This is a genomic window from Modestobacter versicolor, from assembly GCF_014195485.1.
Lineage (GTDB): Bacteria > Actinomycetota > Actinomycetes > Mycobacteriales > Geodermatophilaceae > Modestobacter > Modestobacter versicolor.
Window position 1 is genome coordinate 2989182 of record NZ_JACIBU010000001.1, and the last position, 57671, is coordinate 3046852.

A 57671-nucleotide genomic window follows, 5' to 3' on the forward strand; every position below is an offset into this window, starting at 1 on the left:
GCCCGGAGATCGACAGGTAGGCGGCGGCTGCTGCGGCGTCGCGGGCGCCGAGCCCACCGGCGGCGGCAGCGACCCCCAGCGCCAGCGGGTGGTGCGGCTGCGCGGGCAGCGCCGCCCACGCCGGGTGCGGCCAGGCGCGGCCGCCCACCCGGACCAGCCCGCGCCCCTGCTGCCGGGAGGCGGCCCGGAGCGCCGGCGACGGGGTCCGGGCGTCCGCCTCGGCGTCCAGGGAGCCGAGCGCGGCCACCACGTCGGCGGCGTCGACCGCCCGGCAGGCGGCCGCGGCCAGCCCGGCCGCGACCGCACCCGAGGTGGTCAGCCGCCGCCGGAGGAACGCAGCCAGCGAGCCCGGGTCGGTGAGCACCCCCCTCGCGATCGCCTGCTCCACGCCACCGGAGTGGGTGTGCCCCCCGGCGGGCAGCCGGGAGTCGGCGAGGGTCAGCAGCGCGGCGGTCATCAAAACAGGAAGTAGCGCTGGGCCATCGGCAGCTCGGCGACGGGCTCGGGCTCCCAGACCTCGCCGTCGACCGAGACGGTGAAGGTGTCCGGGTCGACCCGGATGTCGGGCAGCGCCGTGTTCTCCGGCATGTCGGCCTTGCCCAGCCGGGTGGTGTCGCCGACGGCGACCAGCCGCCGGTCGATGGCCAGCCGGTCGGCGAGACCGGCCTCGATGGCCGCCGGGGCCACGAAGTGCACCGACGTCTGCGCCGGGACGCGGCCGAAGGCGCCGAACATCGGGCGGGGCAGCACCGGCTGCGGGGTCGGGATCGAGGCGTTGGCGTCACCCATCTGGCCCCAGGCGATCATGCCGCCCTTGAGCACGACGTGCGGGCGGACGCCGAAGGTCTTCGGGTCCCACAGCACCAGGTCGGCCAGCTTGCCGGGCTCCACCGAGCCCACCTCGCCGTCGATGCCGTGCGCCACCGCGGGGCAGATCGTGTACTTGGCGACGTACCGGCGGGCGCGCAGGTTGTCCGCCACGCCGTCACCGGCGAGCGAGCCCCGCCGCCGCTTCATCACGTGCGCCGTCTGCCAGGTCCGCATCACGACCTCCCCGACCCGGCCCATCGCCTGCGCGTCGGAGCCGATCATCGAGATCGCGCCGAGGTCGTGCAGCAGGTCCTCGGCGGCGATCGTCGTCGGCCGGATCCGGCTCTCCGCGAAGGCGAGGTCCTCCGGCACGGAGGAGTCCAGGTGGTGGCAGACCATGAGCATGTCGAGGTGCTCGTCGAGGGTGTTCACCGTGTGCGGCCGGGTCGGGTTCGTGCTGCTGGGCAGCACGTTCGGGTGTCCGGCGACGGTGATGATGTCCGGTGCGTGACCGCCCCCGGCGCCCTCGGTGTGGTACGCGTGGATGCTCCGGCCGGCGATCGCGGCCAGGGTGTCCTCGACGAAGCCGGCCTCGTTGAGGGTGTCGGAGTGCAGCGCCACCGGCACGCCGTGCCGGCCGGCGACGGTCAGCGCGGCGTCGATCGCCGCGGGCGTGGACCCCCAGTCCTCGTGCAGCTTGAACCCGCTGGCCCCGGCCCGGAGCTGCTCCTCCAGCGAGTCCAGCGAGACGGTGTTGCCCTTGCCCAGCAGCGCGACGTTGACCGGCATGCCGTCCATCGCCTCGAGCATCCGGGCCAGGTACCAGTCGCCGGGGGTGATCGTGGTGGCCTTGGAGCCCTCGGCCGGCCCGGTGCCGCCGCCGATCAGCGTGGTCACCCCGGAGCCGACGGCGGTGGGGACGATCTGCGGGCAGATGAAGTGCACGTGGCAGTCGATGCCGCCCGCGGTGAGGATCCTGCCGTTGCCGGCGAGCACCTCGGTGCCCGGGCCGATGACCAGGTCGGGGTGGACGCCGTCCATCGTGTCGGGGTTGCCGGCCTTGCCCAGCGCCACGATCCGGCCGTCGCGGATGCCGACGTCGGCCTTGACGATGCCCCAGTGGTCGAGCACGACGGCGCCGGTGATGACCAGGTCGGGCGCACCCTCGGCCCGGGTGGCCCGGCCCTGGCCCATCGACTCGCGGATCACCTTGCCCCCGCCGAAGACCGCCTCCTCACCGGCTCGCCCGGGGCCCCCGCAGCGGTCCTCGGTCACCTCGATGAGCAGGTCGGTGTCGGCCAGCCGGATCCGGTCGCCGGTGGTCGGGCCGTAGAGCTGGGCGTAGCGCTCGCGGGACAGCTGCACCATCAGGCCAGCCCCCCTTCCGCGGTCAGGCCCGGGACGACGCGGGCGCCGGCCAGCGGGACGAGGGTGACGGTGCGCTGGATGCCGGGCTCGAAGCGCACGGCGGTGCCGGCGGCGATGTCGAGCCGGTGGCCGTGCGCGGCGGCGCGGTCGAAGGCGAGGGCGGCGTTGGCCTGGGCGAAGTGGAAGTGCGAGCCCACCTGGACCGGCCGGTCGCCGGTGTTGTGCACGGGCAGCTCGATCCGCGGGGCCCCGGGCAGCGTCTCGATGACGCCCTCGGCCGGGATGACCTCGCCCGGGACCACGCCCGGGGTGACGCCTCGGCGGGTCCCCCCGTCCCCGCTCACGGGCTCTGCTCGATGGTCCCGCTCGCTGGCGCTCACGGGATCGGGTGGTGGACCGTGACCAGCTTCGTCCCGTCCGGGAAGGTCGCCTCCACCTGCACCTCCTCCAGCAGCTCGGGGACGCCGTCCATGACGTCGTCCCTGGTCAGCACGGTGCGGCCGGACTGCATGAGGTCGGTGACCCGCTGCCCGTCGCGGGCACCCTCGAGGACGTGGTCGGTGACGATCGCGGTCGCCTCCGGCAGGTTCAGCTTCAGGCCCCGGGCCTGACGACGCCGGGCGAGCTCTGCGGCGTAGCTGAGCATCAGCCGCTCCTGCTCGTGCGGGGAGAGCAGCACGGTCGTCGGCCTCCTGGGGGTGTCCTGGCGGTGAGGTCCGGAACCTAACCGCCCTGTGTGACAACCCTGTTGCCGGGCGGCGCACGACCTGCCGGACGTCGAGGCCTTGCCAGGGTCGGCTCCATGGTCCTATGGTTCATTACATGAGTAATGAACCAGCGAGCCGAACGGTTCGTCGTTCGCTCACCGGAACGGCATGAACGAGGACGCCGGGCCGATCTTCCGGCAGATCGCCGTCCAGCTGGAGGACGCGATCGTCGACGGCTCGCTCGCCGAGGAGAGCCAGGCGCCCTCCTCCAACGAGCTGGCCGCCTTCCACCGCATCAACCCCGCCACCGCAGCCAAGGGCCTGAACCAGCTGGTGAGCGACGGGGTCCTCTACAAGAGACGAGGAGTCGGGATGTTCGTCGCCACCGGTGCCCGCGAGCAGCTGCTGAAGCGGCGGCGCAGCGAGTTCGCCGACCAGTACCTCACGCCGTTGCTGGCCGAGGCCGACAAGGTCGGCATCACCGTCGCCGAGATCGCCACGATGCTCCAGGAGCGGGGTGGTCGGTCGTGACCGCGGCAGCCACCTTCTCCGACGTCACCATGCGGTTCCGTGGCCACACCGCGCTGAGCGGCGTGACCACGGAGATCCAGGCCGACACCATCACCGGGCTGCTCGGCCGCAACGGCGCCGGCAAGACCACGATGATGCAGCTGCTCACCGGGCACCGGGTGCCGACGTCCGGGCAGGTGCAGGTGCTCGGCGAGGCGCCGTACGAGAACGACGCCGTCCTGAGCCGGCTCTGCTTCATCAAGGAGAACCAGCGCTACCCCGACCAGTTCCGGGTGTGCGACGCCGTCTCCGCAGCCGCGGCCGTCTTCCCCGACTGGGACCACGACCTCGCCGCCCAGCTGGTCGAGGACTTCGAGCTGCCGGCGAAGCGGACGATCAAGAAGTTGTCCCGCGGCATGACCTCCGCCGTCGGGATCGTCCTCGGGCTCGCGTCCCGGGCGCCGGTCACCCTCTTCGACGAGCCGTACCTCGGGCTGGACGCCGTCGCCCGGCAGCTGTTCTACGACCGGCTGCTCGCCGACTACGCCGAGAACCCGCGCACGATCGTCCTCTCCACGCACCTGATCGAGGAGATCAGCGACCTGCTCGAGCACGTCCTGCTGATCGACCACGGCCGGGTGCTGCTCGACGCCGACGCCGAGACGCTGCGGGCCACCGCGCTCACCGTCACCGGTCCGGCCCGGCAGGTGGCCACCTTCGGCGCCGCGCACCAGCTGCTGCAGACCGAGTCCATGGCCGGCCAGTCGCGGGCGATCGTCCGCACCGGGACGGCGACCGCCCACCGGATGGCCACCGAGCTCGGGCTGTCTGTGGAGCCGACCTCCATCCAGCACCTGGTGGTCGCCATGAGCCTGAGCTCTGCCGCGACCGACCGAGCTGCTGCCACCGCGTCCTCCGACCTGCAGGGAGTCTCCCGATGAACCGCGTCCTCGGCGCCGCTCGCATGCACCTGATGCACCCGGCCCTGAGCGTCGGGGTGCCGTGGGCCATCGTGCTGTCGTCCTTCGCCATCAACCTCGGCGTCTGGGGGCTCGGGGACGTCGGGGCGGAGACCGACGGTGCTGCCGAGACGGGTGGCTTGGCCTCCCTCTACATCACCGTGCTGGTCGTCTTCGTCCAGGCGGTGACCCAGATGTTCCCGTTCGCCATGGGGCTGAGCCTGAGTCGACGGGACTTCTACCTCGGCACGGCGCTGACGGCGGGGGTGACGGCGGTCGGCTACGGCGTGGCCCTCACCGTGCTGGCCGGCATCGAGAAGGCGACGGACGGCTGGGGAATGCAACTGGCCTTCTGGGCGCCCGCTGGGCTGGACGTCGGCAACCCGGCACTGCAGGTCGTCGTCTACGCGCTGCCGATGCTGGCCTGCGCCTTCGCCGGCATGGGCATCGGGGTGGTGTTCAAGCGGTGGGGGACGCCGGGCATGTACGCCCTGGCGCTCGGGACCCTGCTGCTGGTCGGGCTGACCGCGGTCTGGCTCACCTGGCGGGAAGTCTGGACGGAGTTCGGCGGGTGGCTGGCCGACCTCTCGGTCGCCGACGTCACGATCACCCTGCCGATCGCGGTGGCCGCGGCGCTCGCCGCGCTCACCTTCCTCGGGCTGCGGCGCGCAGTGCCCTGATCCCCGGAGTACGCACGACGGCCGGCCACGGATCCCGTGGCCGGCCGTCGTGGTTCCGGCCCGGATTACTGCCCTGACGGAATCCCCTGACACCCGCCGGGCCCACCCCACGGGACGTCCCCTCGGACGAAACGGAGGGTGCGACCGCGCGGACATCCGCCACCGGCCGCCGGCGGACCCGGCTTTCGGCGCCGAAAGCTGATCGGCGGAGCTGGCTTTCGGCGCGGAAAGTGAAAGCCCGGGAATGCAGAAACGGGGCCACAGCAGATGCTGTGACCCCGTCCCTGGGAGTTATGTCCGGCGGCGTCCTACTCTCCCACCCAGTCCCCCGGGCAGTACCATCGGCGCTGAAAGGCTTAGCTTCCGGGTTCGGAATGAGACCGGGCGTTTCCCTTTCGCCATGACCGCCGTAACACTGTGAACTTGTCCCCCACCCCCACACCCGACCCACGCGACCAGAACACAAAGCTCTGGTGGTGAATCAGGGGGGGTGGGTTCCGTACGTTCAGAACCACACAGTGGACGCGAGACAAACACATAGCTGGATGATGTGTGGTCAAGCCCTCGGCCTATTAGTACCGGTCAGCTCCACGCATTGCTGCGCTTCCACCTCCGGCCTATCAACCCGCTGGTCTGGGCGGGGGCCTTACCCGGTTGACCCGGTGAGAGACCTCATCTTGAAGCGAGCTTCCCGCTTAGATGCTTTCAGCGGTTATCCCTGCCGAACGTAGCCAACCAGCAGTGCTCCTGGCGGAACAACTGGCACACCAGAGGTTCGTCCGTCCCGGTCCTCTCGTACTAGGGACAGCTCTTCTCAAGTCTCTTACGCGCGCGGCGGATAGGGACCGAACTGTCTCACGACGTTCTAAACCCAGCTCGCGTACCGCTTTAATGGGCGAACAGCCCAACCCTTGGGACCTACTCCAGCCCCAGGATGCGACGAGCCGACATCGAGGTGCCAAACCATCCCGTCGATATGGACTCTTGGGGAAGATCAGCCTGTTATCCCCGGGGTACCTTTTATCCGTTGAGCGACACCGCTTCCACATGCCGGTGCCGGGTCACTAGTCCCAGCTTTCGCTCCTGCTCGACCCGTCGGTCTCGCAGTCAAGCTCCCTTGTGCACTTGCACTCGACACCTGATTGCCAACCAGGCTGAGGGAACCTTTGGGCGCCTCCGTTACATTTTGGGAGGCAACCGCCCCAGTTAAACTACCCACCTGACACTGTCCCTGATCCGGATCACGGACCGAGGTTAGACATCCAATTCGACCAGAGTGGTATTTCAACGATGACTCCACGAACACTGGCGTGCCCGCTTCACAGTCTCCCACCTATCCTACACAAGCCGAACCGAACACCAATATCAAGCTATAGTGAAGGTCCCGGGGTCTTTCCGTCCTGCCGCGCGTAACGAGCATCTTTACTCGTAGTGCAATTTCGCCGAGCCTGTGGTTGAGACAGCTGAGAAGTCGTTACGCCATTCGTGCAGGTCGGAACTTACCCGACAAGGAATTTCGCTACCTTAGGATGGTTATAGTTACCACCGCCGTTTACTGGCGCTTGAGTTCTGAGCTTCGCCCCGAAGAGCTAACCCGTCCCCTTAACGTTCCAGCACCGGGCAGGCGTCAGTCCGTATACATCGTCTTTCGACTTCGCACGGACCTGTGTTTTTAGTAAACAGTCGCTTCTCACTGGTCTCTGCGGCCACCCACCGCTGCCCACCGCAAGGGTGATGACAGTGAATGGCCCCCCTTCTCCCGAAGTTACGGGGGCATTTTGCCGAGTTCCTTAACCACAGTTCGCTCGATCGCCTTGGTATTCTCTACCTGACCACCTGAGTTGGTTTGGGGTACGGGCCGCTAAGAACTCGCTAGAGGCTTTTCTCGGCAGCATAGGATCATCCAATTCGCCTCATTCGGCTATGCGTCAGGCCTCACCCTCGTGTCCGACGGATTTACCTATCGGACGGGCCACACCCTTGCACCGGTACTACCACTCACCGGTAGGACTACCTTCCTGCGTCACCCCATCGCTTGCCTACTACCAGTCCAGGTCCCGCGCTCCCCCGGATCAGACCCGAAGGTCAGTCACCGGCTTTGGGCGGTTAGTATCGCTGGGTTCAGCATGGGCGTTCTTTCGCGGGTACGGGAATATCAACCCGTTGTCCATCGACTACGCCTGTCGGCCTCGCCTTAGGTCCCGACTCACCCTGGGCGGATTAGCCTGGCCCAGGAACCCTTGGTCATCCGGCGGGGGAGTTTCTCACTCCCCTTTCGCTACTCATGCCTGCATTCTCACTCGTGTGGCGTCCACGGCTGGATCACTCCGCCGCTTCAATCGCCACACGACGCTCCCCTACCCATCCACACACCTGGCCGCCACCCGAAGGCGACGACGGGTTCATGTGAATGCCACAGCTTCGGCGGTGTGCTTGAGCCCCGCTACATTGTCGGCGCGGAACCACTTGACCAGTGAGCTATTACGCACTCTTTCAAGGGTGGCTGCTTCTAAGCCAACCTCCTGGTTGTCACTGCGATCCCACATCCTTTTCCACTTAGCACACGCTTAGGGGCCTTAGCTGATGATCTGGGCTGTTTCCCTCTCGACTACGAACCTTATCGCCCGCAGTCTCACTGCCACGCTCTCACTTACCGGCATTCGGAGTTTGGTTGACTTCAGTAAGCTTGTGGGCCCCCTAGGCCATCCAGTGCTCTACCTCCGGCAAGAAACGCGTGACGCTGCACCTAAATGCATTTCGGGGAGAACCAGCTATCACCGAGTTTGATTGGCCTTTCACCCCTACCCACAGCTCATCCCCTCCATTTTCAACTGAAGTGGGTTCGGTCCTCCACGCGGTCTTACCCGCGCTTCAACCTGGCCATGGGTAGATCACTCGGCTTCGGGTCTAGAGCACGCGACTGTGCCGCCCTGTTCGGACTCGCTTTCGCTACGGCTACCCCACACGGGTTAACCTCGCCACGTACCGCTAACTCGCAGGCTCATTCTTCAAAAGGCACGCAATCACCCCCACGCACAAGTGCGCATAAGGCTCTCACGGCTTGTAGGCACACGGTTTCAGGTACTATTTCACTCCCCTCCCGGGGTACTTTTCACCTTTCCCTCACGGTACTTGTCCGCTATCGGTCACCAGGGAGTATTTAGGCTTAGCGGGTGGTCCCGCCAGATTCACACCGAATTTCACGGGCTCGGTGCTACTTGGGATACAACTCGGGAGGCCTTGTGTTTTCGTGTACGGGGCTCTCACCCTCTACGGCGACCCCTTCCAGAGGCCTTCCACTAACACAAGACTTTCTGACTCCCTGCACCCTCGGCAGAAGGCACTGAATCGTCCCACGACCCCGACCACACAACGCCTGCCGGCTTGACATGCGATCGGTTTAGCCTCATCCGCTTTCGCTCGCCACTACTCACGGAATCACGGTTGTTTTCTCTTCCTGTGGGTACTGAGATGTTTCACTTCCCCACGTTCCCTCCACACGCCCTATGTGTTCAGGCGCGGGTCACACCACATGACTGGTGCGGGGTTCCCCCATTCGGAAATCCTCGGATCAACGCTCGGTTGACAGCTCCCCGAGGCTTATCGCAGCCTCCTACGTCCTTCATCGGCTCCTGGTGCCCAGGCATCCACCGTGTGCCCTTAACAACTTGACCACACAAACACCCACGCCCACCCACAACACAACGAGCCCAACCACCACCCCCACAAGGAGAGCCAGATGACCGGACCCGGAGACGTTCATGGATCAGCGCAGATATCCAGATACATACCTACAAACTTGCTAGATGCTCGCGTCCACTGTGCAGTTCTCAAAGTACGGAAAGTCACTCCACATCCCCCACCGCCAGACCCCGATGACAACCCTTCCAGGCACACCGGGCGGTACGACGAGCATGAAGCCCTCCGAGAAGAAACACCCACTCCCACCACGCAAGCAGCGGAGGCGGCCCGTTCCCTCAGGACCCAACAGCGTGCCTACGACCAGCCCCCCACCACCACCGCGTTCCACACCCACCCCAGAAGGGCAGGCCGTACTAGCAGCGACACCAGGTCACCAGCCGAACTGGTCAGCGTTCCACCCTCGAGCTCCGTCACGAACACCCGCACCCACCCGAAATTGGGCGAGCATCACGGTCCGTGCACGGCTCTGGACCAACCACCACGAGGAACCCCGTGCAATGGCCGGCCAGTGCTCCTTAGAAAGGAGGTGATCCAGCCGCACCTTCCGGTACGGCTACCTTGTTACGACTTCGTCCCAATCGCCGATCCCGCCTTCGACGGCTCCCTCCACAAGGGTTGGGCCACCGGCTTCGGGCGTTACCGACTTTCGTGACGTGACGGGCGGTGTGTACAAGGCCCGGGAACGTATTCACCGCAGCGTTGCTGATCTGCGATTACTAGCGACTCCAACTTCATGGGGTCGAGTTGCAGACCCCAATCCGAACTGAGACCGGCTTTTTGGGATTCGCTCCACCTCGCGGTATCGCAGCCCTTTGTACCGGCCATTGTAGCATGTTTGCAGCCCTAGACATAAGGGGCATGATGATTTGACGTCATCCCCACCTTCCTCCGAGTTGACCCCGGCAGTCTCCTATGAGTCCCCACCATAACGTGCTGGCAACATAGGACGAGGGTTGCGCTCGTTGCGGGACTTAACCCAACATCTCACGACACGAGCTGACGACAACCATGCACCACCTGTGCACGACCCGATAAAGGACCTGCCATCTCTGACAGATTTCCGTGCATGTCAAGCCTAGGTAAGGTTCTTCGCGTTGCATCGAATTAAGCAACATGCTCCGCCGCTTGTGCGGGCCCCCGTCAATTCCTTTGAGTTTTAGCCTTGCGGCCGTACTCCCCAGGCGGGGCGCTTAATGCGTTAGCTGCGGCACGGAGACCGTGGAATGGCCCCCACACCTAGCGCCCAACGTTTACGGCGTGGACTACCAGGGTATCTAATCCTGTTCGCTCCCCACGCTTTCGCTCCTCAGCGTCAGTTACTGCCCAGAGACCCGCCTTCGCCACCGGTGTTCCTCCTGATATCTGCGCATTTCACCGCTACACCAGGAATTCCAGTCTCCCCTGCAGTACTCTAGTTTGCCCGTATCGACTGCAGGCCCGAGGTTGAGCCTCGGGTTTTCACAGCCGACGTGACAGACCGCCTACGAGCTCTTTACGCCCAATAATTCCGGACAACGCTTGCACCCTACGTATTACCGCGGCTGCTGGCACGTAGTTGGCCGGTGCTTCTTCTGTAGGTACCGTCACTTTCGCTTCGTCCCTACTGAAAGAGGTTTACAACCCGAAGGCCGTCATCCCTCACGCGGCGTCGCTGCGTCAGGCTTTCGCCCATTGCGCAATATTCCCCACTGCTGCCTCCCGTAGGAGTCTGGGCCGTGTCTCAGTCCCAGTGTGGCCGGTCACCCTCTCAGGCCGGCTACCCGTCGTCGCCTTGGTGGGCCGTGACCCCACCAACAAGCTGATAGGCCGCGGGCCCATCCTCAGCCGATGAATCTTTCCACCACCAGACCATGCGGTCAGCGGTCACATCCGGTATTAGCACCAATTTCTTGGAGTTATCCCAGAGCTGAGGGCAGGTTGCCCACGTGTTACTCACCCGTTCGCCGCTAGGGCACCCCCCGAAGGAGGGCCTCGCTCGACTTGCATGTGTTAAGCACGCCGCCAGCGTTCGTCCTGAGCCAGGATCAAACTCTCCGTAGATGATTTGATCACAGGCTGAGACCGAGAGTTGGCACTCTCGTTCAATCAACCAAAGGAACCCAACGACATCCGAAGACGCCGAATGGGGATTTGTTACTTGGCACTGACTTTCGGCACGCTGTTGAGTTCTCAAGGAGCGGACGCGCACGTTCCCCGACCGATTGCTCGGCCGTTCTTCGTGGCGGTGATTCCCACTCTACACCGAGTTCCGCAGCAGTCGAACCACGGGGGTTCGTCCGGCGGTTTCCCAGGCCTTGCGGCCCGGTCCGTTCTCGCTCGGTGCATGGAGAACGATACACGCACTCAGAGGGGCTCTGCAGGGGGGTCCCCGGCGACCCTCTCGAGAACCCTCGACAGCCGCGCTGAGCTGGCAGGACGCGGCTCAGGCCACCCCTCGGGGGCGGAACTGGACGCTCACCCGGGGACCCACCGGCTTCGTCGTCTTCGGGATGCAGTGCTCCCACGTGCGCTGGCACGAGCCGCCCATCACGACCAGGTCGCCGTGCCCGAGCGGGAAGCGGAGGCTCTCGCCCCCACCCATCGGGCGGAGCAGCAGCGGACGCGGTGACCCGAAGGACACGATGGCGACCATCGTGTCCTCGGTGCGGCTGCGACCGATCCGGTCGCCGTGCCAGGCGACGCTGTCCCGGCCGTCGCGGTACAGGCACATGCCCGCGGTGACGAAGGGCTCGCCGAGCTCGGGCCCGTAGTGCGCGTTGAGGTCGCGGCGGGCCTCGGTCAGCATCGGGTGCGGGAGCACCTCGTCACCGCCGTACCACCGGAGCAGCCGCGGGACGGCCACCTCGCGGTCGTACATCTGCCGGCGGTCCTCCCGCCAGCCGATGTCGCCGAGCAGCACGTCGAGCACCAGGTCGGAGCCCTCCACCCAGCCAGGGAGGTGGTCGACCCAGGCGCCACGGGACAGGTGGTGCCGGGTGACCCGGCCGGCCAGCGGGGTGAGCGCGGCCTCCTCGGCGACGTCCCACATGGACGGCTGGTGCGCGAGCGACATGGCAGGACGCTACCGCAGGTTTCGCACAGGTGTTCGAAAACCTGTGGACAACCCTCCTACGCCGAGAGGGCCAGCACGAACGGCAGCACCGAGCCGGCCCCGGCCAGGCGCAGCTCACGGCCGGCGACGGTCATCGTCCAGCGCGAGTCGGCCAGGTCGTCGACGAGCAGGACCGGGGCGTCACCCAGCTCCGCGAGGCGATCCCGCAGCTCCGGACCGACCACGATCCGCTGCCACACCCCGGCCAGCCGGAAGGCGCTGTTGCCCCCGGGGCCGCCGGTGGGCCCACCGTGCGCCAGCTCCAGCTGGCCCAGGTACGGGAGCCGCCCCAACCGGGAGAGCGCCTCGGCCACCCCGGTGACCAGCGCGGGCCGGCGCCGCGACGGCATGGCCACCACGGCACCGGGACGCTGGGCCCAGTCCCAGGCACCCAGCACCCGGGCGCAGGCCTTCACCAGCTCCTCGTCCGGAGGGGCGTCCGAGGTGACGCCCGGGCGGATGACCCGGTGCGAGACCTCCAGCGCGGCGTCCGGGTCCTCCTCCAGCGGCGGGGCCTCGAGGTCCTCGGCCAGGGTGGCCACACCGCCCACGCCGTCGTCCCCGAGCAGGGTGCGCAGCCGCTGGCCCCAGCCGAGGTCGGTGAGCCTGGCCACGGCCCGGCCGGTCTCCACGGACTCGGTGGCGGGGATCTTGCCCTTCACCTGCACGCCCAGCCGGTCGGCACCGGTGGGCCACTGCGCGCGCGGGGCCAGCTCCACGCCGGGGCGGTCGAGCCGGGCCGAGGCCGCCTGCGCCGCACCGGCCGGGATGTCGGTGGCGTACCAGGGGCCGGCGCAGACGTCGCAGCGGCCGCAGGGCGCCGCCGTCGGGTCGTCCAGCGCCTCCTGGAGGAACGCCATCCGGCACTCCGCCGACTCGACCGGCCGGGCGTAGGTGATCATCGCCCGCTGCTCGGCCTCCCGGGTGGCGGTGACCCGGGCGTACCGGTCGGCGTCGTACACCCACGGGACGCCGGTCGACCGCCAGCCGCCCTGCACCCGCTCGACCGCACCGTCGACGGCGAGCACCTTGAGCAACAGCTCCAGCCGGGACCGCCGGACGTCGGCGACCGTCTCCAGCCGGGCGACCGACCAGGCCTTGCCGTCGGCCATCGCGGTGAGCACCGCGGCAGCGTGGTCCTCCCGGGGCATGGACGACGTGGCGAACCACTGCCAGATCGCGAGGTCCTCCGGGCCCGGCAGCAGCAGGACGTCGGCGTGCTCGACGGCGCGGCCGGCGCGACCGACCTGCTGGTAGTAGCTGACCGGGGACGACGGCGCCCCCAGGTGGACGACGAAGCCCAGGTCGGGCTTGTCGAAGCCCATGCCCAGCGCCGAGGTCGCGACCAGCGCCTTCACCCGGTTCTCCCGCAGGGCCTCCTCGGCGTCCTTGCGGTCGGCGTCGTCGAGCCGGCCGGTGTAGGCGCGCACCTCGTGCCCGGAGTCGCGCAGCAGGGCCGCCGTCTCCTCGGCCGCGGCCACCGTCAGCGTGTAGACGATGCCGCTGCCCGGCAGCGACTCCAGGTGCGCGGCGAGCCAGGCCAGCCGGGCCCGGTCGGTGTCCAGCCGCAGGACGCCGAGCCGCAGCGAGTCGCGGGCCAGCGGACCGCGCACCGTGGTGACCTGCACGCCGCCGGCGCCCAGCTGCTCGGCGACGTCGGCGACCACGCGCTCGTTGGCCGTCGCCGTCGTCGCGAGCACCGGGGTGCCGGCCGGCAGCTGACCGAGCAGGTCGCGGATGCGCCGGTAGTCGGGCCGGAAGTCGTGGCCCCAGTCGGACACGCAGTGCGCCTCGTCGACCACCAGCAGCCCGCACCGGGACACCAGGGCGGGCAGCTGCTCGTCGCGGAACCGCGGGTTGGTCAGCCGCTCCGGGGACACCAGCAGGACGTCGACGTCGTCGGCGGCGAGCCGGGCGTTGATGTCGTCCCACTCGGTGACGTTGGAGCTGGAGATCTCCACCGCCTTGATCCCGGCCCGCGCCGCGGCGGCCACCTGGTCGCGCATCAGCGCCAGCAGCGGGCTCACCAGCAGCGTCGGCCCCTTGCCGCGACGGCGGAGGAGCGCGGTGGAGACGAAGTAGACGGCGGACTTCCCCCAGCCGGTGCGCTGCACGACCAGCGCGCGCTGCTGCCGCTCGACCAGCGCGGCGACCGCGTCGTCCTGCCCCTCGCGGAAGACGGCGTCGGGGCGGCCGGTGAGCTCGCGCAGCACGGCGAGCGCCTCGTCGGCGGTGCCCTCGACGAAGCCGGTCTCCACAGCGGTGCTCATGCCCCCGACCGTAGGCGGCGGCACCGACATCGGGGGCCCGGCGTGCGGCGGCTGTGGACGACCGGTTGGATGGGATCCGATGCTGCCGCCGGACAACCACGTGCACTCCGAGTTCTCGTGGGACACCGGCCCACGGGCCTCGCTCCTCCGCGCCTGCGAGCGCGCCGTCGAGATCGGCCTGCCGGCCATCGCCTTCACCGAGCACCTGGACTTCACCGTCTGGGACGCCGCGGACCGGGCGACCGCGCAGGGCCTGACCGACCGCCACCCCGCCAACCAGCTGCCGATCGACGTCGACCTCTACGCCGAGACCATCTGGGAGGCCCGGCAGCGTTTCCCGCAGCTGCGGGTCTGGTCGGGGGTCGAGGCCGGCGAGCCGCACCTGTTCGGCGCGAGCGTGGCGGCCCACCTCTCCGCCAGCCCGGTCGACCGGGTCCTCGGCTCGCTGCACTCGCTGCCGGTCGACGGCCGGCTGATGGGCGTGAACCGGCTGCTGCACGTGCCGGGGGTGGACGTCGTGGCGACGATGCGCCGCTACCTCACCGAGATGGTCGCGATGATCGAGACCAGCGACGTCTTCCAGGTGCTGGCGCACTGCGACTACCCGCGCCGCTACTGGCCCGGTGGGCGCGACCTCTACCCGGAGGCGACCTTCGAGGAGGAGTACCGCGCGGTGTTCCGGGCGCTGGCCGGCAGCGGCCGGGCGCTGGAGGTCAACACGACCAGCCCGCTGTGGTCGGTCGACCTGCTGCGCTGGTACCGCGAGGAGGGCGGCGACGCGGTCAGCTTCGGCAGCGACGGGCACCAGCCGCACCTGGTCGGGCAGCGGTTCGACCTCGCGGTCGACGTCGTCGAGCAGGCCGGCTTCCGGCCGGGCCGCGACCGGTTCGACTTCTGGCGTCGCTGAGACGAGCGCCACACCCGGGTCTGGGACCGTTCCGTCACGGTCGGCCGGTCGGCTGCCGATGACAGCAGGCGTGACGGCTCAGCTCCTCTTCGACGGCACCTTCTCCACCGACGCCGTGGCGTCCGCGGGCCACCGGCTCGTGCAGCAGCTGCACGACGAGGCGATGGCCACGATCGCCTCCCTCGCGGAGACGTGGGACCGGCCGGCCGAGGACGCGCCGGCCGTGGACGAGGAACCGCTGACCTACCAGGACCCGGCCACCTGGTCCGTGGTCGACGACGAGGACGAGCAGTACGGCGAGGACGACGAGGACGACGACGTCCTCGTGCTGCCGCAGGTCGAGCTGCCGGCCCTGCTGCCGCGCCCGCGGCGGGCGACGACGAACGTCGCCGCCCCGGTCGACCCGGAGCCGGCCGGGAACGTGGCGGCCGCGGTGACCGACGAGTTCGCCGTCCCGGCGGAGCGCCAGTACGCCTGACCCCCGAGTTCCGGACTTTCCGGAACCAGTGGGTACCGACTCGGTGGTGCACCGCCGATGAAGGACCCATGACCACTCCCGCAACCACCGACGACGTCGTGCTCGCAGCCGAGGAGACCCCGGCCGGGGTCGCGCTCGCCGCGGGCCTCGAGGCAGTCGCCGGCCTGCACGACGAGGCGCTCGACCGGATCGCCCACCTCGCCGACACCTGGGCCGCCGCGGACGCCCCGGCGGACGAGGTGCGGGTGCTGCGCCTCGCCGAGCGCCCGACCGTGGGCCAGCGGGTCGAGGCTGCCGCCGCCTGACCCCGAGGTGCGCCTGCGGGTACTTCACCGCTAAGGCAGTTTGCCGCTAGGGTCGTGCGATGACCCTCCCCCGCCGCGTCGTCATCGCGCTCGGGGGCAACGCCATGACCGGCCCCGACGGGTCGGCCACCCCCGGCGCCCAGCGGGACGCGATCGCGCAGGCCGCACAGCACGTCGCCGCCGTCGTCGGCACCGGGACAGAGGTCGTGCTCACCCACGGCAACGGCCCGCAGGTCGGGAACCTGCTGGTCAAGAACGAGCTGGCCGCCCACGAGGTGCCGCCGGTCCCGCTGGACTGGAACGTGGCCCAGACCCAGGCCACCATCGGCTTCACCCTCGCCGACGAGCTGGACGCCGCGCTCGCCGCCCGGGGTCTGGGCCAGCGCACCGCCGCCCTCGTCACCCGCACCCTGGTCGACCCGGCCGACCCCGGGTTCACCGACCCCACCAAGCCCGTCGGCCGCTACCTGCCCCGCGAGGAAGCCCAGCGGTTCATCGCCCTGGGCCAGCGCTGGGAGGACCGCGGCGACCGCGGCTGGCGGCGGGTCGTCGCCTCGCCCGAGCCGCGGTCGGTGGTCGACGCACCCGCGATCGCGGCGCTGAGCGCGGCGGGCTTCGTCGTCGTGTGCGCCGGGGGTGGCGGCGTCCCGGTGGTGGACGACGGCCGCGACCACGCGGGCGACGCGACCGCGCTGCGCGGCATCGAGGCCGTCATCGACAAGGACCTCACCGCCGCGCTGCTCGCCTCCGAGCTGGGCGCCGACACCCTCGTCATCGCCACCGACGTCGCGCACGTCATGGTCGACTTCGGCACGCCGACCGCCCGTCCGCTGGGCCGGGTGACCGCCGCCGAGCTGCGCGGGCTCGCGGCGGCCGGCCAGTTCGCGCGCGGCTCGATGGGCCCGAAGGTCGAGGCCGTGCTGCGCTTCGTCGAGTCCGGGGGCACCCGCGCCGTCATCACGTCCCTGGAGCACATCTCCGACGCCGTCAGCGGTGACGACGTCGGCACCGTCCTCACCGCCGAGTAGAAGGAAGAACCAGTGCCTGCACCGATCGAGGTCCGCAAGGTCCCGCTGCACAACGTCAGCGACGCCTCCGAGCTCGCCGAGCTCATCGACTCCGGCGTCATGGACGCCGACCGGGTCGTCGCCGTCATCGGCAAGACCGAGGGCAACGGCGGGGTCAACGACTACACCCGGATCATCGCCGACCGCGCGTTCCGCGAGGTGCTGCTGGAGAAGGGGTCGCGCAGCAAGGAGGAGGTCGGCGAGATCCCGATCGTCTGGTCCGGCGGCACGGACGGCGTCATCAGCCCGCACGCCACCATCTTCGCCACGCTGCCCGAGGACTCGGTCGAGAAGACCGACGAGCCGCGGCTGACCGTCGGGTTCGCGATGAGCGAGGTGCTGCTGCCCGAGGACATCGGCCGGCTCACCATGGTCGAGAAGGTCGCCGAGGGCGTGCGCCGGGCGATGGCCGAGGCCGGCATCACCGACCCCGCCGACGTCCACTACGTGCAGACCAAGACGCCGCTGCTGACCATCGAGACAATCCGCGAGGCCAAGTCCCGCGGCCAGGAGACGTACTACGACGAGCCGCACGGCTCGATGGACCTCTCCAACGGCACCACCGCCCTGGGCATCGCGCTGGCGCTCGGCGAGATCGAGATGCCGGAGCAGAAGCAGGTCATGCGCGACTTCTCGCTGTTCAGCGCGGTCGCGTCCTGCTCGTCCGGCGTGGAGCTGGACCGGGCGCAGATCGTCGTCGTCGGCAACGCCCGCGGGCACGGCGGCGCCTACCGGATCGGCCACTCGGTGATGAAGGACGCGCTGGACCAGGACGGCATCTGGGACGCCATCCGCAACGCCGGGCTCGACCTGCCCGAGCGGCCGCGCACCAGCGACCTGGGCGACAAGCTGGTCAACGTCTTCCTCAAGTGCGAGGCCGACCCGACCGGCTACGTGCGCGGCCGGCGCAACGCGATGCTCGACGACTCCGACGTCTTCTGGCACCGGCAAATCAAGGCGACCGTGGGCGGCGTCGCCGCGTCGGTGACCGGCGACCCGGCGGTGTTCGTGTCGGTGGCCGCGGTGCACCAGGGCCCCTCCGGCGGCGGCCCGGTCGCCGCCATCGTCACGGCGTAGCCGGGAGGACGCCGGCCGGGCTGCGCCCGGCCGGCGTCAGGCGATGCAGCTGGTGTCCTCCGCGGTGCGCTCGCTGGTGGCGTAGGTGCCGTCGGTCGGGGTGGCGACGGGCGGCGTGACGGCCACGCCGACGCCGGTGAAGTCCGAGCCCAGCACGAGCTGCACGGTGCCCTGGGGCAGCGCGTCGTCCACGGTCACCGCGGCGCCGGGCACCTGCGCGGCGACCGCGGCGGCCAGCGCCTCGTCGCCGGCGGCCGCGCTGATCGTGGTGACGTCGGCGGCGTCGGCGTTGCCCCCGCTGCTGGCGACGAACCCGGCGGCGCTGAGCTCGTCGGCGGTGGTCGCGGCGGCGCCGGCCACCCCGGAGCCGTTGAGGACGCTCACCGTGACGTCGCCGGGGTCGGCGGCCTCGACCGCCGGTGCCGCGTCGGCCGGCTCGGGGTCAGCGCTGAGCGAGGCGAAGAAGGCCTTCAGCGCGTCGGGGTCGGCCGGCTCCAGCACCAGGCCGGCGTCCTCCCGGGCGTCCTTGAGCCCGGGGATGGTCTGGAAGGTGATGGCGCCGGGCTGCACGGCCTGCATCTGCGCGGCCAGGTCCAGCAGGCTCAGCCCCTCGTCGACGGTGACGCTGTCGCCGACCTGCTCGATGACCTGACGCTGCTTGACCGGGTTGAGCAGCACGCCCGACGAGAGCACGTTGCGGATCAGACCCGCCAGGAACACCTGCTGGCGGACCTGCCGGTCGATGTCCGTGCGCGGCAGACCGTCACGCTGCCGGACGAACTCGAGCGCATCGGCACCGCTGATCGTCTGGACGCCTGCCTGGAAGTCCGCCCCGGAGTTCACGTCCGAGGTCGCGTTGCACAGGTTCACCTCCACGCCGCCGACGATCGAGCTGATGTTGATGAAGCCGAGCAGGTTGACCTCGGCGTAGTGGTCGATCTGCACGCCGGTGGCGCCGCTGATGGTCTGGATCAGCAGCTGGGCGCCGGCTGCCTGCTTGTCCGCCTCCGACCCGCTGGCGTCGTTGTAGCCGCGGCCGAAGGCGGAGTTCAGCTTCGCCTCCCCGTACCCGGGGATCGACACGTAGAGGTCGCGGGGGATGGAGACGAAGGCCGCCGCCGACCCGTCGGCCGGGATGTGCGCCAGGATCATCGTGTCGGTGTTGAGCAGCCCGTCCGGGTCGCCGGTGTTGAACTCCTGGACCTGCTCGGGGGTCAGCCCGGCGCGGGAGTCACGGCCCACCAGCAGCAGGTTCATCGCCTGCCCGGCGTGGTCGTCGCCCGACGCGTCGGTGTTGCCGTCGGCCGGGATGGCGTCGGTGCGGCCGACGCTCGCGTCGGCCACCCGCGCCAGGTACCAGCCCCACCCGCTGCCGGCGAGCACCAGCACGGCGAGGACGCCGGACAGCGCCCGGACCGCCACGACCAGCCTCCGGGGCGTGCCCGGCCGGGACCGGGCGGCGTGCGCGGCGCTGCGTCCGGCCCGCGGGTCCCGCCGCGGGTCCAGCCGCGGGGGCAGGGTCGGTCCGGTGGGCTCCTCGCGCGGCATGGCCAGCCTCCAGCAGTCCCCGTGACCCGGCGGTGATCGTCGGCCCGAACCTATCGGTCCAGGTCAACCGGGTAGCGGCACCACCCGGGCGGTCAGCGGCGGGCGGCGAGCACCCGGGCGGCCTCCCGGTCGGCGGCGGTGTTGACCACGCCGGCCCGCGAGCCGCGCAGCTTCGCCGCGATGTGCTCCCCGATCGTCACCGGCAGGTACCGCGGCTCCTCGCCGGGCGCGAGGCACTCCGGCAGCGGGGCGACGACCGCCTCGACGTCCCCGTCGTGGAAGAAGGCGGCCGACCGGCGCCGCTGGATCGTGCCGTCGATGATCGGCGGCTTCACCCGGTGCAGGGTCGACATCCACCGCTCGTTGGTCAGCCGGGCGGTGACGTCGCCCAGGTTGACCAGCAGCGCGCCGTCCGCGGGCACGACGTCGTGCCAGCCGCCGTCCGTACCGAGCACCTGCAGGCCGGCCACCTGGTCGGCCCACAGCACGGTGACGATCCCGTAGTCGGTGTGCTCGCCCATCCCGGTGAGGTCGCCGTCCAGCCGCACGGTGCCCTCGGGCAGCGCGTAGTTGTTCATCCGGAGCACGTCGAGCGAGTGGTCGGTGATCCGCGCGAAGAAGTCCGGTGCCAGGCCCAGCGCGTCGGCGAAGACCCGGGTGAGCGTGCGCGCGACCCGGCCGGCCTCGGCGGACCAGGCCTCGACGGCGGGCCGGAAGCCGGCGACGTCGGGCCAGGTGTTCTCCGCGTAGTCGGGCTGGGGCAGGCCCGGGGCGTGCGGGTAGCTCGCCTGGGAGGCGCCGACGTTGAACGCCTCGAAGAAGTCGTTCATCCGGGTGGCGGCCTCGACCCCGAGGGACAGCGACAGCGACTCGCTCTTCGGCGGGCTGTAGCCGCGGTTGACCTCGGGCGGGGTGCGCCAGGCGTTCTTCACCTCGAGCGGCTGGGCGAAGAACGCGTCCATCGCCCCGGCCAGGCCGTCGGCGACCGCGGCCGGCACGCCGTGACCGACCACCTGGATGAAGCCGACCGTGCGGCAGGCCTCGTCCAGGGCGGCGGCGACGGCGGCGCGTTCCCCGGGTGACCCGTCGCGCACGTAGGCGGAGACGTCGACGACCGGGACGGCGAAGCTCATGCGCGCAGCCTGCCGTCCCGACGTTGCCGCCGTGTTGCCTCAGGCGACGGTCGTCTCCAGGGTCACCGGGACGTTGCCGCGGGTGGCGTTGGAGTACGGGCAGACCTGGTGCGCGGCCGCCACCAGCTGCTCCGCCGTCGGCTGGTCGATGCCGCCGAGCTCGACGTGCAGGGTGATCTCCAGCCCGAAGCCCCCGGAACCGTCCGGGCCGATGCCCACCTCGGCGGTGACCCCGGCGTCGACGATCGGCGCCTTCTGCTTGCGGGCCACCAGCTTCAGCGCGGACAGGAAGCAGGCCGCGTAGCCGGCGGCGAAGAGCTGCTCGGGGTTGGTGGCGCCACCCTCGCCGCCCATCTCCTTGGGCGTCGCGAGGTCGAGGTCGATGAGCCCGTCGGACGAGCGGGTGTGGCCGTTGCGGCCGTCACCGGTGGCGGTGGCGACGGCGGTGTAGACGCTGGGCATCAGGGGGACCTCCGGAGGATCGGGGACGACCCACCCTCGGTACCCCGCGACGGCCGCCCAGACGACGACCCGCGTCACACCGTCAGGGCAGGATCGCGTCGACGTACCCGCCGTCCACCCGCAGCGCGCCGCCGGTGGTCGCCGACGCCAGCGGGCTGGCCAGGTAGACGCACATGTTCGCGATCTCCTCCGGCTCGATCAGCCGCTGCAGCAGCGACTGCGGGCGGTGCAGCCGCATGAACTCGTGCTGGGCCTCGTCCCAGGCCAGCTCGTCGCCGACGAGGGAGCGGACGAAGTCCTCCACACCACCGGTGTGGGTCGGGCCGGCGATCACCGAGTTCACCGTCACCCCGGAACCGGCCGCCTCCTTGGCGAACCCGCGGGAGACCGCGAGCAGTGCGGTCTTGGACATCCCGTAGTGGATCATCTCGGCGGGGACGACGACGGCGGAGTCGCTGGCGATGTACTGGACGCGCCCCCAGCCCCGGTCCCGCATGCCGGGCAGGTAGGCCCGGGTCAGCCGGACGGCGGTCAGCACGTTGGTCTCGAAGTAGGGGCGCCACTCGTCGTCGGTGATCTCCAGGGCGGGCTGCGCGCCGAAGATGCCCAGGTTGTTGACCAGGACGTCGACGTCGGGCACGGCCGCCAGCAGCGCCGCCGTCCCCTCGTCGCTGACGACGTCGCCGGCCACGGTGGTGACCTCCCCGTCGATCCCGGCCGCCGCGGCCTCGAGCCTGCCGGGGTCGCGGCCGGTGAGGACGACGGAGGCGCCGGCCCGGGCGAGGCCGGTAGCGATGGCCAGCCCGATGCCCTGCGAGGAGCCGGTGACGAGGGCGCGCTTGCCGGTGAGGTCGATGTGCACGTGGGGGTGCAAGGCGGGCGGGTGGTGCGGTGTTCCGTTGCGCCACACCAGCGTGAGCGGGTGGTTCCTCTAGGTTGTCAGCGGGTCCGGGGGTGGCCCGCGCCCGGCCGGACGAGGAGCACAGCGGTGAGCAGGTCGAGGCGGCTGCAGCGGGTGATGCCCGCAGCTGTGCTGGCGGCGATCGTCCTCGCCGACCTGCTCGTCGGGCGCGGCCAGTCGGTGATCGGGCTGCTGACCATGCCGCCGCTGCTGGCCGCGACCGCGCTGGGACGCAGGGCCACGATCGGCTACGGGCTCCTCGGTTTCACCGCTGCCGTCCTCATCGGCCTCTACGACGACCAGTACAGCGACGCCCGGGTGACCGCCCAGACCATCAGGCTGCTGGGGATCACCGTGGCGACGGCGCTCGCGGTCGCCGCCTGCACGCTGCGGCTGCGCCGGGAGACCCGGCTCGCCGAGCTCCGCGCCGAGGCCGCGGCCACCGAGGCCGTGCTGGCGACCGCCGAGTCGTTGCAGCTGAGCCTGCTCGGCGACCCGCCGCAGGTGGCGCCGCTGGAGTCGACGGTGCGCTACCTGCCGGCCAGCCGGCACGCCCAGGTCGGCGGCGACTGGTACGACGCGTTCACCCTGCCCGAGGGGACCACCATGCTGGTCATCGGCGACGTGGCCGGCCACGACGCCCCGGCCGCGGCGACGATGGCCCAGGTGCGCGGGATGCTGCGCGCCATCGCCCAGGCCACCGGGGGCTCCCCCGCCACCGTGCTGGACACCCTGGACCAGGTGCTGACCGACCTCGGGCTGCACACCCTGGTCACCGTCGTCGTGGCCGCCGTCGACCGGGACGCGGACGGCGCGGTGCTGCGCTGGTCCAACGCCGGCCACCCGCCGCCGCTGCTGGCCCGCGCCGGCGGCGGCGTCGAACTGCTGGCCCGCACGCCCGAGCGGGTGCTGGGTGTGGCCCCGGGCGCGCACCGAACCGACCACGAGCTGCCGCTGCTCCCCGGCGACACGCTGCTCCTCTACACCGACGGGCTGGTGGAGCGGCGCGGTGCCCCGCTGGACGACGGGTTCGCCTGGCTGGCCGGCGCGTGGGAGGCCACCGGCGGCGAGCCGCTGGACCGGCGGTGCGACGAGCTGCTGGCGGAGCTGGGCGGTCGGGTGGACGACGACGTGGCGCTGCTCGCCGTCCGGCTGCCCACCGCGGTGCCGGCTCAGCCCGGGGCGCGGTAGACCAGGAAGGCGACGTCGTCGTCCGGGGCGTCGGCCAGCAGCTGGTCGGTGAGCAGGTCGGCGAGGGCCGAAGGGGCGAGGGCCCGCCCCTCGCAGACCGCCTCCGCCGCCCGGGCCATGCCCTGGTCGAGGTCCTCGTCGCGCCGCTCGACGAGGCCGTCGGTGTAGAGCAGCAGGGTCGATCCCGGGGCCAGGTCGACGTCCCGCTCCGGCCGCACCAGGTCGTCGACCACCGCGAGCGGCAGCGACCCGGCGGCGGTGAGGAAGCGGGAGCTGCCGTCGCGGTCGACGACGATCGCCGGCACGTGCCCGGCGCTGCTGTAGCGCAGGGTGCCGGCGGCCGGGTCGATGACGGCGCAGAACACGGTGCTGCAGGTGGCGCCGGGCACCAGCTCGGCGAACCGGTCGAGAGCACCCAGGACGTGCCCCGGCGAGTGGCTCTCCAGCAGCAGCGCGCGGATGGCGCTGCGCAGCTGGCCCATGACGGCGGCCGCCGGCAGCCCGCGCCCGACGACGTCCCCGACGACCACGCCGTACCGCCCGCCGGGCAGGTCGACGACGTCGTACCAGTCGCCCCCCACCTCGAGGGTGCCGCTGGCCGGTTCGTAGTGGACGGCGAAGCCCTCGGGCAGCACCGTGGGCCCGAGCACGGCGCGCTGGAGGGTGACGGCGACCTCGGTGAAGAACTGGGCGCGGGCGTTGTCGAACTCGGCCCGCTCCGCCGAGCGCCGGCGCTCGGCCAGCACCGCCTGCGCATCGGACACCGCGGCAGCCACCTGCCCGGCCGCCAGGGTGAGGAAGACCCGGTACTCCTCGTCGAGCCGCAGGTGCGGGCTCGCCCCGAGCACGATCGCGCCGATGGGGGCGCCCTGCCCCGCGACGGTCAGCGGCAGCACGACCGCGGTGTCGACGTCCGCGTCGCCGACGGGGCTGGCCCCCGACCGCGTCAGCCCGGGCATGGCCGCCGCCAGGCCGGTCGTGATGACCATCGAGCGCGTCGCGATCGCCTCCCGCGCCTGTGCGGGGAAGGCGTCGGCACCCACCTCGACCGACGGGCCCGTGCCGTAGCCGGCCACCATGGTCAGGGTGTGCCCGTCCGGCTCCAGCAGGTACACCAGCCCGAACGGCGAGTCGTCCCGGGCGTCCGCGAGCACGTCCAGCGCCGCGGCGCACGCGTCGGTCACGCTGCCGTGCACCGACCGGGGCAGGCTCCCCAGCTGCTGCAGTACAGCCATCCGCCGGGCAGCCAGGACCCGCTGCGTGGTCTCGACGACCGTGTCCAGGATGCCGGCCACCCGGCCGCCGGGCTCCACGACCGGGCTGAAGGAGAAGGTGAAGAACGTCTCCTCGTCGAACCCGTGCCGGCTGGTGAGGAGCAGGAGGTCCTCGCTGAACGTCGGCGCCCCGGCGTGGACCTGCTCGACCATGCCGCGGAGCGTCGGCCAGATGTCGGCCCAGACGTCGGAGAGGGAGCGACCGAGCGCGTACGGGTGCCGCGCACCCAGCAGCGGGGCGTAGGCGTCGTTGTAGACCATGACCAGCTCGGGGCCCCAGATGAGCAGCATCGGGAAGCGCGAGTTCAGGCAGGTGCCGACGACGGCCCGGAGGGTGTCCGACCACTGCTGGGCGGGGCCGAGCGGGGTGCTCGCCCAGTCGTGGCCGAGGGTCATCCGCTGCAGCTCGGTCCACGGCTGCACCGGGACCAGTTCGGCCAGACGCCCGTCCAGTGCCACACCCCCGTTGGCGCACGCCCCCGTCGCCCTGGTCGGCGGCGCTGCCACGTGGTCAGGCAGATCCTCCCATCCGTCGCTGGCGATGCCCTGTGGGGCACGTCGGGCTGGGCGGCCCCGGGCTCACCGCTCGTCGGGCGCGCGCCCCGCGTGGTCGACGAGCTGCGCGGCGCTCTCCGGCTCGCCGTGCATGCGGGCGCACGAGGCGCAGCAGAAGAAGACGCCGTCGGCCTCGACGCCGTGCCCGACCACCTTCACGCCGCAGTGCTCGCAGACCGGTGCCAGCGCGTGGATGGCGCACTCGAAGCTGTCGAAGGTGTGCGACACCCCCGCGGTGCGCACCTCGAAGCTGAGCCGGTAGTCGTTGCCGCAGACCTCGCAGCTGGCCATGGGGTCCCCCTCCGTCGACGTCGTCACGCCGCACTACCCGGTGGCCGAGCTCGCACCCCCGCACCCCGAAGATGGCCATCTCCGGGGTCAGGAGGCGGCGCGGGACTCCTCGGCGAGGGCGGCCAGCGCCTGCTCGAAGCACTGCTGCGGCGGCTGCACCAGGCCCGCACCGACCTGACCGGTGCCGGCGACCCGGCCGGCCATCCCGGTGTTGATCTGCGGCAGCCAGCCGGTGCGGGCGACCTTGAGGACGTCGATCCCGGTCGGTGACCCGCGGAAGCCCATGATCGGGATCTGCATGGCCGGGTTCTCGGCCAGCGTCAGCTGGTACATCCGCTCGGTGGTGGCCAGCGCGTCGGGGACGGTGCCGCCGACGAACCGGACGATCGCCGGGGCGGCGGCCATGGAGAACCCGCCGACGCCGTAGGTCTCCATGATCGCGGAGTCGCCGATGTCGGGGTTGGCGTCCTCGGGGCCGTAGTCGCCGAGGAACAGCCCGACCGGGGTGTTGGCCGGCCCGGTGAACCAGCGGTCGCCGGTGCCGGCGGTCTGGATGCCGAACTCCGTGCCGTTGCGCGACATCACGGTGAGCATCGTCGAGCCGGGCACGCCGCGGGCGGCGTCCATGGCGAGCTTGGCGGTGGGCATGCCGAGGTTGAGGAAGAAGTGCTCGTTGCCGCCGATGAAGCGCAGCACCTCGGCGATGTCGGACGACGGGGCGTCGACGGCGACGATCGACGGGGAGAGCTCGCGCAGCGCCATGAGCGAGCCTGCGCGGTTGCGGTTGTGCCCCTCGTCGCCCATCTGCAGCATCTGGGCCAGGATCGCCTTCACGTCCAGCGGCTCGGTGCGCGAGCGCACGGCCTGCTGCAGCACCGGCCCGAGGACGTCGCGCATCCAGGCCAGCCGGGTCAGCACCTCCTCGTTGAAGGCGCCCATCCGCAGCACCTTGCCCAGGCCCTCGTTGAGGTTGCACCAGGCCTGCGCCCCGGTGGCGGGGTCCTGCAGGCACCACATCCACATCGACGGGCTGGTCACCCCGGCCATCGGCCCGACGGTGCGGTGGTGGTGGCACGGGTCGAGGGCGACCTCCCCGGCGGCGAGCACCCGTTCGGCGTCCTCGACGTCGGTGGCCCAGCCCTCGAAGAGGCAGGCGCCGATGAGCGCGCCGCGCATCGGGCCGGACGCGTTCTCCCAGGTCAGCGGCGGTCCGGAGTGCAGCAGCAGCCGGTCGGGCAGGTCGAGCACCTCGCGGGCCGGCCGGACGTCGACCAGCACCGAGCCCGCCGCGAGCACCCGCTCCACGGCGACCCGGTTGGCCGGGGCGCGCCGCGGGTCGAGCGCGAGCTGGGCGAGGTCGTCGGCGCTGCCGAAGCCCGGCGGGCGCCAGTCGACGTGGGTGACCGCCGTGCCCTGGTCGCGCAGCGCGGCGGAGAAGACCTCCACCCCGGCGGCGACGATCGACGGCGGGGCGGCGAGCAGACCGCCGAGGGGCTCAGACATCGCTCTCTCCGATCAGCGACAGGGCGTACCGGGCGGCGGCGGCGTTGCTCGCGAAGACCGCGGCGCCGGCCTCGGCGAGGGCGTCGGCCTGGCGGGACCAGCCCTGCGGGTCGGCCTCGGTGCCGACCAGCGCGACGACGGCGGGCAGGCCGGCCGCCCGCAGCGCGGGCACCAGGCTGTGCGCCGGGTCGGGGTCCGAGCCGTGGCCCAGGACGACGTCGAGCAGCAGGACGGCGGGCTCGCGGCCGGCGGCGAGGTTGCTGATCGCCTCCAGCCGCAACGTCGGGTCGATCATCGGGTGCGCGCGGCCCACGGTCAGCGCGTCGTCGCCGAAGTCGATGACCACGTGGCCGCGTGCCCGCAGGTCGGTGCCCAGGTCGAGCTCGGGGCGCAGCGGGGTGTTCGACCGGATGTCGCCCAGCACGGGTGCCGCGATGAGCATGGCCTCGTCGGCGAGGGTGCCGCCGGAGTAGAACCCCTTGAGCACGGCACCGGGCGGGACGGCGTCGGCGGTGCCCGGACGGCTCGGCCACTCCGGGACGGCGACGCCCAGGTCGCCCAGCAGGGCCTCGACCGCGGCGGTGAGGTCGGGCTGCTCGGCGCTGAGGACGGCGGAGCGGACCGGCACGGACAGCCCGGCCGCCGCCTGCTGCACCCGCTCGGCGACGTCCGGCGCCGGGGGCTTGGAGACCAGCAGCACCCGCTCGGTGGCCGGGTCGGCGTCGAGCGCGGCGAGGGCGTCCAGGGTGGCCAGCCCGCCGACGGCGGCGGAGAGGTCGCGGCCACCGACGCCGAGCACGTGGGAGACGCCGACGCCGGCTGCGTCCAGCAGGCTGCTGACCTGCTGGGCGCCGGTGCCGCTCGCGGCGACCAGGCCGACCGGGCCGCGCCGGACGACGTTGGCGAAGCCGAGCGCGACGCCGGAGACGATCGCGGTGCCGCAGTCGGGCCCCATGACCAGCACGCCGGCGTCGTGGGCCGCCTGCTTGAGCGCGATCTCCTGCTCGACCGGTACGCCGTCGCTGAACACCAGCACCGAGCGGCCGGCGGCGATCGCGTCGGCGGCCTCGGCGGCCGCGTACGGGCCCGGGACGCTGATGATCGCCAGGGTGGGATCGGGGGCGTCGACCAGGCCGGCGCCGATGGTGCGGGGCGGGATGGTCTGCGCGTCGCCGGCCTTCTCGCGGTGGGCCAGGGCGGCCTCGACGGCGGCGACCGCGGCGGTCAGCTCGGCGTCGTCGGTGGCGGTGAGCGCGATGAGCAGCTGGTCGGGCTTGGGGTCGCCGTCCGGGGCGAGGCCCATGCCGGCGGCGAGCTCGAGGTTCAGCGGCGTCGCCATCGCGACCAGCACGGCGCTGACGCCGGGCCGGTCGCCGATCTCGCGGCTGACCTGCATCAACCGGACGGAGTCGGCGTAGACGCCACTGCGCAGGGAGACGTGCCGGGGGTTCACCCCGCGGGACGCTACCGGAGAAGGCCTCTTAGCGGTGAGAGACCTCCGGCGTCATGCGATGGAACTCGCCGCGAGACCCACGGGTCCGAGTCCCGGTACCTCGACGGTCTCGTGGCCCCGTGGCTGGCGGGCGCCGATGTCCACGCCCAGGTCTGCGGCTTCGACCTCCCGGCGGCAGGAGGCACCGAGCCGATCGCGGTCCGCCGCTCCTGCCGCCGGGTCACCAGCTGACCCGCGCCGAGGCCGAGCCCGTCCGCTCGATGTACTCGACCCGCACCACGTGGGGGCCGGCCGTCACCGTCCGCGTGATCCGGGAGGTCCCCGCGGTGGTCCACCGATCGATGATGAGGACGTTGTCCAGCCAGACCCGCACTCCGTCATCGGTGACGGCGGTGAAGGTCTTGCTGCCGGCAGTGAAGGTGAACGTGCCGGTCCAGCGCGCCGTGAAGTAGTTCACCGGGACGCCGGTCGGGCCACCTGTCCCCCAGCTCTTGTTGAGCGGCCCCGCCTCGCACACCGATCTCGCCGGCGTCCCCGCGAGCGTGGTGTTGCCGAAGTACTCGGCCCGGTACTGACCGGTCGCGCACGCCGCCGGGGGTGGCGGAGCGGTGGGCGTGGCCACCCAGCCCACCTTCGCGACCGCCTCCTGGTAGGAGTCGAAGAACTCCACGCGGACCTGGTGCCTCCCGGCGGTGAGCGTCCGAGCCGCGGTGAAGGTGGCCTCCTGGTCGCGCCACTGGTCGATCAGGATCGTCCCGTCGACGTACACCCGGATGCCGTCGTCCGCCGTGGCGGTGAACGTGTACGAGCCGGGGACGGCGAAGTCGAAGTTGCCGGTCCACCGCGCCGAGAAGTTGTCGGGGCCGACTCCGGTCGGCGCACCCATCGCCCAGTCCTTGTTCAACGGCCCCGCCTCGCAGCCCTGCGACGCAGGCGTCCCGGTGAGGGTCTTGTTGGCGAAGTACTGCGCCAGGAACTGGGCGTCGAGGCAGGTCGTCGGCGGGGGCCCCGGGCCACCGACCGCGGCGTAGTTCGCGGTGTAGGTCGCCGCGGTCGCCCCGGCCACGATGTTGTGCGACTGACCGCCACCGTCGGACCAGTTGGCGAACTGATAGGAGGTGCCGTTCAGCGACATCGGCGACGGTGCCGACAGGCTGCTGGTGCCACCCTCGATCATCGTGGTGGTGAAGGGCGTCACCGCGGTCCGGGCGCCGAAGGTCAGCGACAGCCCCTGCGGGGCGGAGTTCACGGTGACCGCGACGGTCCGGGGGTCGAGCCGCCGCACGACCGTCGTCTTCGCTCCGGTCGAGTCCGTCGCAGTCAGCTTCAGGTCGATGTAGGCGGGGAACTCGTGGTCGACCGAGAGGAACGACCCGGAGGCCACGCCGGGGAAGGTCTGCAGTGGGTGGGCATGACAGGCATCCGGGCAGTGCTGGAGAACCGTCTCCCAGCTCAGCGCGCTCGCCGGGAGCACGCCGTCCTGCGGATCGGTGGCTGACCCCGTGAAGGTGATGGTGTCACCGACCTTCCAGTTCGCGCCTGCCGCCGGGGTGTTGATGACCGGGACCGGCGCCGTGCTGTTCGGCGGCGGCGGCGCCCCCACCCAGCTCACCTTGGCGACGGCCTCCTGGTAGGCGTCGTAGAACTCCACGCGGACCTGGTGCGTCCCGGCAGTCAGGGCCCGGGCCGCGGTGAAGGTGGCCTCCTGGTCGCGCCACTGGTCGATGAGGACCGTGCCGTCGATCCACACCCGGATGCCGTCGTCGGCCTGGGCGGTGAAGGTGTACGTGGTCGCCGTCGGGAAGTCGATGGAGCCGGTGAAGCGGGCCGACCAGTTGTCCGCCGGGACACCGGTCGCGGGCGCGGCCATGACCCAGTCCTTGTCCAGCATCGGACCGGTCTCGCAGACCTTGGCGGCGGCGGTGCCGGTGAGCGTCGTGTTCGCGAAGTACTCCGCCGTGTACTGACCGGCCGCGCAGGTGCCCCCCGGCGGCGGGGGCGGCGGCGGGGGCGGGGGCGGCGGCGGGGGCGTGGTGCCGCCGCCGTAGGTGATGCGGCGGATGCTGCCGGTGATGTCGGCGTAGAAGAGCTCCCCGGCGGGCGACATCTCGAGGTCGACGGGTGCCCGGGCCGGCGAGACGAACGGCCGCGCCGACGCCGGGTTCGGCTGCCCGTCGGTGCCCAGCGTCATGACCCAGATGCAATCGCGGGCATAGTCGGCGAAGAAGACCGCGCCGTTGTACTCGGCGGGGTACGGGCTCCCCGTGGACCTCGCGAACGCGACGCCCGAGGCCGATGACCCGTTGGCCGTGGCACAGGTGTCCGCGGCGTTCATCCTGGCGCCGTGCTGGTAGGAGACGACCGGTTTGGTGTCCACGCCCGCCGCGTACAGGTCCTCGCAGATCTTCAGGTTCGTGTTGTCGTACTCGTTGTTCCTGACCGGCCCCTCGTAGCAGGGCCAGCCGAAGTTGGTGACGGCGGCGGTGGGGTTGGGGATGCGGTTGAGCTCCTCGCTCGTGGCCCAGCCCACGTCGCTGATCCACAGTTCGCTGGTTCCCGGGCGCACGGCCATGCGGAACGGGTTCCGCAGTCCGTACGCGACGATCCGCCGGGCGTTCGCATCGGTCGCCGCCAGGTTCGGGTTGCCTGCCGCGGCCGCGCCCGTGGTGGGGTCGATCCGGATGATCGTGCCGCTCAGCGAGGTCGGGTCTCCCGGCGTGCGGAGGTCCTGGGACCGGAGCGCGCCGCCCTCGGCGGTGGGCGGGGTCATGGTCCCGCCGGGGTCGCCGCACGGGTTCTTGGCGGGGTGGCCCGTCTGGCCGTAGTCGACGAAGTCGAAGCTGGCGCCGTCACCGCCGGAGGCGTAGAGCGCACCGTCGTTGCCGAAGACCAGGTCACCGGCGCTGTGGCTGGGGAACTGCTGGCACCAGTCGTGGATCAGGACCTGCGACGTCGTGGTGGCCGTTCCCGGGTTGGCGAGATCGAGCGTGAGCCGGACCAGCTTGCTGCTCACCACGCAGCCGTCGGTCGTCGCGCCGGGGGGGCTGGGGCAGGCGTCGTTCCACCTGGGGAGGACCGGCGCCCCGGGCAGCTGACCGTCGAAGGCGTACATCGCGTAGATGGCCGGCGTGGCGGGGAAGTTCGGGTCGACGGCCAGGCCCAGGAATCCCCGGTCCCAGAAGTCGTGGACCTCGCTGCGGAAGTCGGCGACCTGCGTCGCGGTCGTGTCGGTGAGACCGTCGAACATCTGGATGGTGCCGCGCTTCTCGGAGACGAAGACCTTCCCGTCCGGGGCGAACTTGACCGCGATCGGGTTGGCCAGGTTCCCGAACGCCGTCACCTCGGTGAAGCCGGCCGGGAGCGCGGCCGCCGCCGGCTGGGCTGTCTGGATCACCGACAGCACGGACACCGCCAGCAGGAGTGCGGCCGTGGCGGCCAGCCCTCGGGCGCGGCTGATCGACCCCGACGAACGCCGTGCACCGACCATGACCGACTCCCGGGCTACGAGCTCTCCGACGCTGGCGCACCGGGCGTGCCGGAAGCTAGCGCGCCTCGGGCCGTTGCGGCACCGTTGCCCGGGCGCTTTTCACAGGGAACGTCCAGCTGCTCACGGCTCGCCGACCAGCAGTCACCCACAGTGCGGGCGGCGACGCCCGAGGTCGCCGATTCCGGCCCGTCCGGTGACGCTGCGCAGTCGTAGATCGCCAGCACGGCGAGCGCACCCGGCCCCGACCGACCGCTTCGCTGAGCCACTCGGGAAGGCGGCGAACGCCGTCACGAAGATTTAGCGGTGAGGTACTTCCGGAGCACAGGAGCGGGTGCCAGAGTCATGCCTTCCCCCGTCGACCCGTGGAGGTGCCGCACCCGGTGAAGCCCGCTCCGTTCGGCTACGCCGACCCCCGCTCGGTCGACGACGCCCTCGCCGTCCTGGTCGCCGAGGGCGAGGGCGCGAAGGTGCTGGCCGGGGGCCAGTCGCTGCTCCCGCTGCTGTCGATGCGCCTGGCCGCGCCGACCACGCTGGTCGACATCAACGGCGTGCCCGGCCTCGACGCGATCGACGCCTCGCCCGACGGCGTCCGGGTCGGCGCGCTGGTGCGGCACGCGCAGCTGCTGGCCTCCGCTGCCGCGGCCGGCGTCCAGCCGCTGCTGGGCCGGGCCACGGCGAACGTCGCGCACCCGGCGATCCGCAACCGGGGGACGACGGTCGGCTCCATCGCGCACGCCGACCCGTCGGGGGAGATGACCTCGGTGCTCGCGCTGACGGACGGGTCCGTCACGGTCGCCACCCCGAGCGGCCGAGAGACGGTCGGCTGGCAGGACTTCTTCGTCGGGCCGCTGGAGACCTCGGTGCACGGGCCGGCCGTCGTCCTGGACGCCTTCTTCCCCGCGCTGCCGGCGCGCTCGGGCACCGCCTTCGCCGAGATCGCCCGGCGCAAGGGCGACTACGCGGTGTGCGGCGCGGGCGTCGTCGTCACCCTCGACGCCGACCGGCGGGTGACCTCGGCGCGGGCGTCCTACATCTCCGTCGGGCTGGTGCCCGAGGTGCACGACCTGACCGACGCCGTCGCGGGCCGGCCGGTCGACACCGCCGACTGGGCCGCTGCCGGAGAGCTGGCCCGCGGGCTGGTCGACCCCGACGGCGACCTGCACGCCAGCGCGGACTACCGGCGGCTGCTCGTGGGCACGCTCACCGAACGCACGCTGGCGGACGCTGCCCGTGAGGCAGCCGGGAGGACGGCATGACCCGAGCAGTGAGCACCGACACCGAGCGGACCGTCGTGGTCACCGTCAACGGTGTCCCACGCGAAGCCACCGTGCCGGTGCGCTGGCTGCTGTCCGACGCGCTGCGGCACGAGTTCGGGCTGACCGGCACGCACGTCGGCTGCGAGCACGGGGTCTGCGGCTCGTGCACGGTGCTCGTCGACGGGCAGCCGACCCGCTCCTGCCTGGTGCTCGCCGTGCAGGTCGACGGGCACGAGGTCACCACGGTCGAGGGGCTGTCCCGGCCCGACCACCAGGGCGGGCAGGTGCTGCACCCGATCCAGGAGGCGTTTCGCGAGTGCCACGCCCTGCAGTGCGGGTTCTGCACGCCGGGCTTCCTGACCACGATCGCGGCCGGCCTGGACGCCCGCGACCCGTCGGTGGAGATCACCGACGAGGAGGTCGACGAGCTGGTCGGCGGCAACCTGTGCCGCTGCACCGGCTACGCCAACATCAAGAAGGCCTGCCGGCACGCGGCGGCGGCGATGCGCGACGAGGCGGCCCGGTGACCACGAAGTTCTTCGGCGAGCCGGTCCGCCGGCGCGAGGACGCCCGGCTGATCGTCGGCCAGGGCCGCTACCTCGACGACATCGGCTCCGGTGCCTACGCCGCCGCGTTCGTGCGCAGCCCGTACGCGCACGCCCGGGTGCTGGACGTCGACGTCACCGCCGCGCTGGACGTCGAGGGCCTGCTGGCCGTCTACACCTACGAGGACCTCACCGGCCCGATGGCCGAGCCGCTGCCGGTGCTCATCCCGCACCCGCAGCTCACCGCGCCGCGCACCGGGTACCCGCTGGTCAAGGACGTCGCCCAGCACGTCGGCGAGCCGATCGTCATGGTGGTGGCCACCGACCGGTACGTCGCCGAGGACGCCGCGGCGCTGATCGCCGTCAGCTACGAGGAGCTGCCCGTGGTGGTCGGCGTCGACGCCGCCGAGGCCGCGGAGCACACCGTCCACGACGACGTCCCGGACAACGTGGCAGCCCGGCACCACCAGGAGACCGGGGACGTCGAGGCGGCCCTGGCCGCCTCGGCGCACACGCTGTCGTTCACCCAGTACTTCGAGCGCAGCGCGTCCATGCCGATGGAGGGCAAGGGCGTGCACGCCCGCTGGGACGACGCGGACTCCTCGCTGCGGGTCTACTCCTCCACCCAGGCCTCGACGTCGGTGCGCGCGGCGATCGCCGCCAAGCTCGAGCTGTCGCTGGAGAAGGTCGAGGTCATCGCCCCGGACGTGGGCGGCGGGTTCGGCGTGAAGATCGTGCACCCGTGGCCCGAGGAGCTGCTCGTGCCGATGGCCGCTCGCCTGCTGGGCCACGAGGTGAAGTGGACCGAGGACCGCCGCGAGCACTTCGTCTCCAGCGCCCACGAGCGCCAGCAGCGGCAGGAGATCACCGTCGGGTACGACGACGACGGGCGGATCACGGCCCTCGACGTCCTGGTCTGGCACGACAACGGCGCGTACACGCCCTACGGGATCATCGTCCCGATCAACACGGCCACCCAGCTGCTCGGGCCCTACGACATCCCGGTCTACCGGGCGCAGGTGTTCAGCGTCTACACCAACACCGTCGTCGTCACGCCGTACCGCGGCGCCGGGCGGCCGCAGGGCTGCTTCGCGATGGAGCGCACGATGGACCGGATCGCCCAGGAGCGCGGCATCGACCGGGCGCTGGTGCGCGAGCGGAACCTAATCCAGCCCGACCAGTTCCCCTACGACTGGGGCCTGACGTTCCAGGACGGCCGGCCGCTGGTCTACGACTCCGGCGACTACCCCGGGATGATGGCCAAGCTCAAGGCGCTGGTCTCCTGGGACACCTTCGCCGCGCGCCGGGCCGACGCCGAGGCGCGCGGGAAGCTGCTGGGCATCGGGATGGCCCCCTACGTGGAGGGCACCGGGCCGGGGCCCTACGAGGGCGCGCACGTGCAGGTGCTGGGCAGCGGCAAGGTGCTGGTCTCCACCGGGCTCACCTCGCAGGGCCAGGGGCACGAGACGGTGTTCGCCCAGCTGGCGGCCGCCGAGCTCGGCGTCCCGATCGAGGACGTCGAGGTGACCACCGGCGACACCCGGCGGTTCGGCTACGCGGTCGGCACCTTCGCCTCCCGGGCCGCGGTGGTGAGCGGCAACGCGGTGGCGCTGGCCGCCCGCGGGGTGCGCGACAAGGCGCTGCGGATCGCCGCGGAGGTCCTGGAGGCGGCTCCCGAGGACCTGGAGATCTCCGACGGCGTGGTCGGGGTCAAGGGGATCCCGGGGGCGACCATCCCGCTGCGCACGGTCGCGGTGTTGTCGAACCCGCTGCGCTACGCCTTCGACGAGGCGGCGCGGCAGGCGACCCAGTTCGCCGGGGCCTCCGACGACTCGAAGCCACCGGTCGCGGCCGGCGACGCGCCGGGCCTGGAGCACACCGACTACTACTCCCCGCTGCGCTCGACCTTCGCCTCCGGCGCGCACGCCGTGGTGGTGGAGATCGACCCCGCGACCTGGGAGATCTCGATCGTGCAGTACGCCGTGGTGCACGACTGCGGGAACATCATCAACCCGATGATCGTCGAGGGACAGGTGCACGGCGGGGTGGCCCAGGGCGTGGGCGGGGCGCTGTACGAGCGGATGGCCTACGACCGCGACGGCCAGCTGACCAACGCCTCGTTCATGGACTTCCTGATGCCGTACGCCTCCGAGGTGCCCGACATCGACATCGACCACCAGTCGACGCCCTCCCCGCTGAACGCGCTGGGGATCAAGGGCGCCGGTGAGGCCGGCGTCATCCCGGGGTCGGCGGCGATCGCGTCGGCGATCGAGGACGCCGTGGGACGGCGGATCGCGGCGATGCCCATCTCGCCGTCCGAGCTGTACGACCTGGTGCGCTCCGACACCGAGCGCGTGATCAACAACCCGAGTGGAGTCATGGCGTGAACCTCGACGGCAGTGCGGTGCTCTCGGCGTCGCCCGAGCAGGTCTGGGCGGTGATCACCGACCCGGCGGTGCTGGCGCGGACCATCCCGGGCTGCGAGTCGCTGCAGCAGGTCGGCGAGGACAGCTACACGATGGTCGTCTCGGCCGGGGTCGGCGCGATCCGCGGGAAGTACGCCGGCGAGGTGCGGCTGTCCGACCTCACCTTCCCGTCGTCCTACGTGATGCACGCGTCGGGCTCCGGCGGCCCCGGGTCGGTGCGGGCGGTGGTGCAGATCAACCTGGCGCCGTCCGAGGGCGGCACGGAGCTGACCTACTCGGCGGACGCCGTGGTCGGCGGCGCGGTCGCCGGCGTGGGCCAGCGGATGATCGCCGGCGTCGCGAAGCGGATGGCCGGGCAGTTCTTCTCCGCGGTGGACAAGGAGCTGGTCGAGCCCAACGTGGTCGCCGAGGTCGCGCCGGTGGCCGCCGACGTTCCCGCGGGAACGCCTGCGGCGGCCGCTCCGGTCAGCTACGCGAAGGCCCCGGCCGCCGCCGTCGCCGGTGGCTGGATCCCCACCGAGGCGCGACCCCTGCTGGTCGGCGCCGCCGGCGGCGGGGTGCTCACCCTGCTCGGCGTCTGGATCGGCTACCTCCTCGGCCGCCGCAGCTGAGCCTCCCCGCCCGGCCCGGGCGGGCTGGATCGGACAGGCGGGGCTGACGGCGTCGACAGCGTGCGCACAGCCCCGCGCTCGACTCTGACGTCGACGGTCGGATGGCCCGACCGGACTCGGAGGACACCATCGTGCGCACGAAGCTGATCACCCTCACCGCGGCGGGCCTGCTGGCAGTGGGCGGCGTCGCGGTCGCCGTCCCGGCCCTGGCCGATCCGGACACGAGCGACCCCACCACCTCGGACACCTCGGACACCACCTGGGCCGACCGGATCGCCGAGGCGCTGGCCGGGCTGGTCGAGGACGGTTCCCTCACCCAGGAGCAGGTGGACGAGGTGGCCGCCACCCTGGACGACGCCGACCTCGGCGGCGGGCACGGCTGGGGGCACGGCGGCGGGCCCGGCGGGTTCGGCGGGTGGGGCGGCCCGGGCGCGGGCCTCGAGGCAGCGGCGACGGCGCTGGGCATGACGGAGGACGAGCTCCGCACGGCGCTCGAGGCCGACGGCGCCACGCTCGCCTCGGTGGCCGAGGAGCAGGGCGTGGCCGTCGAGACCCTGGTCGACGCCCTGGTGGCCGCCGCGCAGGAGCGGCTCTCCGAGGCGGTGGCCGACGGCGACCTGACCCAGGCGGAGGCCGACGAGCGCCTGGCGGAGGTGGAGGAGCGGGTCACCGAGCGGGTGGACAGCACGTGGGGCGGCTGGCCGCAGCGCTGGTCCGACGGCGAGGACGACTGACCCTGCGGCGCCGACCGGGCCACCCGGTCGGCGCCGTCGTCGGTCAGCGCGTGACGAGGTCCGCGTAGTCGGGCAGCTCGATGGCGTCGGCGGGGCGGCAGGCGACCTCGTCGCCGCCCTCCGGCGCCTACGCGTTGGCGCCGGCGTTGGCCAGGATGCTGAGGACGCTCAGCACGACGATCACCCAGCCGGTGACGCGCAGCCCCTTGCCGGTCGACTGCGGGGCGGGCGAGCGACGGGCGGCCGAGCGCTTGCGGTTGCCCAGCACGATCAGCAGCACCCCGATCGCCGGGACGAGCAGCCGGCCGACCACCTCACCCGCTGCCTGCGCGGCGTCCGCCACGATGATCATCTCCACCGCGACATCCTCACCTGCCGTGATCACCGCCGCCGGGTAGGTCGTGCTCAACCCATCCGCTGCACGTGCCGATGGGTGGGAGAGGGCAACCACCTGGAACACACCGGGGTGCGCCCACCACGGACGGAGTCAGACGTGCGCAGGAAGCGCTCGGCCACCGAGCAGCAGATCGCCGACCTGCTGCAGACGGCACGGAAGTCGCTGGGCCTCAGCGTGGCCTTCTTCAGCAGGCTGGACGGGACGACCCAGCACCTCGAGGTCGTCGAGTCCTCGATGCCGCTGGTCTTCAAGGACGGCCTCACCCAGCCGCAGGACACCAGCTTCTGCCAGGCCGTGATGGACGGCGACCTCCCCGCGGTCATGCCCGACGTCCGGGACTTCCCCGCGGCGATGAAGCTGCGCCCGGCCCGCGTCCCCCGCATCCGCAGCTACGTCACCGCTCCCGTGACGCTCAGCGACGGCAGCGTCTACGGCAGCTTCTGCGCCTTCGGGCTGCGCTCCGACCCCGAGCTCTCCGCCCGCGACCAGGCCCTGATGGAGGTCCTCGCCAACGCGGCGTCGGTGATCATCGAGCCCGACCTGCGCGACCGGCAGCAGCACGACGAGATCGAGCAGCGGCTGCGGCCGATCATGGCCCGCGGCGGCCCGGACGTCGTCCTGCAGCCCGTCGTGGACCTCGCCTCCGGCGCCCGGGTCGGCGCGGAGGCGCTGAGCCGCTTCCCCGGCGAGTGGGGCATGGCCCCCGACGCCGTCTTCGCCGAGGCGCACAGCATCGGCGCCGGCGACCGCCTCGAGCTGCTCGCGCTGCAGCAGGCCGCCGCACACCTGGACACCGTCCCCGGCTACATCGCCATGAACGTCTCCCCCGCGACCCTGCTCACCCGCGACTGCCTCGACCTGCTGGCCTCGCTGCCGCTGCGCCGGGTGGTCCTCGAGCTGTCCGAGCACGACCAGGTCGCCGACTACGACGCCCTGCATGCCGTCGTCCTCCCGCTCCGCGCCCAGGGCATGACCCTGGCCATCGACGACGTCGGCGCGGGCTTCAGCTCACTGCGGCACATCGTCGTCACCAACCCCGACGTCATCAAGATCGACCGGAGCATCGTCAGCGGCCTGGACCACGACCCGGTGCTGGCCAGGCTGGTGGAGTCGCTGGTCGAGTTCGCCCACGGCTGCGGCGTCCGGGTCGTCGCCGAGGGCGTCGAGACCGCTGCCGAGCACGCGATGCTGCGGACCCTGCAGGTCGACTTCGGGCAGGGCTGGCTGTTCGGCCGCCCCGGCCCGGCCGACGTCCTCGACGCCCAGCGGGCCCTCGCCGGCTGACGCCGCGGCGGCCAGGGCCTCGCCGCACCCGTCCCACCGGTCACTCGAGTCGCCACGTGACGTGACGCACAGTACCGACGCGACGTGCACTGGTTGGTGACCAGGACTTTCTCCGGGTGAGGGCTTCCCGAGCCGAGCACCGTCCGTCGATGCTCTGCCTGCTCGCAGGGCGGTCCGACCGGACGTGCCTGCGTGGTCGCGTACGACATCACGGGGGACGGCGGGTCACCGCCGCGTGGAGGACGACGACGACTGCCCACTCGTGCGCGTCGGCGACGTGAGGGAGCGTTCCGTCTCTCACAGAAGCGAGCCGTACGTGAAGCGCACCACCAGTGTCCTGCTGACCGCTGCCCTGACCACCGGAACGGCAGCCGTGCTCGCGGCGGCCATCCCGGGCGTCGCCTCGGCCAACGCCTGCGGCGTCATCCCGATCGACCAGAACTCCTTCACGACGGCGTTCGACACCAAGGACACCCGCGCCACCGGGCACAACGACATCAAGGTCGACAACCCCGGCGCACTGCGCGTCTGGACCGAGGGCACCAAGTCGACGGACAAGGCGGCTGCGTACTACGGCGGGCTCGACGTGGCCCTCGCCAGCCAGACCGCGCTGACCAACTACTCGCTCAACTACCAGGGCACCCCGACCGGCACCCTGCCCGGGTACCAGCTGGTCGTCGACCTCGACGACGACGGCACCGCGGACGGCATCCTGATCGGCGAGAAGGCCTACGGCGCCAACTGGTGGCTGAGCAACGCGACCCCGCAGGAGTTCAAGGACAAGGCGCCGCACAAGGACGGCACCAGTGGCGCAGCTCAGGGCGGCGCCCACTACGGCACCCTCGACGAGTGGGTCACCGCGTTCCCGGCTGCGGACATCACCGCGTTCGGGTACTCGCTGGGTTCCGGCGTCAAGAACGACCTGTTGATCGACTCGATCACCTTCGGCTGCAACGTCGTCGACTTCGGCTACACGAACACCCCGCCCACCGCTGACTTCACCTGGGCCGCGACCGCCACCGACCCGAGCACCATCGCCTTCGACGCCACCCCGTCGGCGGACGTCGACGAGGTCAACGGCGACGTGCTGACCTACGCGTGGGACTTCCGGGACGGGACGCTCGGTACTGGCGAGAAGGTCACGCACAAGTACAACGCCCCGGGCACGTACGCGGTCGAGCTGACCGTCACCGACCGCTTCGGCGCGACGGCGAAGAAGCTGATCGACGTGGTCGTCGCGCGGCCGACGAACACCGCGGGCGGCACCCCGCTGCCGGGCACCGGCGCGAACGTCATCGGCCTGGCCGCGGTCGGTGGCCTGGTCCTGGCCGGCAGCAGTGCCGGCCTGGTCGCCACCCGTCGCCGCCGTGCCGGGTCCGGAGCCCACGCTGCCTGACCGGTCCCAGCGACGCCCCGCCCGGCACCGGGCGGGGCGTCGCGCCTCCGGGGCGGAGGCGCGACGGGTCAGCGAGCTCGCCCCGCCGCGCGCTCCGGTCCCACTGGTGCAGCGCGTCGTGCGGACCGTCTGCCAGGCGGGGATCACCGCGGCCGTCGTCGTCCTGCTGTTCGTGGCCTACCAGGTCTGGGTGACCGACCTGCGCAGCGACCGCGCCCAGGACGAGGTCGCCGACCAGCTCCGCGACGACTGGAGCTCGCCGGCACCGCTGCCGGCGAGCACGGCGCCCGACTTCGGCACCGCCTTCGCGTTCCTGCACATCCCCCGGCTCGGCGACGACTACGAGCAGGCGGTCGTCGAGGGCACCGACGACGCGGTCCTGGAGGAGGCGCCGGGGCACTTCGTCGACACGGCCCTGCCCGGCGAGATCGGCAACTTCTCCGTCGCCGGCCACCGGGTGGGCAAGGGCAGCCCGTTCATCGACCTGGACCGGCTCCAGGACGGGGACGAGATCGTCGTCGAGACGGTCGACACCTGGTACGTCTACCGGGTGTCCGAGGTGGTCGTCACCGAGCCCACGGCCACCGACGCCATCGCCGCCGTCCCCGGAGCCGCCGGCGACGTCCCGGACCGCGGGTACCTGACCCTGGTGACCTGCACGCCCAAGTTCACCGACCGGCTGCGCCTGATCGTGCACGCCGAGCTGGACGGCTCGACCCCGAAGTCCGAGTCACCGGACGGTCCCGCCGTGCTGCTGGGGACGACCTGACCGTGTACGGCTGGACTGGCGCCACCTCCCCGGCGGACGGGGCAGCAGGTCGGCGATGTCGGTGCTCCTCGTCCTCACCGCCTCGGCGCTGCTGCTCTTCGTCGTCTTCCCGGCCGTCGACGACCACGTCGAGTGGTGGAGCCCCACCTTCTGACCCCGCCGGTCGAGGCACCCCTGCGGGTGATGTGGCGGAACTGATCCGTCCGGCACGATCCTCCTCCGCCCTCTCACGGCCGAGAGGGCACTGCGCCCAGGAGGACACGTGCAGCGGGAGTGCACCGAGGCGGAACGGCAGGTCGCGGGGTTGCTGGCGACCGCCCGTCGCAAGCTCGACCTCAGCGTCGCGTTCCTCAGCCGGATCGACGAGACCAGCCGCACGCTGCAGGTGGTCGACTCGTCGCTCGGCGCGATCCGGGCGGGCTACACCGGCCCCCGGGACAGCGGCTTCTGCCTGGCCGTCGTGCAGGGGCACCTCCCCCAGGTCATGCCCGACGCACGCGACGTCCCCGAGGCGGTCCGCCGCCTGCCGGCCGACCTGCCGCCGATCCGCGGGCACGTGAGCGTGCCCGTCGTCCTCAGCGACGGCAGCGTCTACGGCACCTTCTGCGCCTTCGGCCTGGTCAGCGACCCCGAGGTGTCGGTGCGCGACCTCGCGCTGATGGAGGTGCTCGCCGAGGCCGCGGCGCTGGTCATCGAGCCGCAGGTGCGCGAGGAGCAGCGGCAGGCCGAGATCTCCGGGCGGCTCGCGCCGGTCATCGCCGACGGGGGCCCGGACGTCGTCCTGCAGCCGATCGTCGACCTGCGCACCGGTGCCCGGATCGGGGCCGAGGCGCTGAGCCGCTTCCCGCGCGCGTGGGGCCGCACGCCCGACGTCGTCTTCGCCGAGGCGCACAGCATCGGCCAGGGCGACCTGCTCGAGCTGCTCGCGCTCAGCCGGGCTGCCGACCTGCTGGACGACGTGACCGGTTACGTGGCGATGAACGTCTCGCCGCAGACCCTGCTGACCCCGCTGTGCCGCGAGGTGCTCGGCGACCTGCCGCTGGACCGCGTCGTCCTGGAGCTCTCCGAGCACGAGCAGGTGCAGGACTACGCCGCGCTCGGCGCCGCGCTGGCCCCGCTGCGCGCCCGGGGCATGCGGCTGGCGATCGACGACGTCGGGGCCGGCTTCAGCAGCCTGCGGCACATCGTCGTCACCGGCCCGGACGTGATCAAGATGGACCGCAGCATCGTCAGCGGCCTGGACACCGACCCGATCCTGGCCAAGCTCGCCCAGTCGCTGGTCGACTTCGCGCACAGCTCCGACATCTGCGTGGTCGCCGAGGGCGTCGAGACCGCCGCCGAGCACGAGGTGCTGCGGCGACTCGGGGTGGACGGCGGCCAGGGCTGGCTGTTCGGCCGCCCGGGGCCCGCCGACCTGCTGGTCGACGCGGGCACCGTGCTCGCCCCCCCGGCCCGGCAGCCGCTGCCCACCTGAGCTCAGCCGCGCTGGTCGACCATCGCCTGCACCACCCGGGCGAGCAGCGCGCCGGGCAGCGGTTCCACGTGGAGCAACCGCATGGCGTCCTTGGCGCCGCGGTAGGGCTCGACCTCGGCGGCGAGCTCGGCGTCGAGCGGCGGCAGCGGGTAGAGCCCGATGTGCTGCTTCCACGCCGCGACGTGCAGCAGCGGCAGGCCGTCGAGGGTGAACGTCGGCATCGCGTAGCTGATCGTCTCCCCGGCGTCCGGCACGACCTCGTGCACGATGCGGCGCACCTCGCCCACCCGCGCCCGGACGTCGTCCGGCAGCCCGGCCAGGTACTCGTCGACGGTGCCGGCCATCAGTCCCGCTCGGCCAGCAGCAGCCCGAGGACGGCGGCCCCGGCGACGCAGGCCGCCTTCGACACGCCACCCACCGAGCGCCAGGACAGCACCGACCCGACCGACTGGGCCGAGAGCGCCGAGCCGACCGACATCCAGCTGCCCGCGGACAGCACCGACGTCGAGGACGCGATGCTGCCGATCGAGGCGAACGAGCCGACGCTGCCGATCGAGAGGAACGAGCCCTCCGAGGCGATCGACAGGGCGGAGTCCCGCGACCACAGCGACATCCACGACCGGGTGCTCATGGCCGCGAGCGTGTCACTCCGGGTCGTCGCCCACCAGGGTCCCGCCCGCGACGAGCGCGGCCTCGGGGTGGCGCAGCGCGACGTCGGGCTCGGCGTGCGTGGCGGGGTCGCGCCGCACGGCGGGGATGAGCAGGGCGGCGAGCGCGGCGGCCACCAGCGCACCGGTCAGCATCAGGAAGCCGTTGGTGTAACCGGACTCCGCCGGCAGCCCGCCCGCACCGGCGTGCGCGGTCACCACCGAGGCCATGACGGCGGCCCCGATCGACCCGCCGATCGTGCGGATGTTGGCGTTCATGCCGCTGGCCACCCCGGTCTGCGACGGCGGGACGGCGGCGACGATCAGGTTCGACATCGCGGCGAAGGCCAGCCCGAAGCCGGCGCCCATGACGACCGAGCCGGCCAGGATCGCGCCCTGCGAGTCGTGCGCCAGCGCGAACGCCAGGTAGCCCGCGGCGACAACCAGCGTCCCGATGACCAGCACGACCTTGGACCCGATCCGCTGGGCGAGGGTGCCGGAGACGAGGCCGAGGACGAACGAGGCGATCGTCTGGGGGAGCATCAGCAGCCCCGACTCGGTCACCGTGGAGCCGAAGCCGTACCCCGCCGACGACGGCGTCTGCAGGAACTGCGGCAGGAACGCGAAGGCGGCGTACATCGCCGCCCCGAACAGCAGCGCGACGAGGTTGGTCGCCCAGACCGCGCGGACCCGCATCATCCGCATGTCGATCAGCGGCTGCACCGCGCGCGACTCGACGAGCACCCACACGACGGCGAGGACGACGGCGGCGACGAGCAGCCCGAGGACCTCCGCCGAGCCCCAGCCCCAGCTCGGCGCCTGGCTGACCGCGAGCAGCAGCGCGACCAGCCAGCTGGACAGCAGCAGGGCCGCGGCCCAGTTGATCGAGCCGGCGGTGCGCTCCGGCGACTCGGGCACCAGGAACTGCGCGGCCAGCGCGGCGACGACCAGCACGACCAGCGGCAGCCAGAACAGCCCGTGGTAGCTGAACGCGTCCACGATCGGGCCGGCCACGACCAGCCCGACGCCGGCGCCGACGGCCACCAGGGAGGAGATCGCGCCGACCGCCCCGGCGACCCGGTCGCGCGGGAACTCGTCGCGGATGATCCCGAACGCCAGCGGCAGCACCCCGCCACCGATGCCCTGGACCACCCGGGCGACGACCATCACGGTCAGGTCAGTCGCCAGCGCGGCGAGCAGGCAGCCCAGCGCGAGAGCGGCCAGCGCGACGACGAACATCCGCTTCTTGCCGGTCATGTCGCCCAGCCGGCCCAGGATCGGCGTGAACACCGACGCGGAGAGCAGGTAGGCGGTCAGCACCCAGGTGACGTCGGACTGGTTGGTGCCCAGCCCGGCCTCCAGCGTCGGCAGCACCGGCGTCACCAGCGACTGCAGCAGCGAGAACGCGATCACCCCGGTGGCGAGCACCGCGAAGGTGACCCGGTGGTCCGCCCGCCGTCCCGTGCTGCTCATGCCGGGGTCCTGCGGCGGTGTCGTTGCCTGGTCCAACGATCGGCGCGCACAGCGCGATGATGCCCTGCCCGCCCGCCGCGCGCGTGCCGGGGCGGCTCAGCCCAGCGCGGCGTCCACCCGGTCCAGCGCCGCGGCGGTCGTCGTCGCGTGCACCGACAGCCGCACCCGCTCGCCGTGCCGGGTGCAGGTGACCCCCGCCCGGCCCAGCGCCTCGTGCAGCGCGGCGCCGTCCAGCCCCGGCACCCGGAAGGAGACGATGCCGGCCCGGCGGGCGGGGTCGCGCTCGGAGGTGACCACGGCGCCGCGCCGGTCGAGCACCTCCAGCAGCTCGTCGACCCGCGCGGAGATGCGGCCGGCCACCCACGCGGTGCCGGCCGACTCCAGCAGCTCCAGCCCCGCGGCCAGGCAGGCCTGCGCCACCGGGCTGGTGTTGGTGGTGGTGAACCGGGCGGCGCCGTCGGCCAGCGGGTGCTCCAGGCCGTCGTAGTCGGTGGCGCCCTGGACCCCGGTCCAGCCGGCCAGCAGCGGGTCGAGCCGGTCCAGCGCCCGGTCGGAGACGGCGACGACGCCGGTGCTCCAGCCGCTGCGCAGCCACTTCTGGCCGCCGGCGACCAGCACGTCGGCCGCCGTCCAGTCCATCTCGACCGCCCCCACGCCCTGGATGCCGTCGACCACCAGCAGCCGCTCCCCCACGACCTCGCGCAGGCCGGCGAGGTCGGCGCGGAAGCCGGTGGCGAAGTCGACGGCGCTGAGCACGACCGCCGCGGCGTCGGTGACGGCCAGCGCCGCCCGGACGGCGTCCGGCGTGACCGGCCCGGCCGGCAGGTCCGCCACCTCGACCCGACCGGCCGCCGCCGCGCGCCACCACGGGTAGAGGTTGGCCGGGAACTCCGCCGGGCTGACCAGCACCCGGCCGCGCACCGCGAACGCCGCCTGGAACAGCCCGGCCGAGGTGCTCGGCGAGTAGACGAGGTTCTCCCGCGGGAAGCCCAGCAGCCGGCACGCCGCCGCGAGGGCCCGCTCCTCGGCGTCCATCAGCCGGTCGACGGTGCCCCGCCCGGCGGCCGACACCGCCGACAGCGCGGCGGTGCCGGCCGCGACCACCGCCTGGGACGGCGGGCCGACCCGGGCGAAGTCGAGGTACCCGGTGTCCTCGGCGAACCCGGACAGGTACGCAGAGCTCACGCGGTCACCCGGGCCAGGAAGGCGCGGGTGCGCTCGTGCTGCGGCGCCCCGATCACCTGCTCCGGCGGCCCCTCCTCGACCACCACCCCGCCGTCCATGAACACGACGTGGTCGGCGACCTCGCGGGCGAAGGCGATCTCGTGGGTCACCACGATCATCGTCATCCCCTCCTCAGCCAGCTCGGTCATCACCGCCAGCACCTCGCCGACGAGCTCGGGGTCCAGCGCGCTGGTCGGCTCGTCGAACAGCAGCAGCTTGGGCCGCATCGCCAGCGCCCGGGCGATCGCCACCCGCTGCTGCTGCCCGCCGGAGAGCCGGTCGGGGTAGGTGTCGACCTTGTCGGCCAGGCCCACCCGGGCCAGCAGCTCCCGGGCCCGGGCCTCCGCCTCGCGCCGCGGCACGCCGCGCACCTGCACCGGCCCCTCGGTGACGTTGGCCAGCACGGTGCGGTGCGGGAAGAGGTTGAACCGCTGGAACACCATGCCGATGTCCGCGCGCTGCCGGGCGACGTCCCGCTCGCGCAGCTCCCGCAGCACCCCGCCGTCGTGCCGGAAGCCGATCGGGACGCCGTCCACCCAGATCTCGCCGCCGTCGGCGGCCTCGAGGTGGTTGACGCAGCGCAGCAGGGTGCTCTTGCCGGCACCGGAGGCGCCGAGCAGGACGACGACCTCACCGCGGCGCACGGTCAGGTCGACCCCGCGGAGCACCTCCAGCGAGCCGTAGTGCTTGCGCAGCTGCCGGGCCCGGACGAGCACCTCGCCCTGCGCCGCGGTCACCGGGAACCCCGGGTGAACGGCGGGGTGCGCAGCGAGCCGCCGACCTTCGCCCACACCGACCCGCGGGTGCCCGTGGGCCGGATCGAGGCGTTGTAGTGCCGCTCCAGGTAGTACTGCCCGACGTTGGCCACGCTCACCACCACCATGTACCAGACGGCCACCGCCAGCAGCGTCTCCATGACCGCCAGGCTGCGGCTGGACAGCGCGTTGGCGGCGTGGATGAGCTCGGTGAAGCCGATGACCGAGGCGATCGACGTCCCCTTGAGCATGTTGATGAAGTCGTTGCCGGTCGGCGGGATGATCACCCGCATCGCCTGCGGCAGCACCACCCGGGACAGCACCTTGCGCGGGCCCATCCCGATCGACTTCGCCGCCTCGGTCTGCCCGCGGTCGACGCTGGTCAGCCCGGCGCGGACGATCTCGGCCATGTACGCGCTCTCGTTGAGCCCCAGCCCGAGCAGCGCCGCCAGGAAGCCGGTCATCACCGCGTTGGCCGGCTGGTCGAGCAGGTAGGCGTCGGAGAAGGGCACCGGGATCGTGAACGTCGGGAAGACGAGCGCGATGTTGTACCAGAGCAGGATCTGCAGCAGCACCGGCAGCCCGCGGAACACCCAGATGTAGGCCCAGGAGACCCAGCGGAGCACCGGGTTGGCCGAGGTGCGCATCAGCGCCACGATCGTGCCGAGCACGACCGCACCGGCCTGGGCGACCACCGCGAGCACGATGGTGTCGACCAGGCCCTCCAGGATCACGTCCTGGGTGAGCAGGTCCGGGATGCTGGCGTAGTCGATGTCGCCCTCGGAGACCGCCTGGAGCAGCAGCCCCAGCACGGCGAGCACGGCGAGCCCGGCGACCCAGCGGCCCCAGTGCCGGATCCGCACCTGGGGCAGCAGCTCGCCGTCCCCGGGTGCGCTCACCGACGGGCTGCTCAGCGCCGCCCCGGCGCGGTCAGCCACCGTTGACGGTCGCCTGGTCGACCGCGCCGGAGGTGACGTCCCACGCCCCGAGGATCTCGCCGTAGGTGCCGTCGTCGATCAGCGACTGGAGGGCCTGCTGCATCGCGTCGCGCAGCGCGGCGTCCTCCTTCGCCACGCCGATGCCGTACGGGCCGCCGTTGATGGGGTCCTGGTCGACGGTCTCGAAGTACTCGCCGTCGCCGGCGGTCTTGGAGATGTAGACCGCGGTGGGCAGGTCGTTGAGGATCGCGTCGACCCGGCCGGTGCGCAGCTGGGTCTGGTTCTGCGAGTCGCTCGGGGTGGCGGTGACCTCCAGCGGGTCCTCGCCGCCGGCCTCGCACTCGGCGGACTGCTCGGCGGCGAAGTCCTCCTGCGTCGTCCCCTGGACGACGGCGATCGCCTTGCCGCAGAGGTCGGCGCTGGCCTCGATGCCGGCCGGGTTCCCCTTCTGCACCATGATCGTGATGCCCGAGGTGAAGTAGTCGACGAAGTCGATCGACCCCTGCCGCTCGGCGGTGTCGTTCATCCCGGCGATGGTGGCGTCGACCCGGCCGGTCTGCAGGCTGGTGATCAGCGAGTCGAAGGCCATGTCGGAGTACTCGACCTCCAGGCCGAGCTTCTTGCCGATCGCGGTGATGATGTCGACCTCGAAGCCGACCGGGGTCGAGCCGTCCTCGGCGTAGAAGTTGTTCGGCGGCGACTGGACGTTCGACCCGACCGCGAGCGCCGAGAGGTCGGCCGGCAGCCCGGCGGCGAGCGCGTCGTCGGCGGTGACGCCGTCGACGATGTCGGCGGTGTCGGGGACGGCGGAGTCCGCGCTCCCGCCGCTGCTCGAGCCGGCGGCCGCCGGGTCGTCGTCGCTGCCGCCGCAGCCGGCCAGCAGCAGGGCGGTGGTGAGCGCGACCGGGACGGCGGCGCGGAGGGCGAGGCGGCGGGACATGGGCTGCTCCAGGGTCTGCGGGTGGACGAGATCGGGACGGGCCGTGCGGGTCATGCGGGGGCGCCGTCCGGTGGCGGGCTGGACCGCCGGACGACGAGACGGGTGGGGACGACGACCGACCGCGGCGGCAGCCCCGGGGCGGCGATCCGCTCGAACAGCAGGTCGACCGCGGCCTGGCCGATGCCGCCGGCGTCCTGGGCGACCGTGCTGAGCGGCGGGTCGAGGACGTCGGCGAGGTCGAGCTCGTCGAAGCCGACGTGCGCCGGGCGCGGGCCGGGGCGGTCGTGCAGGTGGTGCAGCAGGGCGACGCTGGCCCGGTTGTTGCCGGTGACCACGGCGGTGACGCCGGAGGCGGCCCAGCCGGCGGCCGCGGCCGCGACGCCGTCGGGGTCCAGCGCGCCCAGCGTGACCAGGCCCTCGGTGGGCAGCCCGCGCTCGGCGCAGGCGGCGAGGAAGCCGTCGCGGCGCTGCCGGGAGGTCCAGAACCGCTCGTCGTCGCCGAGGTAGGCGATCCGGCGGTGGCCCTGGTCGGCCAGGTGGTGGACCGCCTGCGCGACGCCGCCGGCGTTGTCCGACAGCACCTCGTCGGTGCCGTGGTCGGCGCTGGGCCGGTCGAGCAGCACCGCGGGGACGTCGGGCGGCAGGTTCGCCGTCAGCACCTCGTCGCCGACCAGGTTGGGGGCGATGAGCAGGCCGTCGACCCGGCGGGCCGCGAAGGCCTGCACCAGCCGGCCGGCCCGCTCGGGGTCGCCGTCGGCGGAGCCGGTGAGCAGCAGGTAGCCGCGCTCGCGGGCGCTGCGCTCGACCGCGGCGGTGACCGCCGAGTAGAACGACCCGGCGAGGTCCTCCAGGACCAGCCCGATGCTCGCGGTGCTGGTGCCGCGGCGCAGGTGGCTGGCGCCGTCGTGGCGGCGGAAGCCCAGCTCGGCGATGGCCCGCTGGACGCGCTCGACGGTCTCCGGGCGCACCCCGGGCTCGGCGTTCACCACCCGGCTGACGGTCTTCTGCGAGGTGCCGGCCGCCCGGGCGACGTCGACCATCGTGGGCAGCCGGGCACCGCCCTGGGCTGCGGCGACGTCGGATGACAACGTAGTCATCGGCTCGTCGGGTGCGCCCGATGACAACGTAGTCATGCGGGGGATCGTCGGGGTGATGGCGAGCACATGTCAAGCGACCGGCCGGAAGTCGAACGGGCCGAGTCCGTTCCGTGTCGCTCCCGGTTGCCGGCTGCCCGGCCGGGCCGGGAGTGTTCCCCCAGCTCACGCGACCGGAGGCCCGCATGACCACTGCCCTGCCCGCACCGGGCACCTACCTCGTCGACCCGGCCGGCTCGACCGTCCGGTTCACCACCACGCACCTGTGGGGGCTGGGCACCGTGCGCGGCAGCCTGGCGGTCACCGGGGGCCGGATCACCGTGGCCGCTGACCGGGTCGAGGCGGTCGGCACGGTCGCAGCGGCCAGCTTCGACACCGGGAACGGCGCGCGCGACGGGGCGGTGCGGTCGGCGAGGTACCTGGACGCCGAGGCGCACCCGGAGATCACGCTCCGGGCGGCCGGCCCGCCCACCGGTCCGGTGCCGGGTGAGCTCACCGTGCGTGGCCGGACGGCGCCGGTGGAGCTGGCGGTGGTCGACGTCCAGCCCGACGGCGACGTCCTCGTCGTGCGGCTGACCACGACGGTCGACCGCTACGCCCACGGCCTGACGGCGCAGAAGGGGATGACCGGCCGGCACCTGCAGCTCGAGCTCACCGCCCGGGCCACCCGCGCCTGACCTCCTGCGGTTGCGCCCTGGAGCACGCCCCCCCCGGGTGGGATGCGCGCTCCAGGGCGCAAACGGATCAGCTCTGGCTGAGCTGCAGCGTCGGGTAGTCGGTGTAGCCCCGCGCGCCCGGTGCGTAGAAGGTCGCCGGGTCGGGCTCGTTCTCCGGGTGCTCACCGGCCCAGCGCTCGACCAGGTCGGGGTTGGCGATGGCCAGCCGGCCCACCGCGACGCAGTCGGCGTGCGCGGCCTCGATCAGCCGCACCGCCTCCTCGCGGGTGGTCACCGTGCCGAAGCCGGAGTTGGCGATCAGCGGGCCGCCGAAGCGGCGGCGCAGCTCCTGGACGAGCTCACCGGCCGGCTCGGCGTGCAGCACCGACAGGTAGGCCAGGCCCAGCGGGCGCAGCGCGTCGATCAGCGCGCCGTAGGTGGCCCGGACGTCCTCGTGGTCGGTCTCCAGCGCGTCCTGGATGCCGTGCTCCGGCGAGATCCGCAACCCGACCCTGCCGGGCCCGATCGCCTCGGCGACCGCGGTGACGACCTCGATCACGTACCGGGCCCGGTTCTCGGGCGACCCGCCGTAGACGTCGTCGCGCCGGTTGCTCGCCGGGGAGAGGAACTCGTGCAGCAGGTAGCCGTTGGCGCCGTGCACCTCCACGCCGTCCAGGCCGGCCTCGACCGCGCGGCGCGCCGCGGCGACGAAGTCGTCGCGGACCTCGGCGGCCTCCTCGACGGTCAGCGCGTGCGGCACCGGGTAGGGCTGCTTGCCCTTCTCGGTGTGGCCGGCGCCCTGGATGGCGATGGCGCTGGGCGCCTCGACCCGGCGGCCACCGTTGACGTCGGGGTGGGTGACCCGGCCGCCGTGCATCACCTGCATGACGATCCGGCCGCCCTCGGCGTGGACGGCGTCGGCGACCCGGCGCCAGCCGGCCACCTGCTCGTCGGTGACGATGCCGGGCTGGCCGACGAAGGCCTGGGACTCGTACCGGGGGTAGGTGCCCTCGGTGATGATCAGGCCGAGGCCGGCCCGCTGGCGGTAGTGCTCGACGACCAGGTCACCGGGGACGCCGTCCGCACCGGACCGCATCCGGGTCAGCGGGGCCATGACGACGCGGTTGGCCAGCTGGAGGTCACCGAGGGTGACGGGGGAGAACAGGTCCATGCCCGGTGCCAAGGTCGTTGCCCCGGCTCACCATTCCGGGACCGGGGCGACTGCGGCGATCGTCACGTCCGGCGGGAACACCTCCGGGGCCCTGTGCGCTGGCCCACCTCGGACGCTCTACGAGAGGACACAGCACCCATGACCAAGACCTGGTTCATCACCGGCGCATCGCGCGGCTTCGGCAAGGAGTGGTCGATCGCGGCCCTCGAGCGCGGGGACAGCGTCGCCGCCACCGCCCGCGACACCTCCTCCCTCGACGACCTGGTGCAGCAGTTCGGCGACAAGGTCCTGCCGATCCAGCTGGACGTCGACGACCGCGCCGCCGTGTTCGCCGCGGTCGCCCGGGCCCACGAGCACTTCGGGCGGCTGGACGTCGTCGTCAACAACGCCGGGTACGGGCAGTTCGGGATGGTCGAGGAGATCTCCGAGGCCGAGGCGCGCGCGCAGTTCGACACCAACGTGTTCGGCGCGCTGTTCGTCACCCAGGCCGCGCTCCCCTTCCTGCGCGAGCAGGGCTCGGGGCACTTCCTGCAGGTGTCGAGCATCGGCGGCATCACCGCGTTCCCGAACATCGGCATCTACAACGCCTCGAAGTGGGCGCTCGAGGCGTTCAGCCAGTCGCTGGCCGCCGAGGTCGCCGACTTCGGCATCAAGGTCACGCTGATCGAGCCGGGCGGGTTCTCCACCGACTGGGGTGGCGCCTCCGCCAAGCACGCCGAGCCCAACCCGGCCTACGACGAGTACCGGGAGAAGGCCGCCGAGCAGCGCAGGGCCCGGGTGGCCTCGCCCGGCGACCCGACCGCCAGCCGCGCCGCCGTCCTGGCGGTCGTCGACGCGGAGGAGCCGCCGCTGCGGGTCTTCTTCGGCGACGGCCCGCTGGCCATCGCGACCCGCGACTACGAGTCGCGGCTGGCCGAGTGGCGCCAGTGGGAGCACGTCTCGAAGCTCGCCCAGGGCTGACCCTCTCCGCCCGTTGCGCCACGGAGCCCCCTTCCCGGTGCGGGAAGGGGGCTCCGTGGCGCACTCGCGGGGTGCGGCAGGTCAGCCGACGAGGACGGCGTCCCGCTCGGCGATCCCGGCCAGCTCGGCGTAGCGGCCGCCCAGGGCCAGCAGCTCCTCGTGGGTGCCCTGCTCGACGACCCGGCCGTGCGCGAGCACCGCGATCAGGTCGGCGTGCCGCACGGTGGAGAGGCGGTGGGCGATGGTGATCGTCGTCCGGCCCCGGCTGGCCTCGTCCAGCGCGACCTGGACGGCGCGCTCGGTGGCGTTGTCCAGCGCGCTGGTCGCCTCGTCGAGCACCAGCACCCGCGGGTCGCGGAGCAGCGTCCGGGCGATCGCCAGCCGCTGCTTCTCCCCGCCGGAGAACCGGTGCCCGCGGGCGCCGACCACGGTGTCGTAGCCGTCGGGCAGCGCGGCGATGACGTCGTGCACCTGCGCCCGGCGGGCGGCCGCGACCATCTCCGCCTCGGTGGCGTCGGGCTTGGCGTGCCGCAGGTTCTCCCGGATCGTGCCGTGCAGCAGGTAGGTCTCCTGCGACACGACGCCGACCACCCGGGCCAGGTCGGCCAGCGCCACGTCCCGCACGTCGGTGCCGTCGATGGTCACCCGCCCGGACGTCGGGTCGTTGAGCCGGGCCACCAGCGAGGCCAGCGTGCTCTTGCCCGAACCGGTCTCGCCCACCAGCGCGAGCGTGGCGCCGGCGGGGACGACCAGGTCGACGTCGTCCAGCGCGGGCCGGTGGCCGTCGGCGTAGGAGAAGCCGACGTGCGAGAAGCGGACCTCGCCCCGGACGTCGTCCAGCGGCACCGGGGAGGCCGGGTCGTCGATGTCGACGGGCAGGTCCAGGTACTCGAACACCCGGCTGAACAGCGCCATCGAGGCGGTCAGCGCGACGCCGACGTCCAGCAGGCCCATCAGCGGGCGGAACAGCGCGCCCTGGAGCGTGGTGAAGGCGACCAGCGTGCCGATGGTCATGCCGCCGCTGGTCGCGGGCAGGCCGGCGGCCAGGTAGATCAGCGCGGGGATGCCGGCGAACACGATGCTCATGGTGGCCATCCGCCAGCGGCCGGCGAGCTGGGAGCGCACCTCCAGGCCGACCAGGTCGTCCGACGTCCCGGCGAAGCGCTGCGACTGGGCGGGGCCGGCACCGAGGGTCTTGCCGAGCAGGACGCCGCTGACGCTCAGCCCCTCCTCGACCTGGGAGTGCAGGTCGGAGAGGTACCGCTGGCGCTGGGCGGTGATGGTGCGGCGCATCCGCGCGACCTTGCGGGTCAGCCAGATGGCCGGCGGCAGCACGATGAGCGAGAGCAGCGAGAGCCGCCAGCTCAGCGCGGCCATGGCGACGGCGGTGCCGATCACCGTGGTGGCGTTGGAGGCCAGCGACGTGGCGGTGGAGGTGACCACCGACTGCATGCCGCCGATGTCGTTGGTCAGCCGGGACTGCACCTCCCCGCCCTTGGTGCGGGTGAAGAAGCCCAGCGACTGGCGCTGCAGGTGGGTGAAGACCGCGGTGCGCAGGCCGTGCATGACGTGCTGGCCGACCGTCGTGGACAGCCAGGTCTGCAGCACGCCGAGCACGGCGGTGACGGCGGTGACCGCGACCATGCCGGCGACGGCCCAGGCGAGCAGCCGGACGTCCTGGCGCGGGAGGGCCTCGTCGATGACCAGCCGGACGAGGAACGGCGTGGCCAGCGCGATGAGCGAGGAGGCCACGATGAGCGCGACCACGAGGGTCAGCTGCCCGCGGTACGGGCGGAACAGGCCGGCGACGCGGCTCCAGCGCACGGGCGAGCGCTCGAGCTGGGCCTTGTCGGCCGGGTCGGGTCGGCCGCCGCGGCGGCCCCCGGTGTCGGTGTTGTCGTCCAAGCGACCACCCCTTCGGATTGATGCTGAGGTTACCTCACGGTGTGGTAACCGCACAGCTCTCGCTACGATTCCCGGGTGGCCGACCCCCCGAGGACCGACGACGGGACGGCGCTGCTCGGTGACCTGGTGATGCGGCTGGCCCGCACGCTGCGCCGGCGGTTCAGCGCGGTGCTGGAGCCGTGGGAGCTGTCGCCGCACCAGGCCCGGGCGCTGCGGGTGGTCTGCGCCCGCGACGGGGTGCGCCTGTCGGAGCTGGCCGAGGCGCTGCGGATCGCGCCGCGCTCGGCGACCGAGGTGGCCGACGGGCTGCAGGACCGGGGCCTGGTCGTGCGCGCCGCCGACCCGGCCGACCGGCGGGCCGTGGTGCTCACGCCCACCGACGACGGCCGCCGGGTGCAGCGCGAGGTGGACGCCGCCCGGGCCGCCGACGCCGAGGAGCTCTTCGCCCGGCTCTCCCCGGGCGACCGCACCGAGCTGGCCCGCATCCTGCGCTCCCTGGCCGACTGACTCAGCGCCGGCGGTCGGCCGGGCGCCACGGCGGGAGCTCGCGCGGTCCCTGGCGGCGCGGGCTGGGCCGGCCGTCGGGCTCGAAGCGCTGGCGCATGCCGAACGCCCGCGCGGTCGGGCCGTACCGCTGCAGGTACCGCAGCCGCCGGACCGCGTCGTCCGCGGAGGGCCGGTCGCCGTCGTCCACCCACCACAGCACCGCCGCGGGCTGGGTCACCGGCTCGAACCAGCGGCTGCGCCGTCGCAGGTAGGAGGCGTGCGCGCTGCGGTAGACGAACTCGTGCAGCGGCGGGTAGGCGGTCCAGACCGAGAGGTTCACCAGCACCGGCGCGTCGTCGTCCTCGACCACCACGGCCCCATGACCGTCCCCCGGGAGGAGCCGCCACACGAACCCGGGGCTGGCCTCGGCGAGGGAGTTGACGGTGTCCAGCGCCAGCACGAACTCGCGCATCACCGGGTCGTCCCACGGCGCGCGCGGGCGGAAGAGGTTCGCCTGCGCCAGCTGTGCCACCCGGCCGATCGTCGGCGACCGGCCCCGCCGGCGCCAGCCCAGCGGCGGGCCGCCGTTGTGCGCGGATCGTCGGGTCCGGGGCCGGGACACGACGTCCTGCGCACACTCGCGGGCGACGCCGCGCGGCGGAGGGGTCGACGCGCAGCGGTCCCGTGCTCCACGATCAGCCGATGACAGAGCCGTCATCGTCCGTACTGGCCGGCTGGGCCGTCGAGCCCTTCAGCAACGCCGGCATCACCCACGACCTCTACACGCGCGGGACCGGGCCCGGGGTCGTGCTGCTGCCGGAGATCCCCGGCATGACGCCCGAGGTGATGGGCCTTGCCGACCACCTGGTCGACGCCGGCTTCACGGTCACCGTCATCTCGCTGTTCGGTCAGCCCGGCCGGCCGCTGTCCCCCGGCTACGGGGCGCGGTCGTTCGCCGGCGCCTGCATCAACCGCGAGTTCCGCGCCTTCGCCAAGCGCGCCGACCGGCCGGTGGCCGAGTACGTGCGGGCCGTGGCGCGCCGGGTGCACGACCGGGTGGGCGGTCCGGGCGTCGGCGTCATCGGCATGTGCTTCAGCGGCGGCTTCGCGCTCGCCTCGGCCGTGGAGCCCGCCGTCCTGGCGCCGGTGGCCAGCCAGCCGAGCCTGCCGATGCCGCTCACCGGCGGCCGCCGCCGGGACCTCGGCATGTCCGACCGCGAGCGGGACGCCATCTCGACGCGGGTCCAGGAGGACGGCCTGTGCCTGGTCGGCCTGCGGTTCAGCGAGGACAGCGCCTCCCCGACCGACCGGTTCCGCTCGCTGCGCGCCGCCTTCGGCGACGGCTGGCTGCCGATCTCGCTGAACTCCCGGCCCGGCAACCCGGCCGGCATCGGCAAGCGCGAGCACATGGTGCTGACCAGCAAGGACGTCGACACCCCGGGCCACCCGACGAACGAGGCGCGCGCCCAGGTGACGGCGTTCCTGCGGGAACGCCTCGGGGTGCGGACCGCCGCGGACGCCTGACCGCAGGACCCGGGCGCGGGCCGGCCCGGCACCGCGCCCGGGTCGGCCGACCCGGTACGCCGGCTGCGAACACGCTGGCGTCAAGCTGCCCTGACGAGGACCGTCGGGCAGGTGACCAGCCCCGCGGACCTCGCCCGCCAGCACACCCTGCGCACCGCGGTCGCCCGCTTCGACGACCTGCGGACCCGCGACTCCCTCGCCGACCCCACCGCTGAGGACTCCGTCGAGGCCGAGCGGCTCTCCCAGACCGAGGCCCTGGAGCTGCTCGCGCTCGGCCAGGTCATCACCAGCAAGGCCGGCTACGGCCAGCAGCTCGCGGTCCGGTCGGCCCGCGAGGCCGGCGCGACCTGGTCGGCGATCGGCCGCGCGCTGGACGTGAGCAAGCAGGCGGCCTGGGAGGCGCACACCCGCTGGATCGAGGACCAGGCCGCCCTGCACCGGGCCAGCGGCCACCGCGGGCTCGACGAGGTGTCCGCCGCCCGGGCCAAGCGCCTGGCCGGGCCGCCGGAGAGCTGAGCCGGCGCCTCAGCCGGACGTGTAGAGGCAGAACGGGTGGCCGGCCGGGTCGAGCATGACCCGGACGTCGTCCTGCGGCTGGAACTCGGCCACCCGGGCCCCGAGCGACTGGGCGAACCCGGTCGCGGCGACCAGGTCGTCGACCTCGACGTCGAGGTGCAGCTGCATCTGCTGGTCGCCGGGGCCCTGCGGCCAGGTCGGCGGCACGTGGTCGGTCTCCAGCTGGAAGGACAGCCCCGGCCCCCCCGGCCCCAGGGTCACCCACCCCGGTTCGTCGGTGGCCACCTCCCGGCCGAGCAGCTCGGCGTAGAAGCGGGCCAGCCCGCGCGGGTCGGGCGTGCCGAGCACCGTGCTGGTCAGGGTCATCCGGGGTCGGGCGGGCACAGCTGCCTCCTGCGGTGATCGGTCCGGCCGGCTCGGCGCAGCGTGGGACGAGGCCCCCTCCCGGCGGGGAAGGGGCCTCGTTCCGTGCGCTGACGGGGCAGGGTCAGCAGAGCCCGCCCGGGTTGCTGGTCGAGCAGAGGTTGTGCCGGATGACGATCCCCGGTCCGGCGGGTCCCAGGAACGGGTTCGCGGGCTCCCCCGGGGTCACGAAGATGTCGACCGGGGCGTTGTCGGCGAAGTGGTTGGCGGTCACCTCGACGTGCTCCACCGGCCCCGGTCCGGGAACGCCCTCCGGCAGGGTGCCCGGCGGTGGGGCGAAGGTGACCAGGCTCAGGCCGCCCCCCGGGTAGTTGACCGGCGCCGCGCCGGCCGGGACG

Annotated in this window: 52 protein-coding genes and 3 rRNA genes (2 of these 55 cut by a window edge); 23 read left to right on the top strand and 32 right to left on the bottom strand. The window is 72.5% G+C overall.

What is annotated here, in order from left to right; genetic code table 11:
• The 4 genes in view from FHX36_RS14575 to FHX36_RS14590 are tightly spaced (at most 32 nt apart) and all read right to left on the bottom strand, a layout consistent with a single transcriptional unit that may run on beyond the window.
• Window positions 1-457, bottom strand: the 5' portion of a protein-coding gene (locus FHX36_RS14575) for an urease accessory protein UreF (RefSeq protein WP_183513853.1). 191 nt of this gene lie to the left of the window's left edge; only the first 457 of its 648 coding nucleotides appear in the window; the start codon lies at window positions 455-457; the stop codon falls past the left edge of the window.
• Complete coding sequence (locus FHX36_RS14580; protein ID WP_110553900.1) at window positions 457-2178, bottom strand: urease subunit alpha; 1722 nt, start codon at window positions 2176-2178, stop codon at window positions 457-459. Before FHX36_RS14580 ends, FHX36_RS14575 begins: the two co-directional genes overlap by 1 nt.
• Window positions 2178-2522, bottom strand: a complete 345-nt coding sequence (locus tag FHX36_RS14585) for an urease subunit beta (RefSeq protein ID WP_258373019.1) — start codon at window positions 2520-2522, stop codon at window positions 2178-2180. The genes FHX36_RS14580 and FHX36_RS14585 overlap by 1 nt, the downstream gene beginning before the upstream one ends.
• A gap of 32 nt (window positions 2523-2554) precedes the next feature.
• Entirely contained in the window at window positions 2555-2857 is a 303-nt protein-coding gene (locus FHX36_RS14590; protein ID WP_110553898.1) for an urease subunit gamma, read from the bottom strand.
• Between the two features lie 196 nt (window positions 2858-3053).
• On the opposite strand from FHX36_RS14590, the gene FHX36_RS14595 reads away from it, so the two are divergent.
• The 3 genes from FHX36_RS14595 to FHX36_RS14605 are packed head-to-tail and all read left to right on the top strand — an operon-like array spanning window position 3054 to window position 5034.
• Entirely contained in the window at window positions 3054-3416 is a 363-nt protein-coding gene (locus FHX36_RS14595) for a GntR family transcriptional regulator (protein ID WP_110553897.1), read from the top strand.
• On the top strand, window positions 3413-4336 hold the full coding sequence (locus FHX36_RS14600; RefSeq protein WP_110553896.1) for an ABC transporter ATP-binding protein: 924 nt from the start codon (window positions 3413-3415) through the stop codon (window positions 4334-4336). Before FHX36_RS14595 ends, FHX36_RS14600 begins: the two co-directional genes overlap by 4 nt.
• Window positions 4333-5034, top strand: coding sequence for a hypothetical protein (locus FHX36_RS14605; RefSeq protein ID WP_110553895.1), 702 nt, complete (start codon window positions 4333-4335; stop codon window positions 5032-5034). Before FHX36_RS14600 ends, FHX36_RS14605 begins: the two co-directional genes overlap by 4 nt.
• A gap of 295 nt (window positions 5035-5329) precedes the next feature.
• Here FHX36_RS14605 and rrf read toward each other — a convergent pair.
• From rrf to FHX36_RS14630, 5 genes are all read right to left on the bottom strand, one after another.
• A 5S ribosomal RNA gene (gene rrf, locus FHX36_RS14610) occupies window positions 5330-5446 on the bottom strand.
• 140 nt (window positions 5447-5586) lie between these two features.
• Window positions 5587-8708, bottom strand: a 23S ribosomal RNA gene (locus FHX36_RS14615).
• Window positions 8709-9255: 547 nt separating this feature from the next.
• Window positions 9256-10776 (bottom strand): 16S ribosomal RNA (locus FHX36_RS14620).
• The 16S, 23S and 5S rRNA genes sit together here, the layout of an rRNA operon.
• Before the next feature lie 382 nt (window positions 10777-11158).
• A complete protein-coding gene (locus FHX36_RS14625; protein WP_110553391.1) occupies window positions 11159-11788 on the bottom strand; it encodes an alpha-ketoglutarate-dependent dioxygenase AlkB in 630 nt (209 codons plus the stop codon).
• Between the two features lie 56 nt (window positions 11789-11844).
• Window positions 11845-14097: a RecQ family ATP-dependent DNA helicase gene (locus FHX36_RS14630; protein ID WP_110553390.1), complete on the bottom strand. Its 2253-nt coding sequence runs from the start codon at window positions 14095-14097 to the stop codon at window positions 11845-11847.
• Window positions 14098-14176: 79 nt separating this feature from the next.
• On the opposite strand from FHX36_RS14630, the gene FHX36_RS14635 reads away from it, so the two are divergent.
• The 5 genes from FHX36_RS14635 (at window position 14177) to bar (ending at window position 17931) form a co-directional block, all read left to right on the top strand.
• Entirely contained in the window at window positions 14177-15004 is an 828-nt protein-coding gene (locus FHX36_RS14635) for a PHP domain-containing protein (RefSeq protein WP_110553389.1), read from the top strand.
• A 70-nt stretch (window positions 15005-15074) separates the two neighbouring features.
• Window positions 15075-15482, top strand: coding sequence for a hypothetical protein (locus tag FHX36_RS14640; protein ID WP_110553388.1), 408 nt, complete (start codon window positions 15075-15077; stop codon window positions 15480-15482).
• Between the two features lie 68 nt (window positions 15483-15550).
• Window positions 15551-15787: a hypothetical protein gene (locus FHX36_RS14645; protein WP_110553387.1), complete on the top strand. Its 237-nt coding sequence runs from the start codon at window positions 15551-15553 to the stop codon at window positions 15785-15787.
• 59 nt (window positions 15788-15846) lie between these two features.
• Window positions 15847-16815: a carbamate kinase gene (locus tag FHX36_RS14650; protein WP_110553386.1), complete on the top strand. Its 969-nt coding sequence runs from the start codon at window positions 15847-15849 to the stop codon at window positions 16813-16815.
• A 12-nt stretch (window positions 16816-16827) separates the two neighbouring features.
• The gene (gene bar, locus FHX36_RS14655) at window positions 16828-17931 is read left to right on the top strand and encodes a barbiturase (RefSeq protein WP_110553385.1); all 1104 of its coding nucleotides are present in this window, start codon (window positions 16828-16830) and stop codon (window positions 17929-17931) included.
• A gap of 36 nt (window positions 17932-17967) precedes the next feature.
• Here bar and FHX36_RS14660 read toward each other — a convergent pair whose 3' ends face one another.
• From FHX36_RS14660 to FHX36_RS14675, 4 genes are all read right to left on the bottom strand, one after another.
• Window positions 17968-19479 (bottom strand): LCP family protein, encoded by a 1512-nt coding sequence (locus FHX36_RS14660; protein ID WP_183513854.1) that lies wholly within the window; start codon window positions 19477-19479, stop codon window positions 17968-17970.
• A gap of 92 nt (window positions 19480-19571) precedes the next feature.
• On the bottom strand, window positions 19572-20612 hold the full coding sequence (locus FHX36_RS14665; RefSeq protein ID WP_110553050.1) for an isopenicillin N synthase family dioxygenase: 1041 nt from the start codon (window positions 20610-20612) through the stop codon (window positions 19572-19574).
• Between the two features lie 39 nt (window positions 20613-20651).
• Window positions 20652-21074, bottom strand: coding sequence for an organic hydroperoxide resistance protein (locus FHX36_RS14670; RefSeq protein WP_110553049.1), 423 nt, complete (start codon window positions 21072-21074; stop codon window positions 20652-20654).
• An 82-nt stretch (window positions 21075-21156) separates the two neighbouring features.
• Window positions 21157-21936 carry an SDR family NAD(P)-dependent oxidoreductase gene (locus FHX36_RS14675; protein WP_110553048.1) on the bottom strand — a complete coding sequence of 260 codons (780 nt, stop codon included), beginning with the start codon at window positions 21934-21936 and terminating at the stop codon, window positions 21157-21159.
• A 126-nt stretch (window positions 21937-22062) separates the two neighbouring features.
• Here FHX36_RS14675 and FHX36_RS14680 point away from each other — a divergent pair, with 126 nt between their 5' ends.
• Window positions 22063-23166, top strand: a complete 1104-nt coding sequence (locus FHX36_RS14680; protein WP_258372866.1) for a PP2C family protein-serine/threonine phosphatase — start codon at window positions 22063-22065, stop codon at window positions 23164-23166.
• On the opposite strand, the gene FHX36_RS14685 is transcribed toward FHX36_RS14680, so the two are convergent.
• The 5 genes from FHX36_RS14685 to FHX36_RS14705 form a co-directional block, all read right to left on the bottom strand.
• Window positions 23148-24863 (bottom strand): SpoIIE family protein phosphatase, encoded by a 1716-nt coding sequence (locus FHX36_RS14685; RefSeq protein WP_146251647.1) that lies wholly within the window; start codon window positions 24861-24863, stop codon window positions 23148-23150. The genes FHX36_RS14680 and FHX36_RS14685 overlap by 19 nt on opposite strands.
• 156 nt (window positions 24864-25019) lie before the next feature.
• Window positions 25020-25286, bottom strand: coding sequence for a hypothetical protein (locus FHX36_RS14690; RefSeq protein WP_110553046.1), 267 nt, complete (start codon window positions 25284-25286; stop codon window positions 25020-25022).
• Window positions 25287-25373: 87 nt separating this feature from the next.
• A complete protein-coding gene (locus FHX36_RS14695; RefSeq protein ID WP_110553045.1) occupies window positions 25374-26789 on the bottom strand; it encodes a YlbE family protein in 1416 nt (471 codons plus the stop codon).
• Window positions 26782-28242 carry an AllF/FdrA family protein gene (locus FHX36_RS14700; protein ID WP_183513855.1) on the bottom strand — a complete coding sequence of 487 codons (1461 nt, stop codon included), beginning with the start codon at window positions 28240-28242 and terminating at the stop codon, window positions 26782-26784. The genes FHX36_RS14695 and FHX36_RS14700 overlap by 8 nt, the downstream gene beginning before the upstream one ends.
• Before the next feature lie 220 nt (window positions 28243-28462).
• Window positions 28463-31729 (bottom strand): PA14 domain-containing protein, encoded by a 3267-nt coding sequence (locus FHX36_RS14705; protein ID WP_110552864.1) that lies wholly within the window; start codon window positions 31727-31729, stop codon window positions 28463-28465.
• Window positions 31730-32109: 380 nt separating this feature from the next.
• Between FHX36_RS14705 and FHX36_RS14710 the strand changes: the two genes are divergently transcribed.
• From FHX36_RS14710 to FHX36_RS14730, 5 genes are all read left to right on the top strand, one after another.
• Window positions 32110-32985, top strand: coding sequence for an FAD binding domain-containing protein (locus FHX36_RS14710; protein ID WP_110552868.1), 876 nt, complete (start codon window positions 32110-32112; stop codon window positions 32983-32985).
• Window positions 32982-33512 (top strand): (2Fe-2S)-binding protein, encoded by a 531-nt coding sequence (locus FHX36_RS14715; RefSeq protein WP_110552865.1) that lies wholly within the window; start codon window positions 32982-32984, stop codon window positions 33510-33512. The genes FHX36_RS14710 and FHX36_RS14715 overlap by 4 nt, the downstream gene beginning before the upstream one ends.
• Window positions 33509-35917 (top strand): aerobic carbon-monoxide dehydrogenase large subunit, encoded by a 2409-nt coding sequence (gene cutA, locus FHX36_RS14720; protein WP_110552866.1) that lies wholly within the window; start codon window positions 33509-33511, stop codon window positions 35915-35917. The genes FHX36_RS14715 and cutA overlap by 4 nt, the downstream gene beginning before the upstream one ends.
• The gene (locus FHX36_RS14725) at window positions 35914-36567 is read left to right on the top strand and encodes an SRPBCC family protein (protein WP_110552867.1); all 654 of its coding nucleotides are present in this window, start codon (window positions 35914-35916) and stop codon (window positions 36565-36567) included. Before cutA ends, FHX36_RS14725 begins: the two co-directional genes overlap by 4 nt.
• A gap of 131 nt (window positions 36568-36698) precedes the next feature.
• Window positions 36699-37301 (top strand): hypothetical protein, encoded by a 603-nt coding sequence (locus tag FHX36_RS14730; protein ID WP_183513857.1) that lies wholly within the window; start codon window positions 36699-36701, stop codon window positions 37299-37301.
• 127 nt (window positions 37302-37428) lie between these two features.
• Here the strand turns inward: FHX36_RS14730 and FHX36_RS14735 are convergent, their stop codons facing one another.
• Window positions 37429-37659, bottom strand: a complete 231-nt coding sequence (locus FHX36_RS14735; RefSeq protein WP_110552456.1) for a hypothetical protein — start codon at window positions 37657-37659, stop codon at window positions 37429-37431.
• Between the two features lie 135 nt (window positions 37660-37794).
• Between FHX36_RS14735 and FHX36_RS14740 the strand changes: the two genes are divergently transcribed.
• From FHX36_RS14740 to FHX36_RS14755, 4 genes are all read left to right on the top strand, one after another.
• Window positions 37795-38982 carry a sensor domain-containing phosphodiesterase gene (locus FHX36_RS14740; RefSeq protein ID WP_110552455.1) on the top strand — a complete coding sequence of 396 codons (1188 nt, stop codon included), beginning with the start codon at window positions 37795-37797 and terminating at the stop codon, window positions 38980-38982.
• Window positions 38983-39298: 316 nt separating this feature from the next.
• Complete coding sequence (locus FHX36_RS23985; RefSeq protein ID WP_146251605.1) at window positions 39299-40378, top strand: PKD domain-containing protein; 1080 nt, start codon at window positions 39299-39301, stop codon at window positions 40376-40378.
• Window positions 40379-40484: 106 nt separating this feature from the next.
• Window positions 40485-41147 (top strand): class E sortase, encoded by a 663-nt coding sequence (locus FHX36_RS14750; protein WP_258372757.1) that lies wholly within the window; start codon window positions 40485-40487, stop codon window positions 41145-41147.
• Window positions 41148-41409: 262 nt separating this feature from the next.
• The gene (locus tag FHX36_RS14755) at window positions 41410-42621 is read left to right on the top strand and encodes a sensor domain-containing phosphodiesterase (protein WP_110552453.1); all 1212 of its coding nucleotides are present in this window, start codon (window positions 41410-41412) and stop codon (window positions 42619-42621) included.
• Between the two features lie 2 nt (window positions 42622-42623).
• On the opposite strand, the gene FHX36_RS14760 is transcribed toward FHX36_RS14755, so the two are convergent.
• The 8 genes from FHX36_RS14760 to FHX36_RS14795 all read right to left on the bottom strand — a co-directional run bounded on the left by FHX36_RS14760 (window position 42624) and on the right by FHX36_RS14795 (window position 49695).
• Complete coding sequence (locus FHX36_RS14760; RefSeq protein WP_110552452.1) at window positions 42624-42965, bottom strand: iron chaperone; 342 nt, start codon at window positions 42963-42965, stop codon at window positions 42624-42626.
• Window positions 42965-43252 (bottom strand): hypothetical protein, encoded by a 288-nt coding sequence (locus FHX36_RS14765; RefSeq protein ID WP_110552451.1) that lies wholly within the window; start codon window positions 43250-43252, stop codon window positions 42965-42967. Before FHX36_RS14765 ends, FHX36_RS14760 begins: the two co-directional genes overlap by 1 nt.
• 13 nt (window positions 43253-43265) lie before the next feature.
• The gene (locus FHX36_RS14770; protein ID WP_110552450.1) at window positions 43266-44741 is read right to left on the bottom strand and encodes an MFS transporter; all 1476 of its coding nucleotides are present in this window, start codon (window positions 44739-44741) and stop codon (window positions 43266-43268) included.
• Between the two features lie 96 nt (window positions 44742-44837).
• Window positions 44838-45926, bottom strand: coding sequence for an aminotransferase class V-fold PLP-dependent enzyme (locus tag FHX36_RS14775; protein WP_110552449.1), 1089 nt, complete (start codon window positions 45924-45926; stop codon window positions 44838-44840).
• Window positions 45923-46702 (bottom strand): amino acid ABC transporter ATP-binding protein, encoded by a 780-nt coding sequence (locus FHX36_RS14780; protein ID WP_110552448.1) that lies wholly within the window; start codon window positions 46700-46702, stop codon window positions 45923-45925. The genes FHX36_RS14775 and FHX36_RS14780 overlap by 4 nt, the downstream gene beginning before the upstream one ends.
• Entirely contained in the window at window positions 46699-47619 is a 921-nt protein-coding gene (locus FHX36_RS14785) for an amino acid ABC transporter permease (protein ID WP_110552457.1), read from the bottom strand. Before FHX36_RS14785 ends, FHX36_RS14780 begins: the two co-directional genes overlap by 4 nt.
• Before the next feature lie 31 nt (window positions 47620-47650).
• Window positions 47651-48598, bottom strand: a complete 948-nt coding sequence (locus FHX36_RS14790; protein ID WP_110552447.1) for an ABC transporter substrate-binding protein — start codon at window positions 48596-48598, stop codon at window positions 47651-47653.
• Window positions 48599-48648: 50 nt separating this feature from the next.
• Window positions 48649-49695: a LacI family DNA-binding transcriptional regulator gene (locus FHX36_RS14795; protein WP_183513858.1), complete on the bottom strand. Its 1047-nt coding sequence runs from the start codon at window positions 49693-49695 to the stop codon at window positions 48649-48651.
• Window positions 49696-49877: 182 nt separating this feature from the next.
• Between FHX36_RS14795 and FHX36_RS14800 the strand changes: the two genes are divergently transcribed.
• Window positions 49878-50369: a YceI family protein gene (locus tag FHX36_RS14800; RefSeq protein WP_110553725.1), complete on the top strand. Its 492-nt coding sequence runs from the start codon at window positions 49878-49880 to the stop codon at window positions 50367-50369.
• 67 nt (window positions 50370-50436) lie between these two features.
• Here the strand turns inward: FHX36_RS14800 and FHX36_RS14805 are convergent, their stop codons facing one another.
• Window positions 50437-51519, bottom strand: a complete 1083-nt coding sequence (locus FHX36_RS14805) for an alkene reductase (protein WP_110553723.1) — start codon at window positions 51517-51519, stop codon at window positions 50437-50439.
• A gap of 138 nt (window positions 51520-51657) precedes the next feature.
• On the opposite strand from FHX36_RS14805, the gene FHX36_RS14810 reads away from it, so the two are divergent.
• Window positions 51658-52479: an SDR family oxidoreductase gene (locus FHX36_RS14810; RefSeq protein WP_110553722.1), complete on the top strand. Its 822-nt coding sequence runs from the start codon at window positions 51658-51660 to the stop codon at window positions 52477-52479.
• A gap of 81 nt (window positions 52480-52560) precedes the next feature.
• Here FHX36_RS14810 and FHX36_RS14815 read toward each other — a convergent pair whose 3' ends face one another.
• A complete protein-coding gene (locus tag FHX36_RS14815; protein WP_110553720.1) occupies window positions 52561-54384 on the bottom strand; it encodes an ABC transporter ATP-binding protein in 1824 nt (607 codons plus the stop codon).
• Window positions 54385-54459: 75 nt separating this feature from the next.
• On the opposite strand from FHX36_RS14815, the gene FHX36_RS14820 reads away from it, so the two are divergent.
• Window positions 54460-54891, top strand: coding sequence for a MarR family winged helix-turn-helix transcriptional regulator (locus tag FHX36_RS14820; RefSeq protein ID WP_343056625.1), 432 nt, complete (start codon window positions 54460-54462; stop codon window positions 54889-54891).
• Between the two features lies 1 nt (window position 54892).
• Here the strand turns inward: FHX36_RS14820 and FHX36_RS14825 are convergent, their stop codons facing one another.
• Window positions 54893-55402 carry a DUF3291 domain-containing protein gene (locus tag FHX36_RS14825; protein ID WP_181428910.1) on the bottom strand — a complete coding sequence of 170 codons (510 nt, stop codon included), beginning with the start codon at window positions 55400-55402 and terminating at the stop codon, window positions 54893-54895.
• Between the two features lie 170 nt (window positions 55403-55572).
• On the opposite strand from FHX36_RS14825, the gene FHX36_RS14830 reads away from it, so the two are divergent.
• Entirely contained in the window at window positions 55573-56394 is an 822-nt protein-coding gene (locus FHX36_RS14830; RefSeq protein WP_110553870.1) for a dienelactone hydrolase family protein, read from the top strand.
• A gap of 111 nt (window positions 56395-56505) precedes the next feature.
• Window positions 56506-56910 (top strand): hypothetical protein, encoded by a 405-nt coding sequence (locus FHX36_RS14835; RefSeq protein WP_110553871.1) that lies wholly within the window; start codon window positions 56506-56508, stop codon window positions 56908-56910.
• A 9-nt stretch (window positions 56911-56919) separates the two neighbouring features.
• On the opposite strand, the gene FHX36_RS14840 is transcribed toward FHX36_RS14835, so the two are convergent.
• On the bottom strand, window positions 56920-57294 hold the full coding sequence (locus tag FHX36_RS14840) for a VOC family protein (RefSeq protein ID WP_220036066.1): 375 nt from the start codon (window positions 57292-57294) through the stop codon (window positions 56920-56922).
• A 103-nt stretch (window positions 57295-57397) separates the two neighbouring features.
• Window positions 57398-57671: the end of a right-handed parallel beta-helix repeat-containing protein gene (locus tag FHX36_RS23590; RefSeq protein WP_146251699.1), read on the bottom strand. Its footprint extends 944 nt past the window's final position; only the last 274 of its 1218 coding nucleotides appear in the window; the start codon falls outside the window, past its right edge — the gene reads right to left on this strand; its stop codon occupies window positions 57398-57400.

Excerpts from the sequence above, each read along its gene's own strand:
- FHX36_RS14695 (WP_110553045.1), bottom strand. The coding sequence starts at position 26,789 with ATGTCTGAGCCCCTCGGCGGTCTGCTCGCCGCCCCGCCGTCGATCGTC.
- FHX36_RS14690 (WP_110553046.1), bottom strand. The coding sequence starts at position 25,286 with ATGGCCAGCTGCGAGGTCTGCGGCAACGACTACCGGCTCAGCTTCGAG.
- FHX36_RS14800 (WP_110553725.1), top strand. The coding sequence starts at position 49,878 with ATGACCACTGCCCTGCCCGCACCGGGCACCTACCTCGTCGACCCGGCC.
- FHX36_RS14660 (WP_183513854.1), bottom strand. The coding sequence starts at position 19,479 with ATGCCGCGCGAGGAGCCCACCGGACCGACCCTGCCCCCGCGGCTGGAC.
- FHX36_RS14795 (WP_183513858.1), bottom strand. The coding sequence starts at position 49,695 with ATGACTACGTTGTCATCCGACGTCGCCGCAGCCCAGGGCGGTGCCCGG.
- FHX36_RS14805 (WP_110553723.1), bottom strand. The coding sequence starts at position 51,519 with ATGGACCTGTTCTCCCCCGTCACCCTCGGTGACCTCCAGCTGGCCAAC.
- FHX36_RS14625 (WP_110553391.1), bottom strand. The coding sequence starts at position 11,788 with ATGTCGCTCGCGCACCAGCCGTCCATGTGGGACGTCGCCGAGGAGGCC.
- FHX36_RS14705 (WP_110552864.1), bottom strand. The coding sequence starts at position 31,729 with ATGGTCGGTGCACGGCGTTCGTCGGGGTCGATCAGCCGCGCCCGAGGG.
- FHX36_RS14670 (WP_110553049.1), bottom strand. The coding sequence starts at position 21,074 with ATGCCCAGCGTCTACACCGCCGTCGCCACCGCCACCGGTGACGGCCGC.
- FHX36_RS14765 (WP_110552451.1), bottom strand. The coding sequence starts at position 43,252 with ATGAGCACCCGGTCGTGGATGTCGCTGTGGTCGCGGGACTCCGCCCTG.
- FHX36_RS14605 (WP_110553895.1), top strand. The coding sequence starts at position 4,333 with ATGAACCGCGTCCTCGGCGCCGCTCGCATGCACCTGATGCACCCGGCC.
- FHX36_RS14645 (WP_110553387.1), top strand. The coding sequence starts at position 15,551 with ATGACCACTCCCGCAACCACCGACGACGTCGTGCTCGCAGCCGAGGAG.
- FHX36_RS14715 (WP_110552865.1), top strand. The coding sequence starts at position 32,982 with ATGACCCGAGCAGTGAGCACCGACACCGAGCGGACCGTCGTGGTCACC.
- FHX36_RS14830 (WP_110553870.1), top strand. The coding sequence starts at position 55,573 with ATGACAGAGCCGTCATCGTCCGTACTGGCCGGCTGGGCCGTCGAGCCC.
- FHX36_RS14630 (WP_110553390.1), bottom strand. The coding sequence starts at position 14,097 with ATGAGCACCGCTGTGGAGACCGGCTTCGTCGAGGGCACCGCCGACGAG.
- FHX36_RS14665 (WP_110553050.1), bottom strand. The coding sequence starts at position 20,612 with ATGAGCTTCGCCGTCCCGGTCGTCGACGTCTCCGCCTACGTGCGCGAC.
- FHX36_RS14650 (WP_110553386.1), top strand. The coding sequence starts at position 15,847 with ATGACCCTCCCCCGCCGCGTCGTCATCGCGCTCGGGGGCAACGCCATG.
- FHX36_RS14635 (WP_110553389.1), top strand. The coding sequence starts at position 14,177 with ATGCTGCCGCCGGACAACCACGTGCACTCCGAGTTCTCGTGGGACACC.
- FHX36_RS14790 (WP_110552447.1), bottom strand. The coding sequence starts at position 48,598 with ATGTCCCGCCGCCTCGCCCTCCGCGCCGCCGTCCCGGTCGCGCTCACC.
- FHX36_RS14810 (WP_110553722.1), top strand. The coding sequence starts at position 51,658 with ATGACCAAGACCTGGTTCATCACCGGCGCATCGCGCGGCTTCGGCAAG.
- FHX36_RS14760 (WP_110552452.1), bottom strand. The coding sequence starts at position 42,965 with ATGGCCGGCACCGTCGACGAGTACCTGGCCGGGCTGCCGGACGACGTC.
- FHX36_RS14580 (WP_110553900.1), bottom strand. The coding sequence starts at position 2,178 with ATGGTGCAGCTGTCCCGCGAGCGCTACGCCCAGCTCTACGGCCCGACC.
- FHX36_RS14595 (WP_110553897.1), top strand. The coding sequence starts at position 3,054 with ATGAACGAGGACGCCGGGCCGATCTTCCGGCAGATCGCCGTCCAGCTG.
- FHX36_RS14770 (WP_110552450.1), bottom strand. The coding sequence starts at position 44,741 with ATGAGCAGCACGGGACGGCGGGCGGACCACCGGGTCACCTTCGCGGTG.